This is a genomic window from Burkholderia sp. BCC0405 (assembly GCF_902833075.1).
Taxonomy (GTDB): Bacteria; Pseudomonadota; Gammaproteobacteria; order Burkholderiales; family Burkholderiaceae; genus Burkholderia.
This window is the reverse complement of the sequence record NZ_CADFEO010000028.1, coordinates 1-57,302: the sequence shown is the minus strand read 5'-3', so window position 1 is coordinate 57,302 and position 57,302 is coordinate 1. Positions and strand designations below refer to the sequence as shown.

The window sequence follows — 57,302 nt, the reverse complement described above, 5'->3', positions numbered from 1 at the left end:
CGCCCGCCATCGTCGTACTTCGGCAGATCGTCGTCGATCTCGATGCCCGGAAAGCGATCCCCGTACCAGACGTGCCAGCCAGGGCGCAGCCGCGACGGCTCGTCGAGCGTCGCGTAATTGATCTCGACCGTTCTGGGTGCCTCGGTAAGCCGGTATTCGAGCTGCGCGCCGCACCGATTGCAGAAACGCCGCTCGCCCCACGCGCTCGACGCATAGACCGTCGGCTCGCCATGCAGGTACGTGAAAGCGTCGATCGGCACCGACGCCGATGCGACGACCGCCGCGCCGGTCGTGCGCTGGCAGAGCCGGCAGTGGCAAAAGCCGGCGTCGGCCGGAACATGGGTGATCCGGTACCGGATCGCCCCACATGCGCATCCGCCTTCCATCGGTTCTGCGTGAGACATGGCCATCCTCTGCGTGAATGAGCTGGCGAACGATCATGCGCGCGGTTCGCCCGCGGCACAACCCGCGGTGGCGGTGCCACCTCGTCCGCTACCGCCCGCCCCTGCTACCGGCAACCGAGCCCGTAGCGCCCGCCGCGTGGCTCAGGCCGTCTGCCCGAGGCGCTGCGCGAGCGCCTTCAGTTTCGGCCCGACCTGCGTCCGGAACACGTCCTCGTCCATCGACGATGCCGGGCCGCTGCAGCTCAGGATCAGCCAGCGCCCCTCGCGCGGCTCGCGAAACGGTACGGCCGCCGCGTTGACGTCCATGTGCCACGCCCGGAACGAATAGCAACAGCCGCCCGCCGAGAACTCGGCCACCGCCTGCTGCGCGGCGACGACGAGCGCATCGGCATCGGCCGCGCCGCCGGCCGCCCGATGCAGCTCCGCATAAAGCGCGCGGCGCACGTCCTCCGGTTGCACGGCCAGGTACGCGCGCCCCATCGAGCTCGTCAGCATCGACAGCCGCGAGCCGGGCGCGAGCCCGAGCGTCAGCGCGGTCTCGCTGCGGATCGTCTCCAGATAGATCATGTCGAGCCCGTCGCGGCAGCCGAGCGACACGGCCGCGCCGATGTCGCGCGCGAGCGCCTGCATGTGCGGCCGCGCGAGGTCGATCGTCCCCGAGCCCGACAGCAGCGCGTAGCCGAGCGATAGCACGCCGGCGTCGAGCGCATACTTTCCAAGTGTCTCGTCGTAGCGCAGGTAGCCGAGCACGGTCAGCGTATAGGCGAGCCGGTTCACGGTCGCCTTCGGCAGTCCGGTGCGCTCCGCGAAGTCGCGGTTGCCGAGCATCGTCTCCCCGGGCCGGAATGCACGCAGCAGGTCGAGCCCGCGCGCGAGCGCGACGACGAACTTGCGTTCGTCAATCGTGGTTTCGTCGATGGTTGAAAGTGTCATCTGGTGCTACACTGGGTTCGATTTGCAAAACATTGTTCCGCACAGCGGAACTTCAGTCAAGCAAACTCTCAGGCATGGAACCCGGCTGAATCAGGGACCGACCGCAAGGCATGGGATCCGGGCAAGCGCTGAAGCGCCAACTCGGATCGACCGCAAAGCATGGGGCCCGAGTAAGCGCTGAAGCGCCAACTCGGGTCGACAGGAGATGAGACGATGAGTGCTGCTACTTTTCATTGGGACGATCCGCTGCTGCTCGACCAGCAACTGACCGAAGAAGAGCGGATGGTGCGCGATGCCGCGCAGGCGTACGCGCAGGACAAGCTCGCACCGCGCGTCACCGAAGCGTTCCGCCACGAACGCACCGACGCCGAAATCTTCCGCGAGATGGGCGAAATCGGCCTGCTCGGCCCGACCATTCCGGAGGAATACGGCGGCCCCGGCCTCAATTACGTGAGCTACGGGTTGATCGCGCGCGAAGTCGAGCGCGTCGACTCGGGCTACCGGTCGATGATGTCCGTGCAGTCGTCGCTCGTGATGGTCCCGATCCACGAATTCGGCTCCGACGCGCAGAAGCAGAAATACCTGCCGAAGCTCGCCACCGGCGAATGGATCGGCTGCTTCGGGCTGACCGAGCCGAACCACGGCTCCGATCCGGGCAGCATGGTCACCCGCGCAAAGAAGGTGCCCGGCGGCTACTCGCTGTCCGGCGCGAAGATGTGGATCACGAACTCGCCGATCGCCGACGTATTCGTCGTGTGGGCGAAGCTGGAAGAGAACGGCAAGGACGCGATCCGCGGCTTCATCCTCGAGAAAGGCTGGAAGGGCCTGTCGGCGCCCGCGATCCACGGCAAGGTCGGGCTGCGCGCATCGATCACCGGCGAAATCGTCCTCGACGAGGTGTTCGTGCCGGAAGAGAACCTGATGCCGAACGTGAGCGGCCTGCGCGGCCCGTTCACGTGCCTGAACTCGGCCCGCTACGGGATCGCATGGGGCGCACTCGGCGCCGCCGAGTCCTGCTGGCACACCGCGCGCCAGTACGTGCTAGACCGCCAGCAGTTCGGCCGGCCGCTCGCCGCGAACCAGCTGATCCAGAAGAAGCTCGCGGACATGCAGACCGAAATCACGCTCGGCCTGCAAGGCGTGCTGCGCCTCGGCCGGATGAAGGACGAAGGCACGGCGGCCGTCGAGATCACGTCGATCATGAAGCGCAACTCGTGCGGCAAGGCACTCGACATCGCACGGCTCGCGCGCGACATGCTCGGCGGCAACGGTATCTCCGACGAATTCGGCGTCGCGCGCCACCTCGTGAACCTCGAAGTGGTCAACACGTACGAAGGCACGCACGACATCCACGCGCTGATCCTCGGCCGCGCGCAGACGGGCATCCAGGCATTCTTCTGATCGCCCGGATACGGCGTGCGCGGCAGCCACGCCGCGCACGTGCAAAAGACACGGCCCGCCCGGCATGACTGCCGGGCGGGCCGTTTTTCATCCGATCCGCGCGCCGGGCCGCCGGCCCGGTATCGCGCTCATCTGCAGCCGATGCTTACTTGTTCGGCTGCGGCGTGAGACGCAGATACGGACGCACCGCGTTGAAGCCCTTCGGGAAGCGCTTCTTCAGCTCTTCCGGATCCTGCAGCGACGGGACGATCACGACGTCGTCGCCATCCTTCCAGTTGCCGGGCGTCGCGACCTTGTAGTTGTCGGTCAGCTGCAGCGAGTCGATCACGCGCAGCACTTCGTCGAAGTTGCGCCCCGTGCTGGCCGGGTACGTGATGGTGAGTCGCACCTTCTTGTTCGGGTCGATCACGAACAGCGAACGCACCGTCAGCGTTTCGTTCGCGTTCGGGTGGATCATGTCGTACAACTGCGAAACCTTGCGGTCCGCATCGGCGATGATCGGGAAACCGACGACCGTCGACTGCGTTTCGTTGATGTCGTTGATCCAGCCCTTGTGCGACTCGACACCGTCGACCGACAGCGCGATCACTTTGACGTTGCGCTTCTCGAATTCGCCCTTCAGCTTCGAGGTCAGCCCGAGTTCGGTCGTGCACACCGGCGTGTAGTCGGCCGGATGGGAGAACAGGACACCCCAGCCGTCGCCCAGCCACTCGTGAAACTTGATCGGGCCCAGGCTCGATTCCTGCTCGAAATCCGGTGCGATGTCGCCAAGACGCAGACTCATGATGTTCCCTCCTCGAACGATGCTGGTTGAAACCGCGCGCAGGTCGGCGCGGGAAAGTGTGTCAGCTTACGGGAAGCAATGGGGCAAGCGAACGATTATTCCGTTTGATATTCATACTTTTTTGTCATTTTTGCCCGGTGCCGGTGCCGGACGGACGGCCACGCGGGAAACTTTTCACCCCGTTTGCCGCTCTGTTGATGATTACAAGTCGTTTACCATGCGGTCTTGCACTGCCGTCGTGTGTGTTCCCGGCTCGCCAGCAGGCAGGCGTTTCGTTACGATGTGAACCTGCAGCATGACAGCACGAAGGGAGTTGCAATGTCGGAAATCAACAAGGAGAAACTGATGTCGGATATCAAAACCGTTCTCTCGGACGCTGAAGACCTGCTCAAGCAAGCTGCGAGCAGCACGGGCGACCGTGCGGCCGAGCTGCGCGAGAAAGCCATGTCGCGCCTGAAGCAGGCCAAGGAAAAGGCAGCCGACGTCCAGGTCGTGGTGGTCGAGAAAGGCAAGAAGGCCGCACGCGCGACCGACGATTACGTGCACGAGCATCCGTGGACGTCGATCGGCGTCGCCGCCGGCGTCGGCGTGCTGATCGGCCTGCTGATCAACCGCAAGTAACGCGCTCTGCGCCGTTTCGTCCCGTTGGCCGCGTCGCGCGGCCTGCGGGCGTCGAAGCCAGCCGGCGGTTTCCGCCGGCCGGCTTTGTCCTAGCTGCACACTGCACGCGTACGCACCTCACCCATGACGACAGACACCACCTCGCAGCCGTCCGCCCAAGGACCGCTGCGCCGCCTCGTCGGCTCCGCGATCGGACTTCTGCAAACGCGCCTCGAACTGGTGGGCATCGAGCTTGCCGAGGAAAAGGAGCGCCTGATGGGCGTGCTGTTCCTCGGGCTCGCCGCGATGATGCTTGCGACGATGGCACTCATCAGCCTGACCGTACTCGTCGCGATCGCGTTCTGGGATACCTATCGCTGGCAGTCGCTCGCGGTGATCACTGCACTCTATGCAGCAGGCGGGATCGTGTGCGCACTGAAGGCCCGCACCGGCCTGCGCGACGCCCCGACCGTATTCGAGGCGACGCTCGCCGAACTCGAGAAAGACCGCGAACTGTTCCGCGGCAAGCCGTGAACGCAGTCGCGCTCACCCCTCCCACCTACTTCGCCGACGCGCCATGAGCCAGAACATCACGGGCAATTCACCCCGCTCCCATTCGTCGCGATCGAACTGGAGCGCGTCGCAGCATCGCGCGCTCCGCAAGGAACTGCTGATCCTGCGATCCGAAGTCGAGCGGCTCGAGCTCGCGGAAGCCGCCGGCGAAATGCGCCAGGCCGTCACGCGCTTCAGCTGGCTCAAGGTGTTCATCCCCGGCCTGTCCAGCAACAAGTTCAGCCAGTCTGCCAAGAACCTGAACGCGAGCCTCGGCCAGCTCGTCAACCAGTATCCGATGCTGAGCTCGCTCGCATCGCTCGTGCTCGCAAAACCCGTTCGCTCGCTGCTGCGCGCGAGCGCGGGGCCCGCGCTGAAGTGGGGCACCCTCGGTTTCGCGGCATGGGAGGTCTACCGGATCTGGAAGCAGTCCCGCGACGAGCGCGGGCTCGACACGCACGACGACTGACCGTCGGCATCCTGCGCGCACACGGCCAAGCGCCGTGTGCGCACTTTCCCTCCGAACTCAACGCGCACCCCAGCACGCCGCGACCTGTCCGTCGGCGCCATCGCTCCGTACGTTGCCTTTCGTCCCGTCCGAGCGCAGCGTGAATGCACCGCACGCATCGTCGTGCATCGGGCCCGTGTCGACCGGGATTGCTTCCAGTTCGTAACTCACCGGCGAATCGCCGCCGTCCGGCCGCCTGAGCGCCAATCGATAGATCGCGCGCCCGTTCGGCGGCGCTTGCGTGAGCGCCATCGGCAATGCCGAAGGCGGCACACCGTCCAGTGTTTCGAGATATTGGGCCGCCCGGTACAACGCGCTGACCGCCGACGCGCGATGTACGCGCACAACATGCTCGCGATACGACGGGATGCCCCACGCGGCCAGCACTGCGACGATCGCGAGCACGATCATCAGCTCGATCAACGTGAATCCCGCCGAGCGGTACACGGACGTGCGACCGCTCATCGAAGCGCCGTCGCGACGCGACGCCAGTGCAAGGCGACGATGTGTCCGTCGCGGATCGCGACCTGATGCTGCAGCCAGACGGCGCTCGATGCATGCGCACCCACGCCACGCGCGGTGACGACGTAGGCGCGGCCGCCGGCCGGCCCTGCTCCGCGCCACGCTTCGATCAGGCATCGAGGCGGTTGCGCAGCCATCGGCCATCCGGCGAACGGCGCGAACGCTTCGGCGGCCGCCAGCGCCGGCATACGCCGCCACGCGTCGGGCTCCGCGTGCGATTCGCCTTCGCTCATGTACGCCGCCGCCCCCCGGCGCAATCGCGCGGTACACGCCGCAAGCGCGGCATCGGCCGCGTGGAATGCGACCAGCCGGTCGGACAACGCGCGCGTGCGGCGCGATTCCGTCAGTGCGGCTTCGAACCACGTGCCTGTCAATGCCGCCACCGCCGCGCCAACCGCGATCACCGCGGGCAATGCAAGGCCCGCTTCGCGACGCCGAGCGCGGACGGCTGACCGCGATCGTATGTGCGGCGCTTGCCGGCTCGCCATCAGGACTTTCGCACCTGCAGCCTGCCGCAGATCGTCAGCGCTCGTTTCGCTTCGCTCATGCCTGTTGCGTGTCGCGACGCATCGCGACCTCTCCCGCGCATACTGCCCCGCTCCGTTCATCGCAACACCTCGCGTTCATCGATCGCATCGCGCGACGGACCGTCGAACGCGCGCACGGCATTCCTCAGCGCGACGATGCGATCGAGCGTCAGACGCGCGCGGCCGTCTTGCGCAACGACAGTGCGGCCGTCGCAATCGACATGCCGCACCGGCGCGCCCGCCAGTTCGCCGCGCGCCCGCACGCAGACATGCACGGCCACGACATCGCGCCAGTCGTCACCGCGCAATGCATCGGCATCGACGAACTGCGTGCCGCCGTGGCGAAGATAGCGCACCCGCAACTGATCGATTCCCGACACGGCCGGCTGCGGCGTACCCGGACGGCCGTTTCCTTCGCAATACAGCTCAGGCTCGCCCGTCGATGGACTGGTGTGCACATCGAAGCGGTTCTCCACCGGCGCACGTTCGCCGGACACGCCGACACCCTGCCCGAGGCAATCCGACACCTGGCCGCCAACGGTGGGCCACGTCGACACGGCGTCGCCGACGTAGCGGATCAGCAGCGCGTCCGACGCAATGCGCACGGGCTCGCACCGGACCTGTGCGCCATCGCCCCTCACGCGCGCCATCGAACAGCCGAACACCGGCGGCAACGACGACATCGCTTCCGCATCGAGCGGCCGGAATCCTGCCATCTGGATCTGCTGGCCAATCAGCATCAATGCGGTGCCGGCCGCATCGCGCATCCGGAACCCGTCGTCCGCGCGCCGCTGTGCGATGAGCTGCGCGTGGTACAGCGCACCGGCCGCCGCAAGCACGAGCAGACCGACGGTCATCGCAATCAACACTTCAAGCAGCGTATGCGCACGCATGCGGCAATCAGCGTGCATCGGCATCAGCCTCCCGATACGGAATCCGGACGCACGATGGCGGTTGCACCGACCTGCCCGCCGCGTCGCATCGCGGCCCGCTAGCCGCATTGCCGCCTTGCCAGCCGACAACCGCGTAGCGGACGCCACCCGGCCCGTCACCGTGCAACATCGCGCCGCCGGGCAGCGACGCCGCGGCCCGCGCCGCGAGGCCATCGTCGGCCTGCGCGGCCACGCGCAGGCGCTCGATACGCGCATCGGCCATCCACAGCGCGCGTTCGCGCCAGATCGTCGCGCGCTGCGCACGCGCCATCGCAAGCTGGCTGCCCGCCACGGCCAGCATCACGGTCGCGAGCAGCGCGATGGCCAGCATCGCTTCGATCAGCGACGTGCCGCGCATGGCGTTGCGCATGGCGCTCACGCCGCGTCGCAGCGGCCGGCGACAACCCGTGCCCGACCGCCGGCCGCAATCCGCACGCAACGCGATACATGCGCGTCGTCGCCCCCCGGCACATCGCGTCGCGGACGCAATTCGAAGCGCCGGATACCACCGATTGCCTGACCGGCCGGCGGTGCGAACGCGAGATCGTGCGCGGCACCCGCGACGGCCACGTCGGCATCGCGCGGATAGCGCCTCAGCACGCGCGACTGCCCGTCGACCTGCCCGCTGACGATCCAGTCGCACGACCATTCGGCCGAATCGCACCGCTCGCCGGCGCGCAGGCAGGTGCTGCCGCTCCCGGCCCGGCACAGCGTAACGCGCACGCCAAGACGCGTCGCCTCGGTACGTGCAAACGACAGCGCACCGAGCAACGCACGCGAGCGTGCGTCCACACGCTCACGCATGCGCCACTGGTCGAATGCGGGCGCCGCATGGAGCGCCAGCCCGGCCGCCAGCGAGATGGCGACCATCAGCTCGGCGAGCGTGAACCCGCTCGAGCGTCGCAACAGATTTTTCAGGGGGGGAGCGTGCAGTCCCATCGCAGTCGTCCTTCGCCAGGGTGTGATGCGACGACTGTAGCGGCACGTGCGGACGCGCACCATTTGCCGAATGGCCGACTGGCGGCATGCGATCGCGACCGACACAATCGGCGCGAACTGACCCAACGGAGAAGACGATGAACGGACGCAGCGCGTCAGCGCTTACGCGGAGTCTTGGCGGGAGAGGCGCGACGGAACTCTTCGATCACGTCGGCAAATTCGGAAACGTCCTCGAACCGGCGATACACCGATGCGAAACGGACATAAGCGATCGTATCGAGGCCGCGCAACTCGTTCATCACGAGTTCGCCGAGCTTCTCGCTACGCACTTCGCGCTCGCCTGTCGCGAGCAGTTGATATTCGATGCGGGCGACCGCCGCGTCGATCGCGTCGGCAGCAACGGGCCGCTTGCGCAGCGCGAGCTGCATGCTGGCGACGATCTTGCGGCGGTCGAATTCCGTGCGGCTGCCGTCCTTCTTCACGACGAACGGCAGGGACAACTCGACCCGCTCGTACGTCGTGAAGCGCTTGTCGCAAGCCGAGCAGCGACGGCGCCGCCGGATCGCGGCGCCATCTTCAGACACGCGGGAATCCACGACCTGCGTGTCGTCATGCCGGCAGAACGGGCAGCGCATCGTCGATCAGCGATAGACCGGGAAACGCTTGGTCAGCTCGGCAACCTGCGCACGCACGCGCTCGATCGTCGCTGCGTCTTCCGGGTTGTCCAGCACGTCCGCGATCAGGTTGCCCACCTGTTCCGCTTCCGCCGGACCGAAGCCGCGCGTCGTCATCGCGGGCGAGCCCAGACGAATACCGCTCGTCACGAACGGCTTTTCCGGATCGTTCGGGATCGCGTTCTTGTTCACCGTGATGTGCGCCGCGCCCAGCGCCGCTTCCGCTGCCTTGCCCGTGATGTGCTTCGCGCGCAGGTCCACCAGCATCACGTGGCTTTCCGTACGGCCCGACACGATCCGCAGCCCCCGCTTCACCAGCGTTTCCGCCAGCACCCGTGCGTTCTCGACCACCTTCTCCTGGTACGCCTTGAACTCCGGCGACAGCGCTTCCTTGAACGCCACCGCTTTCCCCGCGATCACATGCATCAGCGGGCCGCCCTGGATCCCCGGGAAGATCGCCGAATTGATCGGCTTCTCGTACTCCGCCTTCATCAGGATCACGCCGCCGCGCGGGCCGCGCAGGCTCTTGTGCGTGGTCGTCGTGACGAAGTCCGCGTGCGGCACCGGGTTCGGATACACGCCTGCCGCGATCAGGCCGGCGTAGTGCGCCATGTCGACCATCAGGTATGCGCCGACCGACTTCGCGATCTTCGCCAGGCGTTCGAAATCGATCTTCAGCGAGAACGCCGACGCGCCCGCGACGATCAGCTTCGGCTTGTGTTCCTGCGCCAGCTTCTCGGCTGCTTCGTAGTCGATGTCTTCGTTTTCGTTCAGGCCGTAGCTCACCACGTTGAACCACTTGCCCGACATGTTCACCGGCGAGCCGTGCGTCAGGTGGCCGCCGTGCGCGAGGCTCATGCCCATGATCGTGTCGCCCGGCTTGAGCATCGCGAAGAACACGCCCTGGTTCGCCTGCGAACCCGAGTTCGGCTGCACGTTCGCGGCTTCCGCGCCGAACAGCTGCTTCACGCGATCGATCGCCAGCTGCTCGACCACATCGACGTATTCGCAGCCGCCGTAGTAGCGCTTGCCCGGATACCCTTCCGCGTACTTGTTCGTGAGTTGCGAACCCTGCGCGGCCATCACCGCCGGGCTCGTGTAGTTTTCCGACGCGATCAGCTCGATGTGATCTTCCTGGCGGCGGTTTTCCTGCTCGATCGCGGCAAAGATTTCGGGATCGACGTTCGCAATGGTGCTTTGGGCTCTGTCAAACATACGGTTTCCGTTAAGTGTGTACAGGTTGACCGGAGCGGCCGAATACGGTGCGCTGCTGGCGGGACCAGCTCGACGTGGCGGAAGAATCCGTATGACGCGAGGCAGGACAGCCACCGGCAATGCACGCAACGGCGCACAACGGCTGCCCAGGCGAACGGCAAGAACGGCGCCCCGCGCTTCACGGTGGGATGCTCCACCTTGAACCCGAAGGGTTCTATCGCCAGTCACGCAGGGGTGATGAGCGCGTTAGTGTATTGGATGCGTCATGAATAGGCAACCGCACGGCGGTGCGCCGCAAGCCATTGGGGCCAGACTCTGCGCGCCCGTGCGGGAACGCTTTGCCGCCTTGCCGCGGTGCGGCAATCTCAGTAGGCTTGCGGGATACTTACCCGCTATTTTGTCATCGACCAGGAGCAGCAATGATCGTGTTCGTCACAGGCGCGTCCGCCGGCTTCGGCGCCGCCATCGCCCGTGCCTTCGTCAGGGGAGGCCACCGCGTCGTCGCGACCGCGCGCCGCAAGGATCGTCTCGATGCGCTCGCCGCCGAACTCGGCGACGCCCTTCTGCCGCTCGAGCTCGACGTCCGCGACCGCGCGGCCGTCGAGGCCGTGCCGGCCGCCCTTCCCGCCGAATTCGCAGCACTCGACGTGCTCGTCAACAACGCCGGCCTCGCGCTCGGTGTCGAGCCGGCCCAAAAGGCCAGCCTCGACGAATGGCGCACGATGATCGACACGAACTGCACGGGCCTCGTTACGGTCACGCACGCACTGCTGCCCGGCATGATCGCGCGGGGCCGCGGCCATATCTTCAATCTCGGCTCGGTCGCCGGCACCTATCCGTATCCGGGCGGCAACGTATACGGCGCGACCAAGGCTTTTGTCCGACAATTCAGCCTGAACCTGCGCGCCGACCTGATCGGTACGCCGTTGCGCGTGACCGACATCGAGCCGGGCCTGTGCGGCGGCACAGAATTCTCGAACGTCCGCTTCCGCGGCGACGACGCGAAGGCGGCGAACGTCTACCAGAACGTCCAGCCGCTCACGGCCGAGGACATCGCCGACACGATCTACTGGATCGCGACGCGCCCGGCGCACGTGAACATCAACACGATCGAGATGATGCCGGTCGCCCAGGCACCGGCCGGCCTCGCGATTCATCGTGGCTGAGCCGTCGCATGCAGCCGTGGGCCCGCCTCCGGCCGGCCCGCGGCATGCTACGCCGTACTACATTCCGTTACGAAACCGTTACGAATCCGGCTTCCGCCTTCCGGTAGAATGCGCGCCATGACTCAGCCTACCCGCCCCCCGGAAGTGCCCTCCGGCTTTACCTGGCCGGTGCGCGTGTACTACGAGGATACAGACGCAGGCGGCATCGTCTTCTATGCCAACTACCTGAAGTTCTTCGAACGCGCCCGCACCGAGTGGCTGCGCGCCTGCGGCATCGACCAGCGTCAGCTCGCCGACGATGCCGACGCGATCTTCGTCGTCCGCAGCACGTCGCTCGACTACCGCGCCCCGGCGCGACTCGACGACGCACTGGCGATCACGAGCCAGCCCGGACGCATCGGCCGCGCATCGGTGGAATTCACACAGGAAGCCTGGTGCGGAAACACGCTGCTCGTGGCCGGACACATCCGTCTCGGCTGCGTCGACCGTACCGGCATCCGGCCCGCGGCCATCCCGCCGGCCGTGCTCGACGCGCTGCGGCGCGGGCCCGTCATCGAAACCGGGCAGACTGTATTGTCAACGAAGCTCGCCTGAGCCCCGTTTAGACAAAGCCCATGAACTTGCCTTTCTGATTCGATACTAAGCAAGGTTCGGCGTCAGGCATGGCCGGCGCGCCGCGCCGCACGCATACCAGACGCCCCGAAGGGACGTTACTCAAACCTCTATGAACACTTCTCAAGACCTGTCGATCATTTCCCTCGTCCTCAACGCGAGCGTGCTGGCCCAGGCCGTGATGGGGCTGCTGCTGCTGCTGTCGCTGATGTCGTGGACCTTCATCTTCCGCAAGTGGTTCGCGATCCGCCGCGCACGCGCGCAGACCGAACGCTTCGAGAAGGATTTCTGGTCGGGCGGCGACCTGCAGGCGCTGTACCAGAGCGCCGCCAACAACCGCCACACGATCGGCGCGCTCGAGCGGATCTTCGAATCGGGCATGCGCGAGTTCCTGAAGGCGAAGGAAAAGCGCATCAGCGATCCGGGCCTCGTGCTCGACGGCGCACGCCGTGCGATGCGCGCGTCGTTCCAGCGTGAAATGGACGTGCTCGAAGCGAACCTCGCGTTCCTCGCATCGGTCGGCTCGGTCAGCCCGTACATCGGTCTGTTCGGCACGGTCTGGGGGATCATGAACTCGTTCCGCGGCCTCGCGAACGTGCAGCAGGCCACGCTCGCGAACGTCGCACCGGGCATCGCCGAGGCGCTCGTCGCCACCGCGATCGGCCTGTTCGCCGCGATTCCGGCGGTGGTCGCGTACAACCGCTACGCGCACGACATCGACCGCCTCGCGATCCGTTTCGAGACCTTCATCGAAGAATTCTCGAACATCCTGCAGCGTCAGGCCCAGTAAGGAGCGCGCCATGGCAGGAAGTCCCATCCGATCCAGCATGCGCGGCGGCCGCTCGCGCCGCGCGATGGCCGACATCAACGTCGTGCCGTACATCGACGTGATGCTGGTGCTGCTCGTGATCTTCATGGTCACCGCACCGCTCGTCGCCCCGTCGATCATCAACCTGCCGACCGTCGGCAACGCCGCGCCGCAGGAGCAGACGCCGCCCGTCGTCGTCAACATCAAGGCCGATCGCACGATGAGCGTCAAGTACAAGGGCGACTCGGGCGCGACCCAGGAAGACACGATGACGAAGGCCGAGCTCGACAGCTTCATTTCGGCCCGGCAGGCCGACCATCCCGACCAGCCAGTCGTGATCGCGGCCGACAAGACCGTGCAGTACGATGCAGTCATGACCGTGATGTCCGATCTGAAGGCGCGCGGCGTCAAGCGCGTCGGCCTCCTCGTCAAATCGCAATGAACCGGCAGCAATCCACGCGCAGCTCCGCCTACCCGCCTCGACCTCCCCGCGAGCGGGGCACCTGGCGCGCATTCGCGCTCGCCGCGCTGATGCACGTGCTGCTCGCGCTGTTCCTCTATCACGGCGTGCAGTGGCAGAACAGCACGCCGGCCGGCGCCGAAGCCGAGCTGTGGACCGAGGTGCCCGATGTCCCCGCGCCGCGGCCCGTTGTCACACCCGCACCGCCCGTGAAGGTCGCGCCGCCCGCTCCCCCGGTGCGCGACGAGCAGGCCGACATCGCGCTGCAGCAGAAGAAGCGGCAGCAGGAAGCCGCCGCGCGTGAAGCGCTGCTCGAACAGCAGCGCCGCGCGCAGCAATTGAAGGCCCAGCAGGAAGAGGAAGCCCGACGCGCGCAGCTCGCAGCGCAGGCAGCCGCGCTCGCCGCGCAGAAGGCCGCGGAACGCGACAAGCAGAAGCAGGCCGACAAGCTCAAGCAACAGCAGCTCGCCGAACAGCAGAAACTCCAGCAGCAGAAGCAGGCGCAGCTCGAAGCGCAGCAGGCGGCGAAGGCGAAGGCCGACGCGGCCGCGAAGGCAAAGGCGGAAGCCCAGGCCAAGGCGAAGGCCGAAGCCACGGCGCGCGCGAAGGCCAATGCGGCGGCGAACGCGAAGCTCGACCGCGAGCGCAGCGCCCGCCTGGCACAGATGCAGGGCCTGTCCGGCGCCGGTGAAGGCGGCGGCGAAGGCCTCGCGAAAAGCGGCACGGGCACGGGCTCAGGCGGCAATGCCGCAACGCCCGGCTATGCCGACAAGGTGCGCCGCCGCGTCAAACCGAACATCGTTTGGGGCGGCGAGCGAGCAGGCCTGACCACCGTCGTCAAGATTCGGTGCACGCCGTCCGGTGACGTATTGAGCGCATCGGTTTCCCGCTCCAGCGGGAATTCGGGGTGGGATCAAGCCGTGGTCAATGCGATCCACGCATCGATCCCGTTGCCGCCCGATTCTAACGGTCGTACCCCGTCGGACATTACGATTACCTTCAAGGCGGCGGAGTGAAAGGAAATGCGCTTACACTCCGGGCGTCGCTGTCGGACGGGAACGAATCGGGTATTTTTACTGTCTCTGCCGTTGCGCAGCGATCCAAGCCATACGGGAAGCAAGAAGCATGAGTTTGATGACAAAGCTAGGTTTCAGGGCACTCGTGGCCTCGTGTCTGATTACGGCGGGCAGCGCCGCTAACGCCCAGGTCAACGTGCTGATCACCGGGGTCGGGTCGACCCAGTTCCCCATCGCCACCGCGAATTTCGCGAACGAGGCGAACCTGCCGCAGCAGGTCACGTCGATCGTCCGTGCCGACCTCGCCCGCAGCGGCAAATTCACCAACATCGACGCGGGCAGCACGCCCGTGCCCGAGACCGCCTCGGTCGATCTCGGCGCATGGAAGGCCAAGGGCGCCAATGCGTTCGTCGCCGGCAGCGTGAACCGCGAGGCGAACGGCCAGTACAAGGTCAACTTCATCCTGTACGACACCGTGAAGCAGCAAAGCCTCGGCGGCCTGTCGCTGACGGCCACCGACACCACGCTGCGCACGGCCGGCCACAAGATCGCCGACTACATCTACCAGAAACTGCTCGGCGTGCGCGGCGTGTTCGCCACGCGCCTGTCGTACGTGATCAAGACCGGTAACCGCTACCAGCTGCAGATCTCGGATTCGGACGGCCAGAACCCGCGCATCGCGCTGTCGAGCACCGAGCCGATCATCTCGCCGTCGTGGTCGCCGAGCGGCACGAAGGTCGCGTACGTGTCGTTCGAGCGCAAGAAGCCGATCGTCTACATCCACGACCTGCCGACCGGCCGCCGCTACATCGTCTCCGACCAGAAGGGCAACAACAGCGCACCGGCCTGGTCGCCGGACGGCAACACGCTGGCCGTCGCGCTGTCGCTGACGGGCAATACGCAAATCTATACGGTCAACTCGACGGGCGGCGGCCTGCGCCGCCTCACGCAGAGCAGCTCGATCGACACCGAGCCGTTCTACTCGCCGGATGGCCGCTGGATCTACTTCACGAGCGATCGCGGCGGCGCGCCGCAGATCTACCGGATGCCCGCACAGGGCGAAAGCGCCGGTGCGGCGCAGCGCGTGACCTTCACGGGCAGCTACAACACGAGTCCGCGCATCAGCCCGGACGGCAAGCTGCTCGCTTACATCTCCCGCACGGGCGGGGGCTTCAAGCTGTACGTTCAGGATCTGCAGACCGGCGCGGCGAACGCCATCACGAATACGAATCGCGACGAATCGCCGAGCTTCGCGGCAAACGGCCAGTACCTTCTGTACGCTACCCAGTCGGGTGGTCGAAATGTTCTGGCAGCAGTGCCCTCCGACGGCAGCGCGCCGCCGCAAATCCTGTCCGTCCAGGGCGGCTCCGTTCGTGAGCCGTCGTGGGGGCCCTTCATGCAATGACCACAAGGAGAGTAAACATGATGTCGAATAAAGCTCGTCTGGCCCTGGCCGTGATGATGATCAGCGCGCTCGCAGCGTGCAAGTCGGGCGTGAAGCTCGACGACAAGGCAAACAACGCCGGTGCGGTCAGCACGCAACCGAGCGCCGACAACGTCGCGCAAGTGAACGTCGATCCGCTGAACGACCCGAACAGCCCGCTCGCGAAGCGCAGCATCTACTTCGACTTCGACAGCTATTCGGTGAAGGACGAGTACCAGCCGCTGATGCAGCAGCACGCTCAGTACCTGAAGAGCCACCCGCAACGCCACGTGCTGATCCAGGGCAACACCGACGAACGCGGCACGAGCGAGTACAACCTCGCGCTGGGCCAGAAGCGTGCGGAAGCCGTCCGTCGTGCGATGGCACTGCTCGGCGTGAACGATTCGCAAATGGAAGCCGTGAGCCTCGGCAAGGAAAAGCCGCAGGCAACGGGTCACGACGAAGCATCGTGGGCGCAGAACCGTCGCGCCGACCTCGTCTACCAACAGTAAGTAACGGAAGAATCGCCGTATGACGCACCGTGTATCCCTGCTGCGCGTTGCCGCAGCATTCTGCGTCGCCGGCGCGGCGTGGTCGGCCGCGCCGGCGCACGCCGGCGTGTTCGACGACAACGAAGCGCGCCGCGCCGTGCTCGATCTGCGCAGCAAAACCGACAACCTGGCGAGCCAGTTGTCGGCGGCGCAGCGGACGATCCTCGATCAGTCCGGCCGTCTCGACCAGTTGAACCAGCAGGTCGCGACGCTGCGCGGCGAGAACGAGGATCTGACGAACCGGCTGACGACGCTCGAGCGGCAGCAGAAGGAGTACTACCAGGATCTCGACACGCGGCTCAAGAAGTTCGAGCCGCAGCAGGCGACGATCGATGGTGTCGAAGGCACCGTGCAGCCGGGTGAAACGGATGCGCTCAATGCGGCGCAGCAGCAGTTCCGCAACGGCAACTTCAAGGCGGCGGCCGCTTCGTTCCGCGCGTTCATCGCGAAGTATCCGCAGAGCCCCTACCAGCCGACCGCGCAGTACTGGTACGGCAATGCGCAATACGCGCTGCGCGACTACCGCGGCTCGACCGCAACGTGGCAAGGGATCGTCAGCAAGTTCCCGCAGCACCCGCGCGCGGCCGACGCCCTCGTGGCGATCGGCACGAACCAGCTCGAGCAAGGCCAGAAGGCGGCCGCGAAGAAGACGTTCGAGCAGGTCGTTTCGCAGTATGCCGGGTCGAACGCTGCGCAGACCGCGCAGGGCAAGCTCGAGACGATCAAATAATTATCGCGGCGGGTTGTTGACAGCCTGACAACCCGTCGCTATAATCTTTTGCTCTTTGGGTCGCTTGCAACGTTGTTGAAGCAACGAACCAACAGGTTTCAAGGACGTGGGGTGGTAACTCAGTTGGTTAGAGTATCTGACTTTTAATCAGAGAGTCGAGGGTTCGAGTCCCTCCCACCCTACCAACTATCTTTGATAGTGCAAATTAAAGCCTCCCAAGTGGAGGCTTTTTTGCGTCTGGCGCTTGTGCGTCGATGCGCGGCATCGCGGTGATGCCCGCCACACACTCAGTCGCGCCCTCCCCCTGGCTTCGGCAGAAGCGTCTCTCCCTTCAAGCCCGCGTACAGAAACGCGATCGTGAAAACGATCGAGATGATCGACTCGAGCCACAGGTTCGTGAACGTGTCGACTCTCGCGCTGGCCAGCGGCCTGGCCGGATCATAGCGAACCGGCACCGTGTCACCGACCTCCACCGTCACGAAGCTCCCCGGCAACGATACGCGCTCGCCAGCTTTCGTCACGAACTCGATCAGTGGGTGATGCTCGCCGTGAGTCAACCGGACGACCGTTCCCTGCACGGCAACGGACGCCTCGATGAAAGCGAACCGTTCGTCGATCGATGCCGCGCTCCACACCGCCAGGATCACACCGATGGCCAGCGCCACGTAATTGCACCTCCCGGTCTCGTCGGCCATCCTGTTTCCCGATATCGATCCGCTCATGGCGCCCACACCGGACGGGGCCGGCAATGCACCGCCCGCGCGTCAGCGCACGCTGACGTCGCGCAGCACCGCCCCATATCCCGCGTACAGATTGCCGACCGGCAGCAACTGTTGTTCGGCGAGTTGCCGATGCACGACCCGCAGGTTATGGAACGGCATCCGCGTGAACAGGTGATGTTCGATATGAAAATGAATCGCGTGCGGGCCGAACAGGAACGTCTGCCATGAACGCCGGGCGATGGTGCGCGCGTTGCGGCTCTGGTCGGCACCGGCCGGCAGCCCCGCATGCTCGAAGATCGCACGTACCTGCCCGGCGAGCGGCAACAGCGTGACGGACGGCAGGATCCACAACGTCACGTACAGCAACGGATGTCCGGCCCATGCAAGCGCGCCGAACAGCACACCGTTGCCGGCCAGCATCGACGCGACTTCCCACGCGGCATACGCGCGCGATTTCCCGACCTTCGGCAACGCATGGGCAAATGCGCCGCGGGCGAGCTTCACGACACTCGTCACGTAGCCGATCCCGCACGCGTATGCGAGCAGGCGGCCGATCAGCCGCCCACGCGTTACCGGATAGTCGTGCACGCCGAACAGCAGCGCGACGGGATCGTCCTGCTCCATCGGTGCGCGATGGTGCTTCAGATGGCCTGCACGATACGTACGCAGCGACAGCCACAACGGGCCGGCCGCGAACAGTTGGCCCAGCGCGTCATTGACGTGCCAGTTCCGCGCCAGCAACCCGTGCGCGCCTTCGTGCATCATGACCGCGAGCGCAAGCTGGCTGCGCGCGATCACGATCGCGGCCAACGCGTACGCGAGCGGATGCGCAAACGCGATCGCAGCCACGAACGCAGCGGCAATCATCAGCCAGTCGCCCGCCAGCGCCGCGCCGACTCGCAACGCGCTCACGCGAAACAGCGCGGGATCGGGCACGAACCGCGCAAGCTCGACATTCGGTCCGGCGTGGTGAACGTGGCCATCCGTCATGCGAACCTCCTGCGCAGCGCACGCCGCTCGACCCACAGCGCACTGGCCATCGCGAGCGCCACGCCGCCCAGCACATCGGCCACCGTATGCTGCTTGAGCGTCAGCGTCGACGCGCAGATCAGCAGGCCGACCGCCACTGTCACGAGCCGCCGGCGGTCCGCCAGCATCCGGCAGGCAAGGCACGTCACCGCGACATGCAGGCTCGGAAAACCGTTGGCCGCGAGATCGAGCTGCCACATGCGCGCGAGACGGTGGCGCACGAACGCGTTGCCGATCTCCGCGACGTCGGGCCGCGGCACGGCTTCCGGAAACATCAGGAAGCACACGACACCGAGCACGAACGCGATCAGCACGGCCTCCTTGAACGCGGCGAACGCGGGCGGCCGCGCATACGCGGCGAGCGCAATCACGAACGGAAAGAAGCCGACGTAGACGAACCACGACCACGCGATGAACGGAATCCGCGCATCGATCGCCGTGGCGAACACATAGCGCGGCGTGACGCTGCGCTCCAGCAAAAAGAAGATCGCGAGGCCGGTTGCCATGCCGAACGTCGCGGCCAGCATCTGGCGGATATCGGGCCGGCGATCGTCACGAAAGGACAGCGAATTCATCGTGGCGCCGGCGCCTCGCATCGAGTATCCGTATCGGCCGCCTTCGCACGCGGACGCAACGCCAGGAGGCGCGATGTCCATGCGTCCACGCGAGCACGCGCATGCTCGCGGCCGGCGATCGTCCCTGCCTGCGTGCCGGGATTGCGCATCAGTTCAGCTGCAGCCTGCCCGACTTCCCGCCGAAACGCGGCCGCGTCGCCGCGCCACGTGACGACCCGATGCACGAGTTGCAGCCGCGCGGCGCGCTCGGCGTTGCTCGCCTGCTCGGGCTGATCGGACTGCACGAGCAGGATCGGGCGGCGATACACGCGCGCGATCGACAGCGCAGCCATGCCGGGCGCCGACACGATCAGCGGTGCATGAGCGGCGTGCGTCACCCAGTCGGCGTCGACACCGGTCCAGCCGTCGTGCCCAGCGTAGCCCTCGCCCACACGGCGGGTGGCGATTCCTGCGTCGCGCATGCCGGCCGACAACGCATCGGCGAGCGCGACATCGCGAAAGTGCGGGTTCAGATAAATCGCCGCTGCAGCCGGTTCCGACGCCGGCCGCCCGGCGACGATCGGCACCGGCGTCGGCAGCCGGTAATGCATGCACGATCGCCGGACTTCATCGGCGGCATCGTATGCGAAATCGTGCTCGATGCAGCACCGCGCCGAATCGATCTGCCAGTCGACGATCCGTGCAAAGGCACGCGCCAGTGCGCGCGGCAGCCGCGCATCGAAATTCGCGGTCAACGCACGGCGCAGGCTTCCGCCATAGACATGGACGATGCGGCGCCGCCAGCCCGGCATCGCGCCCATGAACAGCAGCGCCGGATGAAACGAGTCGTTGATCACGAGATCGGCATCGCGGACCATCGCACGCAGCCGCGCAATGTCGCGCAGCATGCGCGACGGCCTGAACACGTAGTGCGCGACATTGCGATCGGTCGCGTCGCGCAGCATGTTCTGCCGTTCGTCGAACTGCACCGCGTAGTGACGGGACAGCACGGCCGCGTCGATGTCGAACGCAGCCAGGAACACCTGCCCCGCGTCGGACGTCGTCAGCACGTCGACCCGCGCGCCGGCCGCACGCAGCGCGTGCACGAGCAGTTGCGCGCGCATCAGGTGGCCGCGTGCGTCGGCCGTCGCGAGATAGACGATCCGCGGCATCATGCGCGCGGACGAAGCGACTGGAGCCAGCCGGCCGCCACCATCGCCAGCGCACCCGTCACGCCGAAGCCGGCTTCGATCGCGCGGATCTCATCCAGCAACGCAGCGAGATGCGCGGCCTCGGACGGCGCAACGAGGCGGCGCAGCGTATCCGAGCAGAGCCGGACATGCCGCGTCTCGTCGGCAAGCACGCGCGAGAGCAACGGATACAGCGGATGCGCGGCGCCGATCGTCTCGCAATGGCGCGCAAGCACGCGCATCGCCATCTGTTCCGCGCACAGACCCGTCGCATAGGCCGGCACGAGCACGCCTTGCGAGAAACGCGGCGCATGGCGCTGCGCGAGCCGGCGCCATCGCATGATCTTGCGCCGGCTCAGCCAGTCGGGCTCATGCGGTGCAGTCGACGGCGCGACGCCACGCTCGCGCAGCGCATCGGCGAACGCGGCCGCGTGGCGACGCTCGTCCGCGAGATGCTGCTCGATCCGCGGCGCAAGCCAGCCAGGCGGCTGTCCGGTCCAGTCCTCGTGCAACGCGCACTCGGTCGCTTCCTCGCCGATCAGGTACATGCGCAGCACCCAGCGTTCGCCATGTGTGCTGCGATGCAGCTGCCGGATCGCCGCCCGCTTGATGCGATCGACGAGGTACGCGCGCACCCGTGCCGCACCGCGCGGCACGGGCGCATCGAGACAGTCGAAGCGTGCATCGTGCGCCGCCTGCGGCGACGCCGGCAGTTCGCCAGCCGCGGTCATGCCGGCACGCCCCGAATGGACGCGGATTTCGCCACGGGCGCCGCAACGGCGGCCGGATCGCGACGCCATCCGAGGATCAGGCCGATGAAGCTTTCCTGCATGAACGCGTGCGCGGAGGCGGTCGCACCCGCAAACGCTTCCTCGCGGCCGTTGACGCGCAGATAGCCGTTGCCGTCACGCGCGCCGAATTCGATCCGGTCGTTCTTCCGGAAGCCGCGTGCACGGATGTCCTTCACGAGCGCGCTGCCGTCGAGGCCGAACAGGAACAACTCACGCTGAGCGACCCACACCGGAATGTGATTGCTCAGCGCATCGAAACGAATCGTCCACGTGCCGGATGCGAGTGCGCGATCGACGTCGGCATCGTGCGGCGCGTTCGACGCAAAGCTCGCACGCGCGACCGACTTCGTCAGGCCGCCCACGCCGAGCGCGATCGTGATGTCGTCCGCGGACGGCTGCTTCGGATCGGTCGCACTCACCTTCACGAGATGCCGCGCGAGCCGCGATGCAAGCGACGGATGCGCGAACAGCGCCAGCGTTTCGTCCGGCGTGAGCACATCGCGCTCGCCATCGCCCTCCTTCACGCGCACGCGATACGGATCGATCCGGACATCGGTGAACGTGCCGTGCACGGGCGCATGGACGTACACGTCGCGGTCCCATTTCGCGCCGTCGCGACGCAACAGCACGTGCACGCTCAACGGCACGCGCCGGCCGTCGCCGTCGACGCCCGTGCCCTGCAGCAGCACGTCGCCGAGCACGTCCTTCGTGCGGCGCGTCGCATCGCTCGAGAAGACGATCGCGTGCGTGTCGGTATCGATGCTCGCGTGAACGTCCGGCGCATCGAGCGCGACGCGATTGCAGTCCGTCGCGGCCGCGTTCTCGAACGGGCAGCCGCTTTGCGACGCAAAGTGGTAGATTCCGCGCCCCGCATGATCGACCGGCGCGGCATGGGCGCCGGCGCTGGCGGCAAACAGGGCGAGGCAGGCAACACGGGCGGCGAGAGAAGACATGGTCGTTGTCGGGATGGGATGCAGGGTGTCGGAGTGTCGTGACTGCGCCGCGAAGTGCGGCGCCGTTTCAATGACGGTGATAGGACAGCGCTTCGAGATCGCGCCGGGCCGATGCGCGTCCCGCGAGACCGAGACCGCGCGCGAGCGCACCGAGCGTATCGACGGCGGACGCCGCGATCGTGACGCCGACAGCCGCGAGATAGCGGACGGCGCCGAGCTGCGGCAGCTGCTGGCGATTCAACGCGCGCAGGCTGTAGCCGAGCCGCATGGCCATCACGCAGAACGGGCCGAGCGGGCCGCTGCGGCCAAGCCACTGCCAGCCGCGCGGCAGGTACGCGTTCACGAGATACGGTGTCAGACCGACGCTATCCTCGCCGCGCATCCAGCGCAGCTTCAGCGATTCGCGATGCGTGTCCGGCAGCCGATGCTCGGTGTGGGCCGCCGGCGCGAACTCGACGGCCACGCCGGCCGCCTGCATCCGCAGCCCCATCACCTGGCAATGCGCGCGATAGACGCCGTCGAGCGGCTCGTAGCGAAATCGCGCGAATACCTCGCGCCGGAACGCGACGTTGTTCGCGTAGAAGTTGCGCGTCGTACCGTCGCGCAGCGGGCTCGGGAAATACATGAAATCGATCGACGTCAGCGCGATGCCGAGCACGTTCGGCGCATAGCTGGTGCGCCCCGCCACCGCGACGGGCGCCTCGCCGGCTTCACGCGCGAACGGTGCGAGCAGGTGCTCGAGCCAGTCGTCGGCCGGCCGGCAATCGGCATCGCCAAACACGACGATGTCGCAGCGGGCCGCGTCGACGCGGTCGAACCCGTCGTTCTTCGCATCGTAGTAGCCGGTGCTTGCGCCGATCTCGACGAAGTCGATCGGGCAGCCAGCCAGCGCGGCGATCTCCGCGCACGCATCGGCCGGCAGGCCGTCGTGCGTGATGATCCATTGTGCGAGTGCCGCGGGCGGTACGGTCTGCTTCGACAGCGCCGACACGAGGCGCTTCAGGCTGTCGACGGCCTGCGCGAGCCCCGCGCCGCCGCGCAGGTTGTTCGTCTCCAGCACGAGCGCAGTCTGCGCCGCCACGGCGCGGGCAGCCGCACGGGTGTGCCGCGTGGTTTCTGTGAAGTCTGGCATCCGGAATATCTCCATCCTCATGCGCACCGGCATGGATGAAACGAATGGGCGAGGAGCCCGCGGCGCATCGGCGCATGCGGGTCGCCCGCGACCGTCATCGCAAGACGGGCGGCCTGGAAGGCGCGCCCGCTTCGCGTGCCGTCACTCCTGGACGGAAGGCGCCGATTCGGCGTCGGTATAGCGCGGCTTCGCGTTCTGCAGGTCACGCGTGTTCTTCTGCACGGCCACCGAACCGAACAGCGCGAGCACGAACGACATTGCGTAGAAGCCCTTCTCGCTCAACTGCAGCGTCGCGTTGAACAGGCCGACGACCAGCAGCGCGATCGACAGCAGCAGCGCGATCCAGCTGAGGCCGTAGTAGATGCCGGTGACGGGAATGCCTTCCGCACGGTCGCGGACGCTTTTCTGCAGCGAGATTGCCGCATAGAGACCGAACACCAGCACGGTGAAGTAGTAGCCCTTCTCGTTGAGCTGCATGCCGGCGTTCCAGAGACCGATCAGGAATGCCGCGAAACCGGCGAGCAGCGCGGCCCACGACGCGGCCACGAACGCGAACGACGGCTGCTGGATGGTGGTCTGGTTCATTGCTTTGCCCTCTCTTTCTTGTTGTTCGAAATCGTTTTCGTTGAACTGCATTTCGCGCATGGTAGCAGCTTTGGCACGCGACAAGACGGCTGGGCTCGCAGTCTTACAATTCGCGCTGGGCCCGCCGCCAGCGCCCCGGCGTCGTGCCGAGCACCGCGCGAAACGCCTTGCCGAAGGCGGCCTCGGACTGGTAACCGACCGCCTGCCCGATCTCCGCCTGCCCGCGCTGCGTATCCTGCAGCAGCGCGCACGCATGCATCATCCGGATCTGCGCGACGAACGCGCCGACGCTCATCCCGGCCCGCTCGCGGAAATGCCGCGCATAAGTCGCTCGCGACATCGCGGCTGCGTCGCCGAGCGACTCGACCGTCCACGGTTTCTCCGGCGCCTGCAGCACGGCCTGGACCGACGGGCCGAGCCGCGCGTCGGCCGCAAGCGCGAGCCAGCCGGACGGCACGCTCGCACCCCGGCCGTATGCGCGCAATGCGTAAGCGAGCAGCGCCTGGCCGAGCGCGTTCACGATCGCGCCGGCGCCCGGCTGCCCGTTCGACGCCTCGGTGCGCAGCACGCTCGTCAGCAGTTGCAGCGGCGCGAACCCCGATGCCTCGCGCAACCCGACATGCAGCACCTGCGGCAGCGTGCGCATCAGCAGTTCGCCCGCGCCGCGCGCATAGACGAACCGTCCGCACAGCAGGTCCACGCTCGCGCTACCCGGTTCGGCCGGATCAAGATTCGACTTGACCGGCAGCACCGCGCCGACGGCGGCGCCCGGTTCGCGCAGCGCCGCACCCGGCCGCGACCGGCCGGCCCCCGCGTCGAGCAGGTCGTGCGCGCCGCCTGCGGGCAGCAGCACGAAATCGCCATCCTCAAGCTGCAGCGTGCGCCCGTCCGCGGTACGCAACCTGCACGTTCCGGCCAGCACGAGGTGAAACGCCGCCTCGCCGGACGGCAGCGGGTCGTGCGGCATCGCGAACGGCCCGTCGAGCAGGCAGCGCACGTCGAGCTCGACATGGCTGCGGCCCAGCGACAGCAGTTGACTCAACGCATCCATGAGACGATCGCGCTAAAAATTGACACTCTAGCGTATCGAAACCCTCAGCGCGAACGATCAGAATAGCCCTGCATCGCCCGAGATCGCGGCGCCCGCCGCCCTCCCCACCTCTTCTCGAAAGGACGCATCATGCTGAACTGGAACGAATACCGGAAGGAACTCTCGACGCGCATCGGCGAGATCGCGAAGCTGTCGCCCGATACGCTGGCCGGCTACAAGGCGCTGTCAGGCGCGGGGGCCAAGACGGGCCACCTCGACGCGAAGACGCGCGAACTGATCGCGCTCGCGGTCGCCGTCACGACGCGCTGCGACGGCTGTATCGCCGTGCATACCGCGGAAGCGGCCAAGCATGGCGCGACCAAGGAGGAAGTGGCGGAAGCGCTCGGCGTCGCGATTGCGCTGAACGCGGGTGCGGCGCTCGTCTATTCGGCGCGTGTGATGGACGCGCTCGGCGACTGAGCCCGACGGCCGCGGCGCTGCCGTTGTAGGGCATATGGCGGCGCCCGGCTGCAAGGCCGCCCGGTTGCGCGTCGCCCATCCGGGCAAGGCAGGCGACGTATGACGATTGGCTAGCCTACCTGCCCGAATGACCAGCGGGGCCGCCCACAAGCACGGACGCGCCGCGAAGTCGGCTACCATGCGCGAACGATCCATCGTGAAGGAGCGCTCCATGTGCCGCTGGCTCGCCTATACGGGTAATCCGATTCATCTCGAAACCGTACTGTTCCGCGCGAAGCATTCGCTGATCGACCAGAGCCTGCATTCGGAGCTGGGGGCGACGACCACCAACGGCGACGGCTTCGGCATCGGCTGGTACGGGCGCCCCGACGAACTCCCGTTCCGCTACCGCTCCGTGCATCCCGCGTGGAACGACCGCAACCTGCGCGAAGCCGCACGCGCGATCCGCTCGCCGATGTTCATCGCGCACATCCGCTCGGCCACCGACACCCCCGTGCAGGAAACCAACTGCCACCCGTTCCGCCACGGCCGCTGGCTGTTTGCGCACAACGGGCTGATCCGCGACTTCCACAAGCTGCGCCGCGACCTGACGATGACGGTCGATCCCGCGCTGTTCCCGACGCTCGAAGGCTCGACCGACTCCGAGCTGATGTTCCGCCTCGCGCTGACCTACGGCCTCGAGCAGACGCCGCTGCCCGCGCTCGAGCGGATGGTCGGCGTGGTCGAGGAAACCGCCGCGCGGCATCGCGTGGCCGACCCGCTCAACATGACGATCTGCGCGACCGACGGCGAACGGATCATCGCGGTGCGATATTCGAGCGAACGGCAATCGCGTTCGCTGTTCCACAGCACGTCGTTCAAGCACCTGCACGAGTTGTATCCGCACAACCCGCGCATCGCCGAAGTCGGCGACGACGCGTTCATGATCGTGTCCGAGCCGCTCGTCGACCTGCGGGGTGCGTGGGAGGAAGTGCCCGAGAGCACGGCGATCGTCGCGCAGGGCGCCGATGTGCAGCAGCGGCCGTTCGGGCCGCGGCACAAGTAGCGCAGCGGGCTGTCATTCGCGCCGTCAGGCGCGGCGAGACAACCGCATCCGGATCGAATCGAGTTCGGCGGGCAGCCGGCGCGAACGGGCGCGTGGCCGCGGCAGCGCGGTGAACCCGAGCCGTTCGTACAGCGCGCGAGCCCGCACGTTGCGGGTCAGCACGTCGAGCACGACGTCGCGACTGCCGTCGGCGGGCAATGCGCCGGTGTCCAGCGCGTCGCGAAACAGCGCGCTGAAGATGCCCGTGCCGCGCTGCCGCTCGTCGGTTGCGCAATGCGCGACGAGGATCTGCGAACGTTTCGGCGCCGGAATTTCCGTTTCGAGGATCAGCCCGCGCAACAACTGGCCGATCGTGCGCCGCACGCCGAAGAAGCGCGCCAGCGCCCACACGACATGCACGTCGTCGAACATCGTCCGCTGCCCGTCGTGAATCGCCATCACGGCGAGCACGGTGCCGTCGTCGGCGACCGCGACACGATGGCGGCGCCACGAGAAGCGCCCGTGACGCGACCGGAACGCCTGCCGCAGGAAGGCGATGCAGCGCGTGTCGCTTTCGCGGAGAAAGAACCCGAATTCGGCCACGCCGGACGCAAACATGAGCGGCGCGCACGCCGCCGCGTCGCCCGCATCGGCCGCACGAAACCGCACGCGCTCACGCGGCGCCGCTTGCCCGAACGCGCCGGCCGGCGTCATGCGCTGCGCCCCGCGAGACGCGACAACACGGCGACCGTCCGGCTGATCTGCTCCGGCTCGTGCGTCGAGCAGATGAAGAAGCGCAGGCGCGCGGCCTTTTCCTCGACGGCCGGATAGAAGATCGGCTGCACGTTGATCCCTTCGTCGAACATCGCATTGGCCCATTGCGCGGCCTTCAGCGAGCTGCCCGTGATCACCGGCACGACCGCGAACCCGGCGCTCGTGCCCGTGTTCAGCCCGGCCGCGCGCGCCTCGGCCAGGAACTGCCGCCCGCGCGCCTGCAGTTGCGCGACGCGCTCCGGCTCGGCCTGCAGCCGCTCGAGCGCGGCCAGCGACGCTTCGGCGAGCGTCGGCGCGAGCCCGACGCTGTACAGGAAGCCCGGCGCCAGATGGCGCAGCATGTCGACCAGCGGCTGGCAGCCGGCGATGAAGCCGCCGCAGCCCGCCAGCGTCTTGCTCATCGTGCCCATCCACATGTCGACCTGGTCGGGCGCGACGCCGCAGTGCTCGCGGATGCCCTTGCCGGTCGCGCCGAGCACGCCGAGCGAATGCGCCTCGTCGACCAGCAGGAATGCGCCATGGCGCGTCTTCACGTCGACGAAGCGCTGCAGGTCGGGGAAATCGCCGTCCATGCTGTACAGCCCTTCGATCGCGATCAGCACGTGCCGGTATTCGCGGCGCACGCGCGCGAGCAGTTCGTCGAGCGCCTGCCAGTCGTTGTGCGCGAAGCTCAGCCGCTTCGCGCCGCTCAGCTGCGCGCCCTGCACGATGCTGTTGTGCGCGAGCGCATCGTGGACGATCAGATCGCCGGGGCCGAACAGCGCGCCGATCACGGTCACGTTCGTCGCATGGCCGCTCACGAACGCGACACAGTCGTCGGTCTCGTAGAACGCGGCCAGCGCGCGCTCGAGGTCGCGCTGCACCGGGCGCTCGCCCGCGACCATCCGGCTCGCGGAGGCCGACGTGCCGTAGCGGTCGATCGCGGCTTTCGCACGCGCGGACACGGCCGGATCGCCGGCGAGGCCGAGGTAGTTGTAGTTCGCGAAGTTCAGGTACTCGCGGCCGCCGATCTGCGTCGTCGCGCCGGCCACGCCGTCATGCACGCGGAAGAACGGCGAGTCGACGCGCAGCTTCTCACCCATCTCGCGCATGATCCGCACCTGCTGATACTGCGGCATCGATTCGAAGCGGCTGCGCGCCGATGCGCCCTGCGCGGCCGGCGTGCCGGGCACGCCCGGTGCCGCGGCAGCATCGGTCGCGCGCTCCAGTTGCCGTTTCAGCGCTTTCGCCGCCAGTTGCTGGCGAAGGTGTTCTCCCAGTGCCATTGCTTCCTTCGCTGTATCTCGAAAAGACGCTATGTTACGCCGCGCAATATGAAAAAGCGTGGTGTCACGCGTCAGGAAACTCGGCCCACTGCCACGCATCGGGTTCGGCGAGCAGCGCGTCCACCAGCCGGAAATTCATCTCGTGGCTCGGTCGCAGCGCGCTCACGCGCGCCAGCAGCGGCGCGCCGGCCAGCGCGAGATCGCCGATCAGGTCGAGTACGCGGTGCCGAACGAACTCCTCCGGCAGCCGCATCCCGCCCAGCACGCGATTGCCGACGATCGACGCGGTGCACGACGGCCGCGCGCCGCGCAGGATCGGCACCCCGCGCAGATAGCCGGCGACGATCGCCGGCACCGCCCACTTCACGCGCCCGTACGAGCGCGACGGCGCGATCTCGGCCGCAAATGCGGCCGGCGTCAGCGCGCCGTCCCAGTGCATGTCGCCGAAGCCGCGCAGGTCGTTGCGCACGCTCAGTTCGTAACGCGACGCCGGTTCGATCCGCATTTCGCGCCGCTGGTCACCCTCGCCGTCCGTGACGACGACGGGCCGCAGCACGCGGATGAAGCGTTTCGGCGCATCGAGCGCGACCCGGCCGCACGCGCGGATGGCATCCACCCAAGGCGCGGCGCTGCCATCGAGAATCGGCACTTCCTCGGCATCGATCTCGACGACCGCGTGATCGATCTCGCACGCGAGCAGCGACGCGAGCAGATGCTCGATCGTGCGAACGCCGACGCCATCGGCATTGCGCAGCATCGTGCACAGCGGCTGCGCGCGGCGCAGCGCGGGATCGACCGGCAGCGTCGCGAGCGTGCGCCCCTGCGCGACGCGACGGAACACAATGCCCGTCACGCCCGCTTCCGGACGCGCGGGCAGGATCCGCACGCCCACCCGGCGCCCCGTGTGCAGCCCGTGACCGTCGATCGCCAGCGGACGCGCCAGCGTGCCCTGACGCGATGCCCAGCCGGCCGGCGCGCTCATCGCGCGACCTCCAGCGTCGGCGACGCCTGGCCCGCCACGGGCGCCTGCCGCGTATCGAGCATCGCGCGCGCTTCGCCGTCGATCGCATGCTTCGCAGCGAGCGCCGCGACGGCCTCCTGCGCGGCATCCGTCGCGGAACCGGCGTCCGCATCGGCCGACGCGCCGATCGAATCGACGATACGTCCGGCCAGCGTCGTCACCGACGCGCCCTCGGCGATCGCCATCACCGACAGCTTGACCTCGAACGCTTCCTCGACCGCGAGGCCGAGTTCCATCCCCATCAGCGAATCCATGCCCATGTCGAGCACCGACTTGTCGAGCGCGATGCGATCGGGCGTCATGTGCAGGATCCGCGCGATCTGCGCCTGCAGCGTCCTGGCAACCAGCGCGATCGCTTCGTCGCGCGGCAACGCCAGCACTTCTTCCCGCAGCTGCGTGCCGCCGTCGCGCGCATCGCCGCCCTTCGCGTGCGATTGCAGCAGCGAATACCGGCGCGCCTTCGCGGCAGGCATCCCGCGCGCCACGGCATGCCAGTCGAGCCGGACCACCGCTTCGCCCGCCGCGCTCGCCACCAGCGCGCGCTCGAGCGCGACCATCGCCTCGTCGGACGTGATCGACGCACCGCCGATCCGCGACTGCAACGCCTCGCGCGTATCCGCGTGGCGCGCGAGGAAGCCGACGTCCTCGAGCGGCCCCCAGGCCATGAACGTGCCCGGCAAGCCCGCCGCGCGACGATGTTCGACGAGCGCCTCGAGGAAGCTGTTGGCCGCGACGTAGTTCGACTGCCCCGGATTGCCGAGATAGGTCGTCGCCGACGAATAGACCACGAACAGGTCGAGCGGCAACGCGCGCGTCGCGCGATGCAGGTTCCACGCGCCGGCCACCTTCGGTGCGAGCACCGCGGCCATGCGCGCATCGTCGAGATTGCGCACGAGGCCGTCGTCGATCGACATCGCCGAATGCAGCACGCCCTTGAGCGGGCTGCCGCACCGGCCGATCGCATCGACCATCGCATCGACCGCCGCTGCGTCGGTCACATCGCACGACACGACATCGACCGTGACGCCGAGCGTGCTGCGCCAGCGTTCGACTTCGTCGCGTGCGGCAGCAGCGAGCTCGCCGGAACGGCTCGCCAGCGTCAGCCGGCGTGCGCCGCGCTCGACCATCCAGCGCGCACTCGCGAAACCGAGCCCGCCCGTGCCGCCGACCACCAGGTACGCGCCATGCGGATCGAGCGCGAGCGAGCCCGCGCGCGTGACGCCGCGCGTCGGGGCCGGCGTGCCGGACGGATAGGTCACGAGCACCTTGCCGATCTGGCGCGCCTGCTGCATGTAGCGGAACGCATCTTCCGTCCGTTCGGCCGGAAACGCGCGGTACGGGAGCGGATGCAGCACGCCGGCCGCGAACAGCGCCATCACTTCGCCGAACAGGCGCGCGGTCAGCTCGGGCAGCGCCCCCATCAACTGGTCGGCGTCGATACCGAAATAGCTGATGTTGTTGCGGAACGGCCGCAGCCCGATATGGCTGTTTTCGTAGAAGTCGCGCTTGCCGAGCTCGAGGAAACGACCGAACGGCCGCAGCGTATCGATGCTGCGCACCATCGCTTCGCCGGCGAGCGAATTCAGCACGATGTCGACGCCCTGGCCGCCCGTCAGCGCGCGAATCTCGTCCGCGAACGCGAGACTGCGCGAATCGAGCACGTGGTCCGCGCCGAGCAGGCGCACGAACTCGCGCTTCTCGTCGCTGCCGGCCGTCGCGAACACTTCCGCGCCGAAGTGGCGCGCGATCTGGATCGCGGCGATCCCGACACCACCCGCGCCGCCGTGCACGAGCACACGCTCGCCGCGACGCAGGCGCGCGAGTTCGACGAGTGCGTAGTACGCGGTGAAGAACGTGGTCGGCACGGTCGCCGCTTCCTCGAACGACAGCCGCTCGGGTTTCCGTGCGATCGCTTGCGCACGCGTCCTGACGCGCGTCGCGAACGAAGCCGGCGCGAAGCCGAGCATCGCGTCGCCCGGCGCGAATTCCGTCACGGCCTTGCCGACCCGGACGACGCGGCCGGACAGTTCCATGCCGATCGTCGCGCCCGCGAAGCCGGTCTCGACCGCCTCATCGGACAACAGCCCCATCGCATACATCACGTCGCGGAAATTGAGGCCGGTGGCAACGGGCTCGATCTCCACCTCGTCGTCACCCAGCGGGCTTTCCGGCAACGCAAACCATTCGAGATTGCGCAACGAGCCCGGCGCATCGAACGCGAGCACGGCCGCACGCGCGATCGCGCCATCGTTGCGGGCCGCGGCCTGCGCGGCGGTCAGCATGCGCGGCACCTGCCGGCCGTGCGCACCCAGGACGACTTCTTCCTCGAGCGCCGCGCCGGTCAGCTCGCGAATCAGCGCGTCGGGGATCCGGTCCGCCGCTCGATCGACGTCGATGTCGATCAGGCGGCACGCGAGTTCGGGATGCTCGTTCGCCAGCACGCGACCGAGGCCCCACAGCGTCGCCTGTTCCGGATGCGCGTTCGCGGCCCCGGCGAATGGCGCGCCGCCACGCGTGACGACGGTCAGCCGCGTGGCCGCGTTCGGCTGCGCACCGAGCGTGCGAACGAGTGCCGCAAGGGCGATCACGCCGTCACGCTGCGCGGCCATCAGGCCATCCCCGGTCGCCGTTTCGGCGAGCGGCGTCTCCGGCGCGCAGAACACGACATGCGCCGGCTGCCCAGCCGGCAACGACGCAATCGCATCGGCCGCGTGCGTGATGTCGACGATATCGGCCGGATAGCCCGCGCGCGCCAGCGCATCGGCCAGCCGCCCGCCGAAACTGCCGGCGGCATCCGGTGCGTGCACCACGAGCCATTGCTCGCTGCGTGCCAGCGTATCGAGATCGCTCGGATCGTCGCCGCGTTGCGCAACCACGGCGCTTGCGGGGTTGCGCGCGATGACGAACGTCGGCGTGCCGTCCAGATCGAGCGATTGCTCGACGTGCCGCACGACATCGACGTAGCCCGCGCGTGCGAGCGCCGCATCGAGATCCGCCGGCGCCAGCGGCACCGGCGCGTCGGCTTCCGTCGACGCAGCCTGCGCGCCGAATACGATGTCGGAGAAACGGCCGCGACGCGACTCGGCCAGCAGCAGCAACCCGCCCGGCGCCAGCCATGACCGCATCGCATTCAACGCATCGGCCACGTCGTGACGGCCGCTCAACACGCGGTTCGCGACGATCAGGTCGTAAGGGCCGGCCTCGTCGGCCGCCAGCGACAGCCGCTCGCCCGACTGCAGCGCAACCGTGCGCACCGCCGCTTCCGCATCCGCGTCGAACCCGGCCAGTTGGCCGGCTGGCGCGGCGATCGTGTGATCGCAGCGCGCGGTCGCGAGATGCATGCCGAGCGTCTGCAGCACGTCGCCGTCCGTCGCGCCCAGTTCGAGCACGCGCAACCGGCGTGCCGGCTGCCATCCGTCGACCGCCTGCTCGACGCTTGCGGTCAGCAACGCATGTACGTGCTGCCACGTCGGCGATGCGGCCAGGAGTTGCTCGACCAGGCTGTGCCCGGTCGGCGACAGCAGACGTGCACCGTCCTTCGCGCCGTTCAGTACGTCCGGCAATGCCGCGCCGCAATGCGCGAGCAGCGTCAACTCGGCCACGTGCCCCGGCGATTCGGCCAGCAGCCCGCGCCACAGCTCGTCGAGCGGCGGCAACGCCGCGCACGCCGCGTCATCGCGCACGAGCAGCGCGCCATCGCGATGCGCGAGACCATCCTCGACCAGCATGTCGGCGAGACGCGTGGCCAACGCCGCACGCCCGGCCGCCGGCTGCCACGTGCCGTCGAATGCGCCGAGCGCATCGAACGCGCGGAGCGCGTAGAGGCTCGCCAGCACATCGAGCAGCGGCAGGATTTCGGTCAGATGCTGCGTCCGGCGGCCGTCGTGCCCGGTCGTTTCGAGCCGCGCGACGGCCTGCGCGAGCAGCGCATCGGGGGCCGGCAAACCGGCCGCGTCGACGTCGCCCGGCAGCGGCATTTCTTCAAGGCGGTAGACGAAGCGCGCGGGCAGGTTCTGCCGACGGCCGACGAGATCGACGCGGCGGAACCGGCATGCGCCGAGCCGCGCGACGATCGCGCCGCGCGCATCGAGGAATTCGAAATGCGCGACGATCGAATGCGGGCTGTGCCGGTCGATCCGCACGAGCACCCGCTCGACCGTGTCGCCGCGCAGATAGTCGACCCGACCGATCTGCACCGGCACGTAAGCCGGATGCTCGCCTTCGCGCGCGTGCGCCGCAAGCAGTGCGAACAGCGGATGAAACCCGCTGTCCATCAGCGCCGGATGCAGCAGGTAGGCGGACAACGCCCGCGCGTCGCCGCATGCGGCCGGCGCGGCGATGTCGGCCAGCGCCGCGCCGTCGTCCGCGGCGATCCGCACGGTGCGGACCCAGCGGAACGCCGGCCCGTAGCTGAGGCCGATCGCTGCCGTGTTTGCGTACAGCGTGTCGCCGTCGGCCGCAGGCAGCGCGAGCAGGCGATCGAGCGCGCCGGACGGCACGACGCTCGCATCGCCGAGCGCGTTGCCGCTTTCCAGCATCCGCCCCGTCACGTTCAGCGTCCAGGCGCCGCCGGACATCCGGTCGCGCGTCTCGATCGTGAAGGTCGCCGTGCGCGGCTCGATCACGAGCCGGAACAGCTTCGCCTGCTGCGGCTGGAATACCACCGGCGTGCGGATCTCGACGTTTTCGAGCGCCGCATCCTGCGTATCGAAGAAGGTGCGTGCCGCGGCGAGCGCCATTTCCACGTACCCGGCCCCCGGGAACGCCACGCCGCCGTCGACGACGTGATCGGCCAGCATCGGCAGCTTCGCCGGATCGAGCTGGTTTTCCCACGCGAATGCGTGCTCGTGCAGGCGATAGCCGAGCAGCGGATGCTCGCGACGGCGATTGACGAGGCCGTAGCCTTCGACGGTCGGCGTCAGCCAGAAGCGCTCGCGCTGCCACGGATAGGACGGCAATGCAGCACGCGATTCGCCCGGCGCGAAGCGGCCGGGATCGACGCTCGCGCCGTGCGCGATCGCCGCGAGGATCGCTTGCCGCAGCATTGCCGCGCTGCCGTGATCGCGCTTGAGCGTCGGCAGCGCCACGCCGGTCACGCCGGCCGCCGCGAATGCCTGCTTCACGTAGGTGCGCAGGATCGAATGCGGCGAGACCTCGACGAACAGCCGGACACCCTGCTCGATCAGATGCGCGAGGCCGTCGCCGAAGCGCACCGGCTCGCGAATGTTGCGCCACCAGTAGCGGGCATCGAGTTCGGTGCCGGCCAGCGCGCCACCGGTCACGGTCGACACGAACGTGCCGTTGCCCGGCTGCGGCCGCAGGCTCGCCAGTTCGGCCAGCACGACCGGTTCGATGCGGTCCATGTGGCTGCTGTGGAACGCGTAGTCGAGATCCAGCATCTGGAAGAACTTGCCGCTGCCGCGCAACGCGGCTTCCAGTGCCTGCAATCCCTGCAGCTCGCCCGCGAGCGTCACCGCATCGGGGCTGTTGATGCCCGCGACCTCGACGCGCCGCGCCAGCCCGTGGCGCGCGATCAGTTCGCGCGCCGCTGCATCGCCGATGCCGACGGCCGCCATCCGGCCGCTGCCGCGCGTCATCGCCTGCGCGCGGCTGCGGATCTTGATCACGCGAACCGCGTCGGCGAGCGACAGCGCGCCAGTCACCCACGCCGCAGCGATCTCGCCGACGCTATGGCCGATCGCCGCGTCGTAACGCATCCCGCGCGCGTCGATCACGCGGATCATGCCGACCTGGATCGCGAACAGCAGCGGCTGCGCGTTCTCCGTCGCGGCCAGCCATTCGGCGCCCGCACCGGCCAGCCATTCCGCGCCCGGGCCGCCGCGCATCACGTCGACGAGCGACGGGCTGCCGTCGGCGCACCACAGCGCGTCGACTTCGTCGAGCGCCGCGCGGAAGACGGCGTTCTCCGCATAGAGTTCGTTGCCCATCCCGACCCACTGGCAACCGTTGCCCGAGAAGACGAGCGCGGTGCGCACCGCCTCGCCCGGAGCCTGGCCGGTCGCCACGCACGCCGGCAGCCCTTCCGACGCCGGCTGGGCCAGCGCCGCAAGCGCGGCGCGGCCTTCGGCTTGGTCGGCCGGGGCAACGATTGCGCGATGTTCCAGCCACTGGCGCCGACGTGCGGCCGCGGCGGCCAATGCCTGCCAGTCGCCGCCGTTGTCGAGCATCGCCAGATAGCGGCCCGCGAGCGCGCCGAGCGCGTTCGCGCTGCGCGCGGTCAGGACGAGCGGAGACAGTTGCGCGTGCGTCGGTTCGGGCGCGGCGGTCGGCGCCTCGTTTGCATCCGGCGCCTCCGTCAGCACGACGTGTGCGTTCGTTCCACCGAAGCCGAACGAGTTGACGCCGACCGTCAGCGGCGCGTCACCCGCGTCGAGCGGCATGTAGCGATCGACGACGCGCAGACGCCCGCCGTCGAAATCGATCCCGGGATTGGGCGTAACGAAGTGCAGCGAGCGCGGTACCGCGCGATGCTTCAGGCACAGCACGGCCTTCAGCAGCCCGGCCATGCCGGATGCCGTCTCGAGATGGCCGATGTTGGTCTTGACCGAACCGACGAGCAGCGGACGATCCGCCGGGCGCCCGCCCGACACGACGTCGATCAGCGCACGCGCCTCGATCGGATCGCCGACCGCGGTGCCCGTGCCGTGCGCTTCGAGATAAGCCAGCGACTGCGGGTCGATGCCCGCGCGCGCGTATACGCTGCGCAGCAGCGATGCTTGCGCGGCCGCGCCCGGCACGCTGATGCCACCCGGCGAATGGCCGACCGAGTTCACGCCGGAGCCGGCGATCACCGCATGGATCGTGTCGCCGTCGGCGAGCGCGCGATCGAGCGGCTTGAGCAGCACGAACGCGCCGCCTTCGGAGCGGACGTAGCCGTCGCCGGTCGCGTCGAACGCGCGGCAACGGCCACGCGGCGACAGCATCGACGCCTTGGAGAAGCTGACGAAGCCGAACGGGTGCAGCAGCAGGTTGACGCCGCCGGCGAGCGCCACGTCGGCTTCGCCGGACTGCAGCGCCTTGACGGCCTGGTGGAGCGCGACGAGCGACGACGAGCAGGCCGTGTCGACGGACATGCTCGGGCCGCGCAGGTCGAACAGGTAGGACACACGGTTCGACGCGATGCTCAGGGTGTTGCCGGTCGCCGAATACGGATCGATCACGTTCAGATCGTCCATGTTGCGGTTGCCGTAGTCGGTGCTGGCGACGCCGACGTAGACGCCGCAGTTGCTGCCTCGCATGTCGGCCGGGCGCACGCCGGCGTCCTCGAAGGCTTCCCATGCGAGTTCGAGCAGCAGGCGCTGCTGGGGATCCATCTGGGCCGCTTCGCGCGGGGAAATGCCGAAGAACGCGGCGTCGAAGCCGGCGACGTTGTCGAGCACGCCGGCCGAGAAGGTGTAGCTCTTGCCCGGTTCGCGCTTGGACGGGTGCTGGTAGAAGTCGGTGCCGAAACGGTCCGGCGGGATTTCGGTTACTGCGTCGCGTTCGTCGCGGAGCAGGCGCCAGAAGTCGCCGAGATTGTTCGCGCTCCCGGGAAACCGACACGCCACCCCAATTATTGCAATCTTACTGTTCATCTTTTATGTCGCTTTCTCGGATGCGTGCGGCTGTTCCGCGCGATTTCCGTGATCTTGTACCACACGCAAAAGTACCGAACCGAGTTCCTCGGCCGCCAGATTCCGGCATTCGGGAGCATTTGCGCCGTAATTCCGCCAAATGAAGTAGTCGCTGTGTTGCGGAATGACGCCCAGCTTCTCGAAAACATGAGGCAATGCGGGAACGTGGTCGCCGTAAAAGCAAACGACTGTTTCACGACGACTGGTGCGCAAATAATCGATCAAGCGCCCGATCATTGCGTCTGCATTTTCAATATGCCGCAGGTATGCAGTCAGGTCGCGCCAGGAGGCGTCTTCGCCAAGAGTATGCCTCGAAGACGATTCGCCGGGCAAAACTTGCTCGAGATGCAGGGGGCCGTGATTTTCCATCGTCATCGCGAAGATGAAGTGCGGGCGCTCGCCGCGCGTCGCTTCAAGTTCCGCGACAATCGCGTCGGACACTGCCATGTCCGCCACATAGGCTCCTGCTCGGGACGCTGACGAAAAATGACGGATATCGAGAAAACGCGCAAAGCCTAGTAGCGGAAATACCCTGTCCCGCCCGAAGAAATCGGCGTAATAGGGATGAATCGCGACTGTTTCGTAGCCACAACGGTCGAACAAGGATGCGAGCGAGGCGATTTTATGCCTTACAAAAGCATAAGGATAAAAGCGCGCATACCCGAGCGAATAGGATTCCGTGCCGGTCAACACCGCAAACTCCGTTCGCATGGTGTTTGCCCCCCAAGCAGGCACCTTCATCTCGCCATGCCAAGCGGCCTCGCGACGCGCCTCGTCGAAACGACTGAAGAGACTCGGCTCGACCGACGCTCCGAGCCGGCGCGCATCGAAGAACGACTCGCTCTGGATCATGATCACGTCAGGGCGTCGCGTCGGCTTGCCCGTTGCGAACGGCCCCGCCGCCACGACCTCGCGGAACCGCCGGAACGTAACAGGACGTAGGCCGTTGAGCAAGTAGGCAACGAACACTGCGAAAAAGCCGTGTCGACGCTGGTCGGCATCGGGATCGAGCGTGAGCGGCAAGCCAGCGGCCACGGGCATCGCAAGCATGAACAGCAGCACCGCCGCGAACCACGCCAGCGCGCGGGAGCCTGACGACACAGGCCGCTCGATGACGAAGCCCGCGATCACCAGCACGATGCCGACACCGATCGCGACGACCTTGCCGATACTCAAGAACGGCAAGTAAAGACGAGGATGCGAAAACAACTGGCTGAAAAGGCTCAGATCAGTGAATACGAACGGCTCGCGCAGCGACTCGTACTTCGCATTGCTGACTGCAGCGACAAGACCGACGAGCGCTAGCGCCGCGCAGGCCGAAAAAAGTGGCCGCGACGTGACGGCGAACACCGCGTCGAACAGAAAGACTATGGAAAGAATGTGAAGCACTGACGACAGCGGCGGTCGCCGCAGCGGCGCGCGCGGGACGGCGATCGCATCGACCGCGAACGACAGCGCAACGGTGGCCGCCAGCGTCACGGCAAGACGCGCGCTCAATTGACCCGGTCCTTCGAAGGTAGATAGGACAGGCGATCAAGGATCGCGTCGGCAAGCGTGGCCGGAAGGAGCGGCAGGAGACGCATGCCAAACGCGAGCAACCCCGGAAATGCGATCTCGCTTCGGCCCGCATCTAGCCGGCGGCGAATGTAGGCGGCCGAGCGCTCGGCACTCCAGAGGAACGGCTTGTCGCCGGGGAACACATCGCTCATCGCCGTCTTCACAAAGCCGGGCAGGATGACCGTGACCCCCACACCGTCGCGAGCCAGCAGTGGGCGCACGGAATCGCCGTAGGCCTTGATTGCAGCCTTGCTCGCACAATAGGCGGGCGAGATCGCCATGCCGCGCAACGCTGCGATCGAACTAACCATCGCGATTCGACCGCGCTTGCGCTCGCGCATCCGGTCGACAACGGGCAGGACCGTATGCAATGCGCCGTAGAGATTCGTGTCGATGACACGAGCCGTTCGCTCCAGGCCTTCCCAGTCGCTAGCATCGGCGATCGTGCTGGCTACGCCTGCGTTCGCGATTAGTAGGTCGATTGGGTGACGGGTGTCGAAATCGGTCAACCAGGCGGCGATCGATGCAGCATCGCGCACGTCGACCGCACCCATGTGGACCGAGGCCCCACGCGAACGACAGGCCGCCGCCGTTAAATCGACCTCCGCGCTGTTACGGCCAACGATGCCGAGCGTCGTGCCCGGCTGCGCATAGGCGAGTGCAAGCGCACGGCCAAGGCCGGCGCTGGCACCGGTGATGACGATGCTTCGCGGCGATTGGTTAGGCATCCGCGCGATCCAGGCGCTCGACCGCACCAGCGACCGCCATCTCGATGCCGGTTCGCGTGTAGAAATCGCCGTTGATTTGCGTAAGATGCATCACGTAGTCTAGGAAGGCGTGATAGAGGTGCATGTCCGGCAGATCACAGCCATGCCAGAATTCGTCGAGCTTTCCCTGCCAAGTCAGGCCGGGCATATTATAAATAGCAGTTCCGAGCGCCACTAGCGGGCGCTCATGGTGCAACGCCGAAAGACCGACCGTGCTGTTCACAACGACCACGCCACGGGTATGTTCGAGCAGCGTGGGCAGATGCCCCGAGTTGATAAACAGAACCCGATCCCCAATACCTGCCTCACGCGCGATCGACATCGCAAAGCGATGATATTCAATCATGCCGGTGTCGAGCGGGTGGTTTTTGATCAGCAGCGTCGCGTTTTGCGGAGCGTGCCGTGCGAACGAGCGGACGACGTAGTCGATGGCATCACGCACCCCGTCGAAGCGCGAATGCACGACGATTTGTGCATCCGAGTTAAGCTGAAGCGGAAAGAGGTAATACGGCCGCCCGCTCGCCAACAATTCGCGCGTGACCGCCTCGGCCGTTCGTCGATGCCTGCCTTGCAGCAACGCGCGAACCGCAAGTCCTGTGTACTCAAACACACCGTTCTTCGGCCGGTGGCTACGATAGTGGGGAAAACGCCATGCGAACAGCGCATTGGCGACCCGGTACGTGATATCGTGAAACACCCGTTCGTACAGGTTATAGCCGGTTGGCACTCCGGGTTCAGCAGCCGGAATGACATTGCGCAAACTCAGGTATTCTGCCGGATCCACCGGCATTCGCGAGCGGCCATTTACCCCGTGGCTTTCAAGCGTGATCCAGTGTGGACGGACGTAGCCTTCTTCGAACACGTGTACATGCAGGCCGAAGTGCTCGGCGACAGCATGCATGTGACTGTGAATTTCACGGCAGTCGCCGAACATCAGAACATCGGTGACGCTCTCCCGGCGGACGAAGTCGCTATACCAAGCGGAAAGCTCGGAAATTCGTCCGGTATAGTTCAACGCTTTTCGAGTCTTGCCGTAGAGCCAGTCACCGCCGCAGAAATTAACGCGGTGTACCGCGTGCCCCCGCTCTGCCAACACATCTGCGAGCCGACTGAAAAACAACGAAGCCGTGCCTTGCAGCACAAGAAATGAGCGAGGCATGGAAAAGTCAAACGGCGATGTAGCTTGGCCCTCACCGGCCCAATTGTTTTAAGTACCGGCGAGGTCTAGCGTCCCGTCCTCGCCTTCTCCGGGGAACGCCGAATATAGCATTGCGAATGTGACAAATATAGCCGATTCAAAAATTCACTGACCGGATTGTTGTAGAGATGACATACGATGTCCGAAGATGGCGAGGTCAGCGCGCAGTCGTTATAATCTTCCGCCCTGGTGCGCGATGCGGCCCGGGCCGCTCGTCGCTTCGGCAACGGTAGATCGTGCTCATCGATGCCCCGCCGTCGATCTGCCCCTCTGCCTCGTGCCGCAGATCTACCACACGACATTCAGTCTGGATGGAAATAAGTTGGAAAACGCAACTGGCATCACGACATCATCGTCGGCGCACGTGAAGAAAAGCCTGCGCGAGCGGATACGCGGAATCAATAGACTCTTCGCGCTCACCGTGGTACTGCCCACCGCCATCGCCACCCTGTATTACGGACTCCTTGCTTCCGATGTATACGTATCGGAGTCCCGATTCGTGGTGCGCAGCCCGCAACGACAAAGCCAAACCAGTCTTGTCGGTATGCTGCTTCAGGGCACTGGTTTTTCCAGAGCACAGGACGACACCTATCCTGTCATCGACTACATTCAGTCTCGCGATGCATTGACCGAGCTTAACCACGGCAACTACATCGCTGACGCGTACGGCAATCACGGTGATTTTGTCAGTCGCTTCCACCGGTTCTTCGATGATAGCTTCGAAGCCCTCTGGAAATATTATGGAAAACACGTTGTCAGCGTTGAATTCGACTCTGCATCGTCAATCACGACGCTTCAGGTGCGTGCATATACGGCAAAGGACGCTGCTCAGATCAACGAAAGCCTGCTGGCGCTGAGCGAGCGTCTAATCAACCGCATGAACCAGCGTGCGGCGAACGATACGGTGAGCTTCGCCCAGCAGCAAGTCGACATCGCAGCAGCCAAATCAAAGGACACCGCGGCTTCGCTTGCCGCGTACCGCAACAGCTACGCCGTCTTCGACCCCGAAAGGCAATCAGCGCTGCAACTTCAGCAGGTCGCCGGGCTACAAAGCCAGCTGTACGCGGCACAATCACAATTGCTGCAACTGGAAGCCATTGCACCCAAGAATCCACAGATTCCAGTTCTACGTACGAACATCGCAGCCCTGCAAAAGCAGATCGAAGGCACGACGGGCGGTGTCGTAGGCAGCAAGAACTCCCTTTCTGACAAGGCAGCCCGCTACGCGCGACTTCAGCTAGACGCTCAATTTGCGGAGAAGCAACTTGCATCCGCGCTCACCAATCTTGAGAACGCAAAGGCCGAGGCGGAGAAAAAGCAACTCTACCTGGAACGCCTGGTTCAGCCGAATACGCCGGATGTAGCTATCGAACCCAAGCGCCTGAAGTCAATTTTCGAAGTATTTGCACTCGGGATGATCACCTGGGGTGTGTTGAGTCTGCTGCTCGCAGGCGTCCGCGAGCATCACGACTGAGCCGCTGATCGTGCATCACGACACTCCTCTCATCCGATCGTTCCAGATTCAGTTGCGCGTCGTGGGCGCGCTACTGATGCGTGAAATTCTCACGCGCTATGGAAGACACAACATCGGCTTCCTGTGGGTTTTTTTCGAACCGATGATGTTCACGCTGGGCGTTCTCGGTCTCTGGACGGCAATGAAGGCAACGCACGGCTCTACCTTGCCGATCACGTCGTTCGCGATCACCGGATACTCGTCGGTGCTGATCTGGCGCAACTGCGCCAATCGCTGCGCGCTCGCGATCCTGCCCAATCAGGCGCTGCTTTACCATCGCAACGTCCGAGTAATCGACCTGTTCTTTGCTCGCATTCTTCTTGAAGTCGCCGGAGCGACGATGTCGTTTGTCTTTCTTACGACGCTCTTCATCATTATCGGCTTGATGCAACCCCCACAAGATATCTTGCTCGTCCTCGGCGGCTGGATCCACCTCGCACTGTTCGGTACGGGCCTCGGGCTGGTTGTCGGAGCGCTCAGCGAACGAAGCGAGACTATCGAACGGGTCTGGCACACAATCGCGTATTTGCTATTTCCGTTGTCTGGTGCAGTATTCATGGTCGATTGGCTGCCATCCCAGTTCCAGAAAATCGTCTTGCTTTTGCCCACCGTACACGGAACCGAGATGCTTCGCGGCGGCTATTTCGGATCACTCGTCAAACCCCACTACGACATCAGCTACATGGTCTGGTTTGATATGACCCTGCTTCTGGTCGGACTGCTTCTCGTTCGAGACGCCGGCACACGCGTGGAGCCGGAATGATTGATCTCAAAGATATCTGCAAGGACTACCACACCCGGCAAGGCAGGCGCCGAGTGCTTGACAAGATCAATCTACGCGTCCATGCCGGAGAAAAGATCGGCATTCTCGGCAGGAACGGTGCGGGTAAATCCACAATGATTCGCCTGATCAGTGGTGCCGAACTACCTACCGAGGGTAAAATCCGGCGCAACATGAGCGTCTCCTGGCCGCTCGCCTTCGGCGGTGCGTTTCAGGGCAGCCTGACCGGCATGGACAATCTGCGCTTCATTTGCCGTGTATATGGTGCCGATGCCAAAGCGGCCGAACCATTCGTGCAGGAATTCTCCGAACTCGGTTATTACCTTCGCGAACCTGTCAAAAGCTACTCCGCAGGGATGCGTGCGAGGCTCGCGTTCGCCATCTCGATGGCAATCGAATTCGAATGCTTTCTGATCGACGAGATCATCGCCGTTGGTGATAGCCGCTTCCACGCGAAATGCCATCACGAGTTGTTCGAACGCCGCCGCGATCGGGCGCTCATCATCGTCAGCCACGATGCCGGATACATCCGGGAACACTGCGACCGAGCAGCCGTGCTCGCACAGGGCAAGTTGCACGCGTTCGACCAAATTGATGACGCGTACGAGTTCTACCAGAACAGTGCAAACTGAGACCCGATGGTAAATCGCGACCCCGCTCGCGCCAGATACCGCACGCTCGGCGCATCAGCCTGGCAGTCCATTGCCATCTTCGGCGCACCTCATTGGACGTTGGCAGCACGTCGCGCCGTCGCCGCCGTTAGACCGCCGCGGCGCGATACAGCGAAGCGACGTCGCCTGCTGGTTGACGTCTCGATTCTCGCGAACCACGATGCGGGGACAGGCATACAACGCGTCGTGCGGTCGCTGTTACGGGAACTTGCCGTCTCACCACCATCGGACCTCGAAGTCGTCCCGGTCAAGGCAACCCGCAAAGATGCCTATCGTTATGCAATCGAATACGCCGCAAGATTCGGCATCGTGCTTCCATACGTTGCAGGGGCGGAAGTACAGGTTGACGAAGGCGACATGTTCCTTGGGTTAGACCTCTGCAGCAGAATCGCGCCATGTCGACGCAATCAGTATCTCGACTGGCAAGCTCGTGGCGTCCAATTTGCATTCGTCGTGTACGACCTTCTACCTGCGCTGCATCCAGACTGGTTCACGTCGAAGGGACGCAAGTCGTTTCGCCATTGGCTCACGACGATTGCCATACACGCAGACATGCTCGTGTGCATTTCCCAAGCAGTCGCCGATGATCTCGAGCGCTGGCTGACAGAAAAACTGGCGCTGACCGACGCGCGTCCCGCGATCCGCTGGTTCCATCTCGGCACCGATCTTGCCACCGAAGAGCAGCCCGCACACTCACCCTTGCCAGTCAGCATCACCGGCAACCATCCACTCGACCGCTGGGCACTGATGGTCGGCACGGTCGAGCCTCGCAAAGGGTACGCCGCTGTGCTGGATGCATACGAGATGCTCTGGGCGCAAGGGTGCGGCGTCGGGTTGGTCGTCGTCGGACAGCAGGGTTGGCACGTCGATGCGCTCGTTGAACGCCTACGTACCCATACTGAAGCCGGCAAGCGGCTCTTCTGGTTGCCGAACCTCAACGACTCACAGCTAGCGAACCTGTATCGCACGCTCGATGGATTGATCATGGCCTCCGAAGGCGAAGGGTTCGGGCTCCCGCTGATCGAGGCCGCGCGCAACCGAATGCCTATCCTCGCGCGCGACCTCCCGGTATTCCGTGAGGTCACGGGCGAACGCGCCACCTACTTTTCGGCGAAAAATCGTCACGAACTCGCAGACGTGCTCCGGCACTGGTTTGAAAGAATGAAAACTGGAGCATTACCTGTCCCAGCAACGCCTCTGACTTGGCAAGAGAGCGCCAACCTCCTGAAGAATATAATCGCGGGACAGATCGGATCGACCAATTCCTCACCAGATCATCACGACAAAATCATTCGCATCAGGAATGAATGACGGTCCGATGAAAATCAACGGAGCGGATCCGCGGCTAATCGTCGATACCGGAATAATCGCCAGGATTTAAGAAACATAATAGGATAGCGGCTCGCGACAGAGTTACCCTCCACGCGCCTTCCCCGGTTCAGACACTGATACTGATTTCGCGTCACGATGAAGAACGTTTGCCTTACTACAGTGGCAGTTGCAGCATGAGCATTACGTCATACGCCCAGAATTTCGAGGACGTCATGCTCTGGCGAGCGCTGGGCTTCGTCGAAAACGGCTTCTATATCGATGTTGGTGCCCAGCATCCGACCATCGATTCCGTAAGCAAAGCGTTCTATGAACACGGATGGAGAGGCGTCCATATCGAGCCTACCGTCGCGTACGCAACGCAGCTACGGAGAGAGCGCCGCGACGAGACGGTCCTGCAGGCTGCACTCGCCGACAAGGCCGGCGTACTGACACTTTACGAAATTCCAGAAACCGGCCTGTCCACTGCAGACACGGCGATCGCGGAGCGTCATCGCAGCCAGGGCTTCACGATCGAGCAGATCAACGTCCCGTGCGTCACGTTGTCTGACCTATTCGACCAAATCGGTCAACGCGATATTCACTGGATGAAGATCGACGTTGAGGGGTTCGAACGCCAGGTGCTGGAAGGATGGGCAGGTCATCATGCCCGCCCGTGGATCGTCCTGCTTGAAAGCACGCTCCCGTTGACGACCAACGAAGCCCACGCAAGCTGGGAATCATTGATGCTCGAGCGGGACTATGAACCCGTGTACTTCGACGGGCTCAATCGCTACTACGTCAGTGCAGCACATCCCGAGTTGCGGCAAGCGTTCCGTGCGCCGCCTAATGTGTTCGACTCGTTCGATCTCGCGGAGGACACGCCGTTTTGCCGAGCAAACGGACGTCGGCACGAGACCGAGCAGCAGCAAACAACCGCGCGACTCAAGGAAACTGAAGCTCGACGAGCATCCGAGCTCGCAAGTGCAGCGAGGGAGATCGCAGATCAAGGCATTCGCGCCGCCGAACGCGAAGGTGCGCTATCACAAGCCCTCGACGCCGCTAATGCATCGCTTGGTGAACTCAAGACGACCGAACGGCATATCCGCGCCGAACTGGAACACTTATCAAACGCCAAAGAAACCCAGGCGCTAGTCTTCGCTTCACGCGAACAGGAATTCAATCGCGCGTTAGACGATGCACGTGCCTCGCTTGAGCAGCTTCGCCTTGAACGTGAAGCCATCGAAGCGCGTGCAAAAGCAGATTTGCAGAAGCAAGCCGAATCCGCGGCTGACCGTGAGACGCGACTCATCGAGCGCGAGCGTACCCTTGGCCAAACGCTAATCGAACTTCAGCGGACCATCCGGGATCTTGTCGCCGATCAATCGACATTCAGGAAAAGCGCCGCCGATGAACTCCGGCAGGCTATCCAGCACGTCCGCAGCGAACACGATGTGCGTCGCGAACAAATCATTGCCGCACATGCGACCGAGGTGAGGACGCTCACCGATGCGATCGAACGAATGAATGCCGATCTCGACGCCATTACAACGCGTGCTCGCGTCGACATGGACCGCGCGGCAAAATCTGCAGAGGCACAGGGCAATGCTTTTGCCCAGCGCGAACAAACGCTCCAGACGCAGTTGGCAACCGCACAGCAGGCGCTGGACCATCTCAAGGTCGAAATCGACAATACTCGGCTTGCTGCAAGAAATGAGCTTGAGCAGAATTCGCGCGCGGCGCGGCTTAAGGAACGCATTGCATCCCGGCGAGAACATGCGCTGCTGGAACGCATTGAACAATTGCAGGCCGAGATCGCAGCACTCGATCAGAGGCGAATCGCCGACGCTGAAGCCAAGGGCGCAGTCGATCTGACCGTTCAGAAAATGAGCGGCGAACTGCTGTCTCAACAACGGATTGCCGATGAGCTTCGCAAGCAGGCTGCCGTGCTACGGGACGACACACTGGCACTTCTCGCTCAGTCGAATCAGCGCGAGCGTGAATTCGCCCAGACGCTCGATGACGCACGACAACACGCCGACGCACGATTGGGCGCGCTCGTCCAGCGACACGATGCGGCGCTCGCAAGCATGTCTCATGAATCGAATTTGCGCAGCGAGCAGACCGAAGGCTTCATCAAGCAACTACTCGACAATCTCCGTCTTGCTGCTGAACGTGAACAACGTCTCCATGACAAATTGACCGAACAGGCAAGCGAGCGCAAGGAAATAGAGCACCGCTTGGCCGAGCTTGCTCAACATATCGAACGCGAACGCGCACTCCGAGCGACGTTACATTCGCATCTTCAGTTGCAGATTTCCCAGGCCGGTATCATCGCTGCCGAGATCGACCGCATTCGACGCAGTCTGATCTGGCGGCTGTCAACGCCACTGCGCACCTTGCTGGGATGGCGCGACCAGTGGTCTCCTTCATCGTACGTGCCGCCGCCCGCCGACCTGGATATCGGGCTGCCTGACGACTCATTGCCTTCTGTCGCCCCCTCGGTTGTGCCGGAGCAACCGGCAGATACCTGCGACATGTCGGATTCAAATTCACATCGAGGGCAAGACCAGCCCCCCCAATCTCGCACAACAACGGCTATGGATACAATCGAGCACGTGGATCAGCTCCTCGACATGCACGACGGCGCTTTTGTACAAGCGGCCTATCGCGCGCTGTTAGGCCGGGAGCCCGACCTCGAAGGCCTACGCTACTACCTCGGGCGGCTTCGGCAAGGATATGAAAAGAGCGACCTAATCGCACAAATCGCGACATCGCCCGAAGCCCGGACCAACGGAAAAGCCGAATTACCCGGTGTATCTCTGGTGCTGGCGCGCAGACGCGGCGCCAATCGATGGTACAAGCGCCTTTTTACCGGCGATCGTCACGCTGCACGTCAACTCAATCGACTTGAATCTGAACTCGACCGACTGGGACGACAAGTTACGCGCCTCGAATCTGAATGTCATTTGCGATTCGATCGACTCGACCGTGCCAGCGAGGCCTTGCAGGCCGCACTTAACGAGTATCGTCACCAGGCGATGCATGCCTTTGAAGACATTCGGCAGGTTGTTGCCCAGATTCACGTTTCGGATCGACATCCGGAACCGTCGTCGGCCGCAGCTCCGATTTCAGATCTTCGATACCCATTCGATGCGTCAGCCCTCAATGACGAGCAAACCCCAGACGCACCGATGCATGATCATCCCGTCGACTCCCGACAGTTGGCGGATATGAGTCTCGCGGCAAAGCGAATCTACGCAAATCTCGCGCGCGCGATCGGTCAATCAAAACAAGACGGGGCAAACTAATGCGCATCGTTATCGATATGCAGGGCGCACAGACTGGAAGCCGCTTTCGCGGCATCGGTCGCTACACGCTTGCACTCACAAAAGCCATGGTTCGAAACAAGGGCGAGCATGAAATCGTGCTTGCCCTGAGCGGTCTGTTTCCGGAAACCATCGAGCCGATCAGGAATGAATTCTCCGCATTACTTCCCGACAGCAACGTCAGGGTCTGGAATACCGTCAGTCCTGTTCGCGAACTTGAATCGGAAAATTGCCTGCGCCGCGAAATTGCGGAAAGAGTCCGCGAGGCGTTTCTTGCAGATCTTAGACCCGATGTCGTGTTGATCACCAGTTTGTTCGAAGGGCTCGGCGATGACGCTATCGGCAGCGTCGGCGTGCTCAACGACAACATCCCGACAGCGGTCATTCTCTACGACCTCATTCCGCTGATAAATCCCGATGAGCATTTCCGTAACAGCAAGCTGCACCAGACGTGGTACAACCGCAAGATTGCTTCGCTGAATCGCAGTCGAAAACTGCTCGCGATTTCCGAGAGTGCCCGTCGCGAAGCACTCGACGCACTCGATTTCGCCGAGCGCGACGTCGTCAACATTTCGGGTGCGTGCGACGAATCATTCCGCATCCTGTCGCTGCCGGAAGTCGAAAAGCGCGAATTTCTTACTTCCATGGGAATTCGCAATTCATTCGTCATGTACACCGGCGGAGCAGACGAACGGAAGAATCTGCATCGCCTCATTGCGGCATATGCAAAGCTCCCGGGGCGTATCCGCCAGACGTATCAGCTCGTATTCGCAGGCAAGATGCCAGAGGGCAATGTGCAAGAATACAAGCGCACCGCACTCAGCAATGGCTTGAGCGAAGACGAGCTGTTATTTACCGGCTATATAGCGGACGACGATTTGCTCAAGTTGTACAACACGTGCTCGCTGTTCGTTTTCCCGTCTCTGCACGAAGGTTTCGGCTTGCCTCCTCTCGAGGCAATGGCTTGCGGCGCGCCCGTCATTGCGGCAAATGCCACGAGCCTGCCAGAAGTGATCGGCATGAAGGATGCCTTGTTCGATCCCGAATCGGTCGATTCGATCAGCGCGAAGATCAAGCACGCCTTGAGCGACAAGAAATTCAGGAGTCGCCTGGTCGCTCATGGTAAGACCCAGTATCGCAAGTTTTCGTGGGACGACAGCGCTCGCAGGGCCCTGACCGCCTTGCGGGACTTCTCCCGAAACCATGGCGTACCGACTTCGCCGAACCTCAGCGTCGAGAAGACGTCGATCTTCGAAAATCGGCAGCTTAAAATCCTTGCCATCAAGCTCGATCATCTCGGCGACTTCATTCTCGCAATCCCAGCATTCGCCAAGTTGCGCGCACGATACCCGAACGCGCATATCGAGGTCGTTACCGGCAGTTGGAATGCGACCATTGCAGACCAGACCGGCCTGTTCGACAAGATTCATACATACGACTATTTCAAGCGGAAGTCTTCGGAGCTTCCGTCCATCACGGAAGAGAAGCTAGATACGCTGCTGAAGTCCCTGCCACGCTATGACATCGCGATCGACCTTCGCCGCCAACGCGACGCCCGCTTCCTGCTGGCACGCGTAAAGGCCGGCGTCAAGGTAGGGTATGAAACGACCGACACGGATATCGATGGAAGACTCGATGTCGCCATTCGCACGTATCCAGACATTCCGTCGCGGGCGTCGATACTGAACAAGACGTCGATTTCGAAGCAAATGATCAAAGTCGTCGATTCGATTCCCGACAACATCAACGACTACATTTCGCTTCCGGATCTGCGCCGAGGTATCCGTCCCAACTCAGGACATATCGCCATTTTCCCGAAGGCCGGTAACGACGCGCGAGAATGGGGTGCACCGAACTACGAGTCGCTGGTTCGGCAGCTCCTCACTCACCCGCTCGTCAAGCGCATCAATCTATACTTCGCCAATGCGGCCGAAGCAGATGAATTCGGCTTTCCTGTCGATGACCGGGTCGCAATCCATCTTGGTTTGAATTTCGATGCCCTCACTGCCTCTCTGTCCGAAAACGCAGTATGCGTCGCCAATAATTCCGGTGGCGCGCATCTCGCATCCTATCTCGGCCTTGTCGTAATCGGCATCTATTCCGGGCACGAGCTGAGCGCCGAATGGGCGCCACAATTTCACCAAAGCTTCGTGATACATCGAGAGGCGCAATGCGCACCCTGTCACGGCGCCAAACGATCCGACTGCGAATATTCGTTGTTCTGCCTTAACGACATTCAGGTCAGCGACGTCGGCAATCAGGTCGTCGAAGCACTCGAAAACTTCGGTACACTTACCTCGCCCAATGAGCTGCGAATCTTGCCAGTCGCGATTCAGCGCAGCAGCGTAGCAATCGTCGACGAACTGGTCGCGTCTCTTGCCACGCTAATTCCGACCGGTGGAGATATCGATCTCGCGAATGTCGCGACATACATCGCGCACAACCATCCCGACTATGCGCCGCCGCCAAGCGTCGACTTCGTCTATCCGAACAAGCCGGTCGATCATCACTCGATTCTGGTTGACTGGCACGGATTCAGCGACGCAGAGGCGTTGTTCCGCTGGTCCAACGGACGACACTCCAGCCTGACCTTCGAATGTGCCGAAACGATGCCGGAATTCGGTGTGCTCACGCTTCTGTTCGATACACTTGGCGCACAGCGTGTAAAGCTCGGATTGAACGGCGTACCGGTTTTCGAAGGGGTTCAGGAGGGCGCACATCTTGAACTGCGCCTGCAGGTCGGCAATCTGCGCGTAGGAAAAAATCAGCTTTCAATCGCACTTCCCGACGCCAAGCAACCCGGAAACGGAGACCAACGCTACCTGGCTCTTGCCGTGCGCGGCTTTTGCGTCGAAACGACCAATGACGTGACGGCAACCGTGTAAATTCCGCGCACCATCAGGCGCGCTGGCACCGGCCACATGATGTCGACATGCGTGTACAGGTCGACGATCAAACAAGTCATCCAACGAAATCTCAACTAGACGCAACCATGAATAGCGCAATCATCACGGGAATTACCGGGCAAGACGGGGCATATCTTGCCGAGTTCCTGCTTGAACAGGGATATCAGGTATATGGCACCTATCGCCGTACGAGCTCGGTTAATTTCTGGCGAATCGACGAGTTGGGTATCACGAACCATCCCAATCTGCACCTCGTCGAATACGATCTCACCGATTTGAGTGCGTCGATCCGCCTGCTCCAATCATCGCAGGCAATCGAGGTGTACAACCTCGCCGCTCAAAGCTTCGTCGGCGTATCGTTCGATCAGCCGGTAACCACTGCGGAAATTACGGGCATCGGGCCGCTGAATCTGCTGGAAGCGATCCGTATCGTGAATCCCGCGATCCGCTTCTATCAGGCGAGCACCTCCGAAATGTTCGGCAAAGTACAAGCCATTCCGCAAGTGGAATCAACGCCGTTCTATCCGCGCAGCCCGTACGGCGTAGCCAAGCTCTACGCACACTGGATTACCGTAAACTATCGCGAAAGCTACGGCATCTTCGGTTGCAGCGGCATTCTCTTCAATCACGAATCGCCGCTGCGCGGTCGCGAATTCGTCACGCGCAAAATCACCGACACAATCGCGAAGATCATGCTCGGCAAGCAGGACGTGCTCGAACTCGGTAACCTCGACGCGAAACGTGACTGGGGTTACGCAAAGGAGTATGTGCGTGGCATGTGGAAAATGCTGCAAGTCGACAAGCCCGACACTTATGTGCTGGCCACGAATCGTACCGAAACAGTTCGTGACTTCGTCACGATGGCCGGTAAAGCAGCCGGCTTCGATCTCAAGTGGGACGGTAAGGACGAAAAGGAAATCGGCATTGATCGCGAGAGCGGCAAAACCCTCGTACGGATCAACCCCAAATTCTACCGCCCGGCCGAAGTCGATTTGCTGATCGGCGATCCGCAAAAGGCAAACGATCAGCTCGGCTGGAAACCGGAGACTTCGCTGGAACAGCTGTGCCAGATGATGGTCGAGGCCGACATTCGCCGTAACGAGTCTGGTTTTTCGTTCTGACGCGATGATGGGGCAAATGTTGCAGGAGACCAAGGCATTCCCGGGGCGAGTCATTTTCGACCATCTGCCCAAGACCGCGGGCCAGGCAATCAACACCTGGCTCGCCCGATCGCTCGGCAGCGGTTGCGTGACGACCAATCTCGTCGGCGAGCATGCCGCCCTCGTCCGACAATACGGCGGTCAATATTCCATCATCTCTGCTCACGTGATTTTCCGCCACGGAGAGCAACTCGATCCACGTTATCAGTACATCACGTTGCTTCGTGAGCCCCTTGATCGCGCGATCTCGTGGATCTATTTTCTGATCAACAACGTTCCCGAAGATGCAGAGACACGCCCCCTGATCGAAGGCGCACGCAAATTCCTCGAATCGGAAGGCGACGAAGCAACACCGGAATTCTTCGATTCCGTACGTTCTCCCTATGTAGAACATTTCTCCAGGGTGGCAGGCCACCCATCGGACGACGATCAGACCAAACTTGCATGTGCGCTTGCAGCGATCGGTCGCTACGAAGTCGTCGGCATGTATGAGCACATGTCGGAGTTCATGCGTGATGTCGCACGATTGGTCGGCATCGAACCGCTTGAGCGACTTGGTAAAGTCAACGTCACGAGCGAGCGCCCCAAGGCAACCGAGATCAGTCCGACGCTGCGCGATCGCCTGGTCGACCTCAATCGTCTGGATCTTGAGTTCTACGCCCGGGTATCCGAATTTCGCCGCCAGCGGACGGAGCATGAATCGGACGTGCCCGCACAGCCGGTTCCGGGCTGGCGAAAGTTCGACGAGCCCATACCTCGAGTGCTTAATACCCCGGACGTCAATGTAGCGTTTATCTCGCTACAAAATGGTACACGGGTTCGTCATGGCGTGGCGATGACCTTCAATATCGAGTTCCTGCTTTCACGCTCGATCGAAGATCTCGAGATCACCCTCTCGCTAACCGACGAGCATGGCCGCTGCGCGTTCAGTATCAACAGCACGCAGATCGGTACTCCCCTGTTGAATGCCGAAGCGGGCTCATATCGGTTGAGCTTCAAGGTCGCGGCCATTTTGCCGGAAGGAAACTATTTCGCAGGGTTCTCGTTTACCGAGAGATTGCCGGGGCACTTAAACGAACTGTTCTGGCAGGACCGTGCGTGCGAATTCAGGGTCTATCGGGACGTACCGATTCCGCACATGGGCTACATGTACCTGCCCTCCGAACTGTCGATCAGTCGAGTCGGGACTGTTCAGAACGATATCGTCGTCCAGCATCCCCATGGTTCGATCAGCACCGATATCGCAACGCTCGAAATCGCCAGTCGAAAGCGTGCCTGCATTCCTGTGCAGATCTCGAACGAAAGCGACTCAGTGTGGATCGGCGACAAATTCCGTCCAGTCAAGATTGCGTATCACTGGCGGTGCCACAGCGGGGAAATGATCGTCTTCGACGGCTCACGCTCCTCACTGCCCGATAGAGGCATTCCTCCTCATGCCCGGACATCAGCGGACGCCTGGATCGAAGCTCCGGAATTGCCGGGTCGATACATTCTGGAACTCACCATGCTCCAAGAGGGTATCTGCTGGTTCGAGGAACGGGGATTCCGAACCGCGTACGTCGAAGTCACCGTCACTCCTGCGGAATAACATGGCACGCAAAGTACTCGTCACCGGTATCACCGGCTTCACGGGCCGATATGTGGCAGCCGAGTTGGAAAAGGCCGGCCATGTCGTATGCGGCACGTCTCACGGGGCACACGACGCGAGTTCATGGCCAACGTTCGCATGCGATCTGCTGGACCGCGAACAAACCATCGAGGTGATCGCGCGCGAACGCCCGGATGTCGTCGTCCATCTCGCCGCGATCGCGTTCGTTGCACACGGCGACGCCGACGGCATGTATCGAACCAACGTAGTCGGCACGCGCAATCTTCTCGATGCATTGGTTCAATCTACACACGTTCCGTCGTCCGTCCTTCTCGCGAGCAGTGCAAACATCTACGGTAACGCTGCATGCGAGACGGTGGACGAGACGGTTCCACCGCACCCCGCCAACGACTATGCCGTGAGCAAGCTGGCAATGGAGTACATGGCCGCGCTCTGGATGGATAAGCTCCCCATCACGATCGTGCGTCCATTCAACTACACAGGAGTCGGCCAGTCCGCGGCGTTCCTGCTTCCCAAGATCGTCGATCATTTCAGGCGGCGAGCGCCGGTCATTGAATTGGGCAACATCAACGTTGTGCGGGATTTCTCCGACGTACGCATGGTAGCCAGCGCCTACCGAAAGCTCGTCGAACATGAAATACGCGGCCAGGTCGTCAACGTGTGCTCTGGAGTCGGACACTCTCTTGAAGACGTCCTCGATACGATGCGAGCGCTTACCGGGCACGCCCCGGAAATCCGGATCAACCCGGCGTTTGTTCGATCCAACGAGGTTCATCGCCTGGTCGGCAGCAAAACGCGCCTCGATACACTCGTCGGCCCGTTGAATTCGATTCCGCTGAAAAATACGCTGAGCTGGATGTTGGAGCACGACGAATGAACGTCGTCCTTGCAGTCGACGCCATCCGTCCCCCACTGACCGGTATCGGCCGTTATGCGTGGGAACTGGCAACCCATTATCACCGCTCCCCGGAGCTGGAAAGCGTCCGCTTTCTGTATGGCGATCGCTGGGTTGCAAACCCCACGAATCTTCTCGCGGGGACGGCTGGTCAACCGCGTCGCAGGCGCTTCTTCAGGCATCTGGCGAGGGCATGGCACACGTGGTCCGTCAAGCAACGTACGTCACGTAGCCTATTTCATTCGCCAAACTATTTTTTGCCCTTATTCATCGAGCAAGGCGTGGTCACCGTGCATGACCTGTCCGTTTTCAAGTATCCGGAAACTCACCCAGCCGCACGCATCCGTCAATTCGAATCGCAATTCGCCTCGACACTCGCCCGAGCGAGCCATCTGATCACGGATTCCGTCGCGACCAGGAAAGAAATCGTCGAATATTTCGGATGGCCAGAACAGGCGATTTCGACTGTCGGCCTGGGGGTAGCGCCCGAATTTCATCCACGTACCACCGAAGAACTTCTCATTGCGCTGCAGCCGCTGAGTTTGGCGCCGGGTACTTACACGCTGTGCGTCTCGACACTTGAGCCACGCAAACGTATCGATCGCCTGTTGACCGCTTATCGCGATATTCCCGCCGATCTTCGCGCCCGCTATCCGCTGGTACTCGCAGGCAGCGACGGATGGCTCAACGAATCACTGAAAGCGGCAATCGCCACGGGAGAACATGAAGGTTGGCTGCGCTACCTCGGATTCGTGCCCGAAACAATACTGCCGGTGCTATACGCCGGCGCACGAGCGTTTGTCTTTCCGTCGGTGTACGAAGGCTACGGGCTGCCGTTGCTGGAAGCGCTTGCCAGCGGTATCCCTTCCCTTTGCTCAAATCAGTCGTCGCTTCCTGAGGTCGCTGACGGTGCAGCCTATCTCGTCGAACCCGATCATCACGAAGCCCTGCGCAATGGAATCGAACGCATCCTGACCGATGACACGTGGCGCATCAACGCTCGATCACGCGGCCTGGAAATTTCATCTCGACGCAGTTGGTCCGATTGCGCAAAGCGCACTATTGACGTCTATCGTCATGTCGAGTCTCGCTGAATCGCTACACACCGAAAGACCTCCAGCGGATACTGGAGTATTCGCTCAAGCCGTGTCGATCAGAACAGTTACTTGCATTCCCGATGTTGATGCTGAGTAGCGATTGTTCAAAGATTGGCGACGAAATACATGCGTCACCATCGTTCGGTAAATTGCCGAACATCAGACTGCTGCCATGCAGCGGGCAGCGGTCCCGTTGACTCGATCGTAGTCGGCAACGAACGTGACCGTTCTCCATGGAGCAGCCCCCTGAAACACCGGACACAGTCTCCCACTTAAAATTACGGGTAGGCATAAGGCTGTGTTTTTGACTAACACCAGGCAGGAAGCGATGGAAGTGTTGACAGGCCCGGAGCGTCGGCGGCGCTGGACGGCGGAGCAGAAACTGGCGATGGTTCGAGAGAGTTTTGAACCGGGAAAATCAGTTTCGTTGGTCGCGCGGCAGCATGGCGTGAATCCGAACCAGCTGTTCCATTGGCGCAAGCTGTACCAGGACGGAAGCCTGTCGGCGGTCAAAGCGGGTGAGGAAGTGGTTCCGGCATCGGAACTCGCCGATGCGCTCAAGCAGATTCGTGAGCTGCAACGCATGCTCGGCAAGAAAACTATGGAGAACGAGATTCTCCGCGAGGCAGTTGAATATGGCCGAGCAAAAAAATGGATAGCGCACGCGCCCTTGCTGCCGGAGGACGGCCAGTGAAACTGGTTTGTGAAGTTCTCGGCGTGTCGCGCTCGAACGTATCGGCGCAGCTTGCTCGCCCAGCTGACTGGCAGGATGGCCGGAAGTCCAGGCAAACCGATGATGCTCCCGTGGTTGAGGAAATCCGCCGGGTCGTCGTTAATTTGCCGAGCTACGGCTATCGCCGGGTGTGGGGCATGCTGCGCGGCGAGCGTGAGGCCATGGGGCTGGTGCCGTTCAATGCGAAGCGTATCTATCGCGTCATGAGCATGCATGGACTGCTGATGCAGCGCCGCCCCGCACCTCCACGTCCTCAGCGACGGCATGACGGCAAGGTGGCTGTGGCGCGCAGCAACCAGCGCTGGTGTTCGGATGGTTTCGAGTTCCGGTGCGACAACGGCGAGCCGCTGCGCGTGACGTTCGCGCTGGACTGCTGCGATCGCGAGGCGATGAGCTGGGCGGCCACGACGGCAGGTCACAGCGGCGACATCGTGCGCGATGTGATGCTTGCGGCGGTGGAAAACCGCTTCGGCAATACGTTGCATACGCCATCCGAAATTGAATGGTTGAGTGACAACGGTTCGGGTTACACGGCCGATGAAACACGTCGGTTCGCGACGGGCATTGGTTTGAAACCGTTGACCACACCCGTGTGCAGCCCGCAAAGTAACGGAATGGCCGAGAGCTTCGTGAAAACGATGAAGCGCGATTACGTTGCCTTCATGCCGAAGCCGGACGCGGCAACCGCTGCTCGTAATCTCGCCATCGCGTTCGAGCACTACAACGAGAAGCATCCCCATAGCGCGTTGAAATATCGCTCGCCAAGAGCGTTCCGTCGCGCAATGGATTCAGCAACCTTAGTGTGACGCTGTGTCCGGGATTACAGGGTCAACTCCA

At 64.2% G+C, this 57,302-nt stretch carries 51 protein-coding genes, 1 tRNA gene and 1 riboswitch (1 of these 53 running past the window's edge); of the genes, 26 read left to right on the top strand and 26 right to left on the bottom strand.

Going from position 1 to position 57,302, the window contains the following annotated elements; translation table 11 throughout:
• Together HWX36_RS32955 and HWX36_RS32950 are read right to left on the bottom strand one after the other, a co-directional pair.
• Window positions 1-404, bottom strand: the 5' portion of a protein-coding gene (locus HWX36_RS32955; RefSeq protein WP_175957953.1) for a GFA family protein. The gene continues 7 nt to the left of window position 1, outside the view; the window shows 404 of its 411 coding nt (coding positions 1-404); the start codon lies at window positions 402-404; the stop codon falls past the left edge of the window.
• A 141-nt stretch (window positions 405-545) separates the two neighbouring features.
• The gene (locus tag HWX36_RS32950) at window positions 546-1,337 is read right to left on the bottom strand and encodes an IclR family transcriptional regulator (RefSeq protein ID WP_175957952.1); all 792 of its coding nucleotides are present in this window, start codon (window positions 1,335-1,337) and stop codon (window positions 546-548) included.
• A gap of 213 nt (window positions 1,338-1,550) precedes the next feature.
• Between HWX36_RS32950 and HWX36_RS32945 the strand changes: the two genes are divergently transcribed.
• A complete protein-coding gene (locus tag HWX36_RS32945) occupies window positions 1,551-2,738 on the top strand; it encodes an acyl-CoA dehydrogenase (protein ID WP_175957951.1) in 1,188 nt (395 codons plus the stop codon).
• 145 nt (window positions 2,739-2,883) lie between these two features.
• On the opposite strand, the gene HWX36_RS32940 is transcribed toward HWX36_RS32945, so the two are convergent.
• Entirely contained in the window at window positions 2,884-3,522 is a 639-nt protein-coding gene (locus HWX36_RS32940) for a peroxiredoxin (protein ID WP_011351087.1), read from the bottom strand.
• Between the two features lie 318 nt (window positions 3,523-3,840).
• On the opposite strand from HWX36_RS32940, the gene HWX36_RS32935 reads away from it, so the two are divergent.
• From HWX36_RS32935 to HWX36_RS32925, 3 genes are all read left to right on the top strand, one after another.
• Entirely contained in the window at window positions 3,841-4,143 is a 303-nt protein-coding gene (locus HWX36_RS32935) for a YqjD family protein (RefSeq protein WP_006494044.1), read from the top strand.
• Window positions 4,144-4,266: 123 nt separating this feature from the next.
• Window positions 4,267-4,656, top strand: a complete 390-nt coding sequence (locus HWX36_RS32930) for a phage holin family protein (protein ID WP_175957950.1) — start codon at window positions 4,267-4,269, stop codon at window positions 4,654-4,656.
• A gap of 43 nt (window positions 4,657-4,699) precedes the next feature.
• A complete protein-coding gene (locus HWX36_RS32925) occupies window positions 4,700-5,143 on the top strand; it encodes a DUF3318 domain-containing protein (protein WP_085039559.1) in 444 nt (147 codons plus the stop codon).
• Window positions 5,144-5,200: 57 nt separating this feature from the next.
• On the opposite strand, the gene HWX36_RS32920 is transcribed toward HWX36_RS32925, so the two are convergent.
• From HWX36_RS32920 to glyA, 7 genes are all read right to left on the bottom strand, one after another.
• The gene (locus HWX36_RS32920) at window positions 5,201-5,647 is read right to left on the bottom strand and encodes a type IV pilin protein (RefSeq protein WP_175957949.1); all 447 of its coding nucleotides are present in this window, start codon (window positions 5,645-5,647) and stop codon (window positions 5,201-5,203) included.
• A complete protein-coding gene (locus HWX36_RS32915) occupies window positions 5,644-6,105 on the bottom strand; it encodes a hypothetical protein (RefSeq protein ID WP_175957994.1) in 462 nt (153 codons plus the stop codon). The genes HWX36_RS32920 and HWX36_RS32915 overlap by 4 nt, the downstream gene beginning before the upstream one ends.
• 203 nt (window positions 6,106-6,308) lie before the next feature.
• Entirely contained in the window at window positions 6,309-7,148 is an 840-nt protein-coding gene (locus HWX36_RS32910) for a PilW family protein (RefSeq protein WP_175957948.1), read from the bottom strand.
• Window positions 7,132-7,533: a hypothetical protein gene (locus HWX36_RS32905; protein ID WP_244136587.1), complete on the bottom strand. Its 402-nt coding sequence runs from the start codon at window positions 7,531-7,533 to the stop codon at window positions 7,132-7,134. The genes HWX36_RS32910 and HWX36_RS32905 overlap by 17 nt, the downstream gene beginning before the upstream one ends.
• Before the next feature lie 5 nt (window positions 7,534-7,538).
• Window positions 7,539-8,102, bottom strand: a complete 564-nt coding sequence (locus HWX36_RS32900; protein WP_175957947.1) for a GspH/FimT family pseudopilin — start codon at window positions 8,100-8,102, stop codon at window positions 7,539-7,541.
• Window positions 8,103-8,257: 155 nt separating this feature from the next.
• Window positions 8,258-8,737: a transcriptional regulator NrdR gene (gene nrdR / locus HWX36_RS32895; protein WP_006476792.1), complete on the bottom strand. Its 480-nt coding sequence runs from the start codon at window positions 8,735-8,737 to the stop codon at window positions 8,258-8,260.
• Window positions 8,738-8,743: 6 nt separating this feature from the next.
• Complete coding sequence (glyA, locus tag HWX36_RS32890) at window positions 8,744-9,991, bottom strand: serine hydroxymethyltransferase (RefSeq protein ID WP_069255884.1); 1,248 nt, start codon at window positions 9,989-9,991, stop codon at window positions 8,744-8,746.
• A gap of 137 nt (window positions 9,992-10,128) precedes the next feature.
• Window positions 10,129-10,229, bottom strand: a riboswitch (ZMP/ZTP riboswitch).
• Window positions 10,230-10,410: 181 nt separating this feature from the next.
• Here glyA and HWX36_RS32885 point away from each other — a divergent pair.
• The 9 genes from HWX36_RS32885 to HWX36_RS32845 all read left to right on the top strand — a co-directional run bounded on the left by HWX36_RS32885 (window position 10,411) and on the right by HWX36_RS32845 (window position 16,942).
• On the top strand, window positions 10,411-11,157 hold the full coding sequence (locus HWX36_RS32885; protein WP_175957946.1) for an SDR family oxidoreductase: 747 nt from the start codon (window positions 10,411-10,413) through the stop codon (window positions 11,155-11,157).
• A 108-nt stretch (window positions 11,158-11,265) separates the two neighbouring features.
• Window positions 11,266-11,751, top strand: a complete 486-nt coding sequence (gene ybgC, locus HWX36_RS32880; RefSeq protein ID WP_175957945.1) for a tol-pal system-associated acyl-CoA thioesterase — start codon at window positions 11,266-11,268, stop codon at window positions 11,749-11,751.
• A 130-nt stretch (window positions 11,752-11,881) separates the two neighbouring features.
• Window positions 11,882-12,559: a protein TolQ gene (gene tolQ / locus HWX36_RS32875; protein WP_021157170.1), complete on the top strand. Its 678-nt coding sequence runs from the start codon at window positions 11,882-11,884 to the stop codon at window positions 12,557-12,559.
• Between the two features lie 10 nt (window positions 12,560-12,569).
• The gene (tolR, locus tag HWX36_RS32870) at window positions 12,570-13,019 is read left to right on the top strand and encodes a protein TolR (RefSeq protein ID WP_006484943.1); all 450 of its coding nucleotides are present in this window, start codon (window positions 12,570-12,572) and stop codon (window positions 13,017-13,019) included.
• The gene (gene tolA, locus HWX36_RS32865; protein WP_175957944.1) at window positions 13,016-14,053 is read left to right on the top strand and encodes a cell envelope integrity protein TolA; all 1,038 of its coding nucleotides are present in this window, start codon (window positions 13,016-13,018) and stop codon (window positions 14,051-14,053) included. Before tolR ends, tolA begins: the two co-directional genes overlap by 4 nt.
• Before the next feature lie 109 nt (window positions 14,054-14,162).
• Window positions 14,163-15,458 carry a Tol-Pal system beta propeller repeat protein TolB gene (tolB, locus tag HWX36_RS32860; protein ID WP_175957943.1) on the top strand — a complete coding sequence of 432 codons (1,296 nt, stop codon included), beginning with the start codon at window positions 14,163-14,165 and terminating at the stop codon, window positions 15,456-15,458.
• Window positions 15,459-15,475: 17 nt separating this feature from the next.
• Entirely contained in the window at window positions 15,476-15,988 is a 513-nt protein-coding gene (gene pal / locus HWX36_RS32855; protein WP_006484980.1) for a peptidoglycan-associated lipoprotein Pal, read from the top strand.
• 19 nt (window positions 15,989-16,007) lie between these two features.
• Window positions 16,008-16,757 carry a tol-pal system protein YbgF gene (gene ybgF, locus HWX36_RS32850; protein WP_039361280.1) on the top strand — a complete coding sequence of 250 codons (750 nt, stop codon included), beginning with the start codon at window positions 16,008-16,010 and terminating at the stop codon, window positions 16,755-16,757.
• 108 nt (window positions 16,758-16,865) lie between these two features.
• Window positions 16,866-16,942, top strand: a tRNA-Lys gene (locus tag HWX36_RS32845).
• A 102-nt stretch (window positions 16,943-17,044) separates the two neighbouring features.
• Here the strand turns inward: HWX36_RS32845 and HWX36_RS32840 are convergent.
• The 9 genes from HWX36_RS32840 to HWX36_RS32800 all read right to left on the bottom strand — a co-directional run bounded on the left by HWX36_RS32840 (window position 17,045) and on the right by HWX36_RS32800 (window position 24,764).
• Complete coding sequence (locus HWX36_RS32840; protein ID WP_175957942.1) at window positions 17,045-17,452, bottom strand: DUF3592 domain-containing protein; 408 nt, start codon at window positions 17,450-17,452, stop codon at window positions 17,045-17,047.
• A gap of 69 nt (window positions 17,453-17,521) precedes the next feature.
• The gene (locus HWX36_RS32835) at window positions 17,522-18,469 is read right to left on the bottom strand and encodes a fatty acid desaturase family protein (RefSeq protein WP_175957941.1); all 948 of its coding nucleotides are present in this window, start codon (window positions 18,467-18,469) and stop codon (window positions 17,522-17,524) included.
• Window positions 18,466-19,083, bottom strand: a complete 618-nt coding sequence (locus HWX36_RS32830; RefSeq protein WP_175957940.1) for a phosphatase PAP2 family protein — start codon at window positions 19,081-19,083, stop codon at window positions 18,466-18,468. The genes HWX36_RS32835 and HWX36_RS32830 overlap by 4 nt, the downstream gene beginning before the upstream one ends.
• On the bottom strand, window positions 19,080-20,237 hold the full coding sequence (locus HWX36_RS32825; RefSeq protein ID WP_175957939.1) for a hypothetical protein: 1,158 nt from the start codon (window positions 20,235-20,237) through the stop codon (window positions 19,080-19,082). The genes HWX36_RS32830 and HWX36_RS32825 overlap by 4 nt, the downstream gene beginning before the upstream one ends.
• A complete protein-coding gene (locus tag HWX36_RS32820) occupies window positions 20,234-20,983 on the bottom strand; it encodes a hypothetical protein (protein ID WP_175957938.1) in 750 nt (249 codons plus the stop codon). The genes HWX36_RS32825 and HWX36_RS32820 overlap by 4 nt, the downstream gene beginning before the upstream one ends.
• Window positions 20,980-21,996, bottom strand: coding sequence for a hypothetical protein (locus tag HWX36_RS32815; protein ID WP_175957937.1), 1,017 nt, complete (start codon window positions 21,994-21,996; stop codon window positions 20,980-20,982). The genes HWX36_RS32820 and HWX36_RS32815 overlap by 4 nt, the downstream gene beginning before the upstream one ends.
• Window positions 21,997-22,063: 67 nt before the next feature.
• On the bottom strand, window positions 22,064-23,128 hold the full coding sequence (locus HWX36_RS32810; protein WP_175957936.1) for a glycosyltransferase family 2 protein: 1,065 nt from the start codon (window positions 23,126-23,128) through the stop codon (window positions 22,064-22,066).
• Between the two features lie 141 nt (window positions 23,129-23,269).
• Window positions 23,270-23,713 (bottom strand): inner membrane protein YiaA, encoded by a 444-nt coding sequence (gene yiaA / locus HWX36_RS32805; RefSeq protein WP_039361552.1) that lies wholly within the window; start codon window positions 23,711-23,713, stop codon window positions 23,270-23,272.
• 103 nt (window positions 23,714-23,816) lie between these two features.
• Window positions 23,817-24,764, bottom strand: a complete 948-nt coding sequence (locus tag HWX36_RS32800; protein ID WP_175957935.1) for an AraC family transcriptional regulator — start codon at window positions 24,762-24,764, stop codon at window positions 23,817-23,819.
• 129 nt (window positions 24,765-24,893) lie between these two features.
• Between HWX36_RS32800 and HWX36_RS32795 the strand changes: the two genes are divergently transcribed.
• A complete protein-coding gene (locus HWX36_RS32795) occupies window positions 24,894-25,223 on the top strand; it encodes a carboxymuconolactone decarboxylase family protein (protein WP_043189451.1) in 330 nt (109 codons plus the stop codon).
• A 211-nt stretch (window positions 25,224-25,434) separates the two neighbouring features.
• The gene (locus tag HWX36_RS32790; protein WP_175957992.1) at window positions 25,435-26,268 is read left to right on the top strand and encodes a class II glutamine amidotransferase; all 834 of its coding nucleotides are present in this window, start codon (window positions 25,435-25,437) and stop codon (window positions 26,266-26,268) included.
• A gap of 24 nt (window positions 26,269-26,292) precedes the next feature.
• Here HWX36_RS32790 and HWX36_RS32785 read toward each other — a convergent pair whose 3' ends face one another.
• The 7 genes from HWX36_RS32785 to HWX36_RS32755 all read right to left on the bottom strand — a co-directional run bounded on the left by HWX36_RS32785 (window position 26,293) and on the right by HWX36_RS32755 (window position 40,424).
• Complete coding sequence (locus HWX36_RS32785; protein ID WP_175957934.1) at window positions 26,293-26,961, bottom strand: GNAT family N-acetyltransferase; 669 nt, start codon at window positions 26,959-26,961, stop codon at window positions 26,293-26,295.
• Window positions 26,958-28,286, bottom strand: coding sequence for an aminotransferase class I/II-fold pyridoxal phosphate-dependent enzyme (locus HWX36_RS32780; protein WP_175957933.1), 1,329 nt, complete (start codon window positions 28,284-28,286; stop codon window positions 26,958-26,960). Before HWX36_RS32780 ends, HWX36_RS32785 begins: the two co-directional genes overlap by 4 nt.
• Window positions 28,287-28,350: 64 nt before the next feature.
• Window positions 28,351-29,268: a UDP-3-O-acyl N-acetylglycosamine deacetylase gene (locus HWX36_RS32775; RefSeq protein WP_175957932.1), complete on the bottom strand. Its 918-nt coding sequence runs from the start codon at window positions 29,266-29,268 to the stop codon at window positions 28,351-28,353.
• Complete coding sequence (locus HWX36_RS32770; RefSeq protein ID WP_175957931.1) at window positions 29,265-36,902, bottom strand: type I polyketide synthase; 7,638 nt, start codon at window positions 36,900-36,902, stop codon at window positions 29,265-29,267. Before HWX36_RS32770 ends, HWX36_RS32775 begins: the two co-directional genes overlap by 4 nt.
• A 3-nt stretch (window positions 36,903-36,905) precedes the next feature.
• Complete coding sequence (locus HWX36_RS32765; RefSeq protein WP_175957930.1) at window positions 36,906-38,438, bottom strand: LTA synthase family protein; 1,533 nt, start codon at window positions 38,436-38,438, stop codon at window positions 36,906-36,908.
• Window positions 38,435-39,226 (bottom strand): SDR family NAD(P)-dependent oxidoreductase, encoded by a 792-nt coding sequence (locus HWX36_RS32760; RefSeq protein ID WP_175957929.1) that lies wholly within the window; start codon window positions 39,224-39,226, stop codon window positions 38,435-38,437. The genes HWX36_RS32765 and HWX36_RS32760 overlap by 4 nt, the downstream gene beginning before the upstream one ends.
• Window positions 39,219-40,424, bottom strand: a complete 1,206-nt coding sequence (locus HWX36_RS32755) for a capsular biosynthesis protein (protein WP_175957928.1) — start codon at window positions 40,422-40,424, stop codon at window positions 39,219-39,221. Before HWX36_RS32755 ends, HWX36_RS32760 begins: the two co-directional genes overlap by 8 nt.
• Before the next feature lie 361 nt (window positions 40,425-40,785).
• On the opposite strand from HWX36_RS32755, the gene HWX36_RS32750 reads away from it, so the two are divergent.
• The 11 genes from HWX36_RS32750 to HWX36_RS32700 all read left to right on the top strand — a co-directional run bounded on the left by HWX36_RS32750 (window position 40,786) and on the right by HWX36_RS32700 (window position 57,271).
• Window positions 40,786-41,937, top strand: a complete 1,152-nt coding sequence (locus HWX36_RS32750; RefSeq protein WP_175957927.1) for a hypothetical protein — start codon at window positions 40,786-40,788, stop codon at window positions 41,935-41,937.
• A gap of 7 nt (window positions 41,938-41,944) precedes the next feature.
• A complete protein-coding gene (locus HWX36_RS32745; protein WP_175957991.1) occupies window positions 41,945-42,739 on the top strand; it encodes an ABC transporter permease in 795 nt (264 codons plus the stop codon).
• The gene (locus tag HWX36_RS32740) at window positions 42,736-43,389 is read left to right on the top strand and encodes an ABC transporter ATP-binding protein (protein ID WP_175957926.1); all 654 of its coding nucleotides are present in this window, start codon (window positions 42,736-42,738) and stop codon (window positions 43,387-43,389) included. The genes HWX36_RS32745 and HWX36_RS32740 overlap by 4 nt, the downstream gene beginning before the upstream one ends.
• A 6-nt stretch (window positions 43,390-43,395) precedes the next feature.
• Complete coding sequence (locus tag HWX36_RS32735; protein WP_175957925.1) at window positions 43,396-44,739, top strand: glycosyltransferase family 1 protein; 1,344 nt, start codon at window positions 43,396-43,398, stop codon at window positions 44,737-44,739.
• Between the two features lie 194 nt (window positions 44,740-44,933).
• Window positions 44,934-48,047 carry an FkbM family methyltransferase gene (locus HWX36_RS32730; RefSeq protein ID WP_175957924.1) on the top strand — a complete coding sequence of 1,038 codons (3,114 nt, stop codon included), beginning with the start codon at window positions 44,934-44,936 and terminating at the stop codon, window positions 48,045-48,047.
• The gene (locus HWX36_RS32725; RefSeq protein ID WP_175957923.1) at window positions 48,047-50,950 is read left to right on the top strand and encodes a glycosyltransferase; all 2,904 of its coding nucleotides are present in this window, start codon (window positions 48,047-48,049) and stop codon (window positions 50,948-50,950) included. Before HWX36_RS32730 ends, HWX36_RS32725 begins: the two co-directional genes overlap by 1 nt.
• A 107-nt stretch (window positions 50,951-51,057) precedes the next feature.
• Complete coding sequence (gene gmd, locus HWX36_RS32720; RefSeq protein WP_175957922.1) at window positions 51,058-52,092, top strand: GDP-mannose 4,6-dehydratase; 1,035 nt, start codon at window positions 51,058-51,060, stop codon at window positions 52,090-52,092.
• A 16-nt stretch (window positions 52,093-52,108) separates the two neighbouring features.
• A complete protein-coding gene (locus tag HWX36_RS32715; protein WP_175957921.1) occupies window positions 52,109-53,719 on the top strand; it encodes a sulfotransferase family 2 domain-containing protein in 1,611 nt (536 codons plus the stop codon).
• 1 nt (window position 53,720) lies between these two features.
• A complete protein-coding gene (locus tag HWX36_RS32710; protein ID WP_175957920.1) occupies window positions 53,721-54,617 on the top strand; it encodes an NAD-dependent epimerase/dehydratase family protein in 897 nt (298 codons plus the stop codon).
• A complete protein-coding gene (locus tag HWX36_RS32705; RefSeq protein ID WP_175957919.1) occupies window positions 54,614-55,729 on the top strand; it encodes a glycosyltransferase family 1 protein in 1,116 nt (371 codons plus the stop codon). Before HWX36_RS32710 ends, HWX36_RS32705 begins: the two co-directional genes overlap by 4 nt.
• A gap of 331 nt (window positions 55,730-56,060) precedes the next feature.
• Window positions 56,061-57,271 (top strand): IS3 family transposase gene (locus HWX36_RS32700; protein WP_175957918.1). Its coding sequence is split into 2 segments (ribosomal slippage): window positions 56,061-56,376 and window positions 56,376-57,271, totalling 1,212 coding nucleotides; the frame shifts between segments, so codons are not numbered across the junction.
• Window positions 57,272-57,302 lie beyond the last annotated feature (31 nt).

Bases quoted from the DNA above. Each gene is read 5' to 3' on its own strand.
- HWX36_RS32810 (WP_175957936.1), bottom strand. From the start codon at position 23,128: ATGCCAGACTTCACAGAAACCACGCGGCACACCCGTGCGGCTGCCCGC.
- HWX36_RS32885 (WP_175957946.1), top strand. From the start codon at position 10,411: ATGATCGTGTTCGTCACAGGCGCGTCCGCCGGCTTCGGCGCCGCCATC.
- HWX36_RS32950 (WP_175957952.1), bottom strand. From the start codon at position 1,337: ATGACACTTTCAACCATCGACGAAACCACGATTGACGAACGCAAGTTC.
- HWX36_RS32715 (WP_175957921.1), top strand. From the start codon at position 52,109: ATGTTGCAGGAGACCAAGGCATTCCCGGGGCGAGTCATTTTCGACCAT.
- HWX36_RS32775 (WP_175957932.1), bottom strand. From the start codon at position 29,268: ATGAGCGCGCCGGCCGGCTGGGCATCGCGTCAGGGCACGCTGGCGCGT.
- HWX36_RS32935 (WP_006494044.1), top strand. From the start codon at position 3,841: ATGTCGGAAATCAACAAGGAGAAACTGATGTCGGATATCAAAACCGTT.
- HWX36_RS32830 (WP_175957940.1), bottom strand. From the start codon at position 19,083: ATGAATTCGCTGTCCTTTCGTGACGATCGCCGGCCCGATATCCGCCAG.
- HWX36_RS32795 (WP_043189451.1), top strand. From the start codon at position 24,894: ATGCTGAACTGGAACGAATACCGGAAGGAACTCTCGACGCGCATCGGC.
- HWX36_RS32760 (WP_175957929.1), bottom strand. From the start codon at position 39,226: ATGCCTAACCAATCGCCGCGAAGCATCGTCATCACCGGTGCCAGCGCC.
- HWX36_RS32770 (WP_175957931.1), bottom strand. From the start codon at position 36,902: ATGAACAGTAAGATTGCAATAATTGGGGTGGCGTGTCGGTTTCCCGGG.
- tolA (WP_175957944.1), top strand. From the start codon at position 13,016: ATGAACCGGCAGCAATCCACGCGCAGCTCCGCCTACCCGCCTCGACCT.
- tolR (WP_006484943.1), top strand. From the start codon at position 12,570: ATGGCAGGAAGTCCCATCCGATCCAGCATGCGCGGCGGCCGCTCGCGC.
- HWX36_RS32730 (WP_175957924.1), top strand. From the start codon at position 44,934: ATGAGCATTACGTCATACGCCCAGAATTTCGAGGACGTCATGCTCTGG.
- tolQ (WP_021157170.1), top strand. From the start codon at position 11,882: ATGAACACTTCTCAAGACCTGTCGATCATTTCCCTCGTCCTCAACGCG.
- gmd (WP_175957922.1), top strand. From the start codon at position 51,058: ATGAATAGCGCAATCATCACGGGAATTACCGGGCAAGACGGGGCATAT.
- pal (WP_006484980.1), top strand. From the start codon at position 15,476: ATGATGTCGAATAAAGCTCGTCTGGCCCTGGCCGTGATGATGATCAGC.
- HWX36_RS32725 (WP_175957923.1), top strand. From the start codon at position 48,047: ATGCGCATCGTTATCGATATGCAGGGCGCACAGACTGGAAGCCGCTTT.
- HWX36_RS32815 (WP_175957937.1), bottom strand. From the start codon at position 21,996: ATGTCTTCTCTCGCCGCCCGTGTTGCCTGCCTCGCCCTGTTTGCCGCC.
- HWX36_RS32785 (WP_175957934.1), bottom strand. From the start codon at position 26,961: ATGACGCCGGCCGGCGCGTTCGGGCAAGCGGCGCCGCGTGAGCGCGTG.
- glyA (WP_069255884.1), bottom strand. From the start codon at position 9,991: ATGTTTGACAGAGCCCAAAGCACCATTGCGAACGTCGATCCCGAAATC.
- HWX36_RS32920 (WP_175957949.1), bottom strand. From the start codon at position 5,647: ATGAGCGGTCGCACGTCCGTGTACCGCTCGGCGGGATTCACGTTGATC.
- tolB (WP_175957943.1), top strand. From the start codon at position 14,163: ATGAGTTTGATGACAAAGCTAGGTTTCAGGGCACTCGTGGCCTCGTGT.
- HWX36_RS32825 (WP_175957939.1), bottom strand. From the start codon at position 20,237: ATGATGCCGCGGATCGTCTATCTCGCGACGGCCGACGCACGCGGCCAC.
- HWX36_RS32910 (WP_175957948.1), bottom strand. From the start codon at position 7,148: ATGCCGATGCACGCTGATTGCCGCATGCGTGCGCATACGCTGCTTGAA.
- HWX36_RS32735 (WP_175957925.1), top strand. From the start codon at position 43,396: ATGGTAAATCGCGACCCCGCTCGCGCCAGATACCGCACGCTCGGCGCA.
- nrdR (WP_006476792.1), bottom strand. From the start codon at position 8,737: ATGCGCTGCCCGTTCTGCCGGCATGACGACACGCAGGTCGTGGATTCC.
- HWX36_RS32800 (WP_175957935.1), bottom strand. From the start codon at position 24,764: ATGGATGCGTTGAGTCAACTGCTGTCGCTGGGCCGCAGCCATGTCGAG.
- HWX36_RS32930 (WP_175957950.1), top strand. From the start codon at position 4,267: ATGACGACAGACACCACCTCGCAGCCGTCCGCCCAAGGACCGCTGCGC.
- ybgC (WP_175957945.1), top strand. From the start codon at position 11,266: ATGCGCGCCATGACTCAGCCTACCCGCCCCCCGGAAGTGCCCTCCGGC.
- HWX36_RS32755 (WP_175957928.1), bottom strand. From the start codon at position 40,424: ATGCCTCGCTCATTTCTTGTGCTGCAAGGCACGGCTTCGTTGTTTTTC.
- HWX36_RS32940 (WP_011351087.1), bottom strand. From the start codon at position 3,522: ATGAGTCTGCGTCTTGGCGACATCGCACCGGATTTCGAGCAGGAATCG.
- yiaA (WP_039361552.1), bottom strand. From the start codon at position 23,713: ATGAACCAGACCACCATCCAGCAGCCGTCGTTCGCGTTCGTGGCCGCG.
- HWX36_RS32925 (WP_085039559.1), top strand. From the start codon at position 4,700: ATGAGCCAGAACATCACGGGCAATTCACCCCGCTCCCATTCGTCGCGA.
- HWX36_RS32900 (WP_175957947.1), bottom strand. From the start codon at position 8,102: ATGGGACTGCACGCTCCCCCCCTGAAAAATCTGTTGCGACGCTCGAGC.
- HWX36_RS32790 (WP_175957992.1), top strand. From the start codon at position 25,435: ATGTGCCGCTGGCTCGCCTATACGGGTAATCCGATTCATCTCGAAACC.
- HWX36_RS32835 (WP_175957941.1), bottom strand. From the start codon at position 18,469: ATGACGGATGGCCACGTTCACCACGCCGGACCGAATGTCGAGCTTGCG.
- ybgF (WP_039361280.1), top strand. From the start codon at position 16,008: ATGACGCACCGTGTATCCCTGCTGCGCGTTGCCGCAGCATTCTGCGTC.
- HWX36_RS32840 (WP_175957942.1), bottom strand. From the start codon at position 17,452: ATGGCCGACGAGACCGGGAGGTGCAATTACGTGGCGCTGGCCATCGGT.
- HWX36_RS32740 (WP_175957926.1), top strand. From the start codon at position 42,736: ATGATTGATCTCAAAGATATCTGCAAGGACTACCACACCCGGCAAGGC.
- HWX36_RS32710 (WP_175957920.1), top strand. From the start codon at position 53,721: ATGGCACGCAAAGTACTCGTCACCGGTATCACCGGCTTCACGGGCCGA.
- HWX36_RS32780 (WP_175957933.1), bottom strand. From the start codon at position 28,286: ATGGCACTGGGAGAACACCTTCGCCAGCAACTGGCGGCGAAAGCGCTG.
- HWX36_RS32945 (WP_175957951.1), top strand. From the start codon at position 1,551: ATGAGTGCTGCTACTTTTCATTGGGACGATCCGCTGCTGCTCGACCAG.
- HWX36_RS32705 (WP_175957919.1), top strand. From the start codon at position 54,614: ATGAACGTCGTCCTTGCAGTCGACGCCATCCGTCCCCCACTGACCGGT.
- HWX36_RS32820 (WP_175957938.1), bottom strand. From the start codon at position 20,983: ATGACCGCGGCTGGCGAACTGCCGGCGTCGCCGCAGGCGGCGCACGAT.
- HWX36_RS32905 (WP_244136587.1), bottom strand. From the start codon at position 7,533: ATGCGCAACGCCATGCGCGGCACGTCGCTGATCGAAGCGATGCTGGCC.